Origin of the sequence: Acinetobacter sp. ABJ_C4_1 (assembly GCF_044538495.1) — a bacterium.
Taxonomy (GTDB): Bacteria; Pseudomonadota; Gammaproteobacteria; order Pseudomonadales; family Moraxellaceae; genus Acinetobacter; species Acinetobacter nosocomialis_A.
This window is the reverse complement of the sequence record NZ_JBIUCQ010000013.1, coordinates 1-57,671: the sequence shown is the minus strand read 5'-3', so window position 1 is coordinate 57,671 and position 57,671 is coordinate 1. Positions and strand designations below refer to the sequence as shown.

At 39.5% G+C, this 57,671-nt stretch carries 48 protein-coding genes and 1 pseudogene (1 of these 49 running past the window's edge); 25 read left to right on the top strand and 24 right to left on the bottom strand.

Annotated features, from left to right (window positions below; translation table 11 throughout):
• Nucleotides 1–913, bottom strand: partial view of an acyltransferase family protein gene (locus tag ACIF8R_RS14590; RefSeq protein ID WP_396481546.1) — the 5' portion only. It extends 200 nt beyond the left edge of the window; only the first 913 of its 1,113 coding nucleotides appear in the window; the start codon lies at nt 911–913; its stop codon lies beyond the left edge, outside the window.
• A 353-nt stretch (nt 914–1,266) separates the two neighbouring features.
• On the opposite strand from ACIF8R_RS14590, the gene hutC reads away from it, so the two are divergent.
• The 10 genes from hutC to murI all read left to right on the top strand — a co-directional run bounded on the left by hutC (nt 1,267) and on the right by murI (nt 13,452).
• Nucleotides 1,267–2,019 (top strand): histidine utilization repressor, encoded by a 753-nt coding sequence (gene hutC, locus ACIF8R_RS14585; RefSeq protein WP_005300446.1) that lies wholly within the window; start codon nt 1,267–1,269, stop codon nt 2,017–2,019.
• Complete coding sequence (locus tag ACIF8R_RS14580; RefSeq protein ID WP_396481544.1) at nt 2,016–2,591, top strand: HutD family protein; 576 nt, start codon at nt 2,016–2,018, stop codon at nt 2,589–2,591. The genes hutC and ACIF8R_RS14580 overlap by 4 nt, the downstream gene beginning before the upstream one ends.
• A gap of 251 nt (nt 2,592–2,842) precedes the next feature.
• Nucleotides 2,843–4,519, top strand: a complete 1,677-nt coding sequence (hutU, locus tag ACIF8R_RS14575) for a urocanate hydratase (protein WP_002054061.1) — start codon at nt 2,843–2,845, stop codon at nt 4,517–4,519.
• An 87-nt stretch (nt 4,520–4,606) separates the two neighbouring features.
• A complete protein-coding gene (hutH, locus tag ACIF8R_RS14570) occupies nt 4,607–6,145 on the top strand; it encodes a histidine ammonia-lyase (RefSeq protein WP_039245890.1) in 1,539 nt (512 codons plus the stop codon).
• Between the two features lie 64 nt (nt 6,146–6,209).
• Nucleotides 6,210–7,622 (top strand): amino acid permease, encoded by a 1,413-nt coding sequence (locus tag ACIF8R_RS14565; protein ID WP_396481543.1) that lies wholly within the window; start codon nt 6,210–6,212, stop codon nt 7,620–7,622.
• A gap of 51 nt (nt 7,623–7,673) precedes the next feature.
• A complete protein-coding gene (gene hutI, locus ACIF8R_RS14560) occupies nt 7,674–8,879 on the top strand; it encodes an imidazolonepropionase (protein WP_347016786.1) in 1,206 nt (401 codons plus the stop codon).
• A 10-nt stretch (nt 8,880–8,889) separates the two neighbouring features.
• Nucleotides 8,890–9,810 carry a formimidoylglutamase gene (hutG, locus tag ACIF8R_RS14555; RefSeq protein ID WP_396481541.1) on the top strand — a complete coding sequence of 307 codons (921 nt, stop codon included), beginning with the start codon at nt 8,890–8,892 and terminating at the stop codon, nt 9,808–9,810.
• Nucleotides 9,811–10,064: 254 nt separating this feature from the next.
• Nucleotides 10,065–11,891, top strand: coding sequence for a DUF885 domain-containing protein (locus ACIF8R_RS14550; protein WP_396481539.1), 1,827 nt, complete (start codon nt 10,065–10,067; stop codon nt 11,889–11,891).
• Between the two features lie 98 nt (nt 11,892–11,989).
• Nucleotides 11,990–12,628, top strand: coding sequence for an HAD family hydrolase (locus ACIF8R_RS14545; protein ID WP_396481537.1), 639 nt, complete (start codon nt 11,990–11,992; stop codon nt 12,626–12,628).
• Nucleotides 12,629–12,651: 23 nt separating this feature from the next.
• Entirely contained in the window at nt 12,652–13,452 is an 801-nt protein-coding gene (gene murI / locus ACIF8R_RS14540) for a glutamate racemase (RefSeq protein ID WP_396481535.1), read from the top strand.
• A 61-nt stretch (nt 13,453–13,513) separates the two neighbouring features.
• Here murI and ACIF8R_RS14535 read toward each other — a convergent pair whose 3' ends face one another.
• Nucleotides 13,514–14,725 (bottom strand): hypothetical protein, encoded by a 1,212-nt coding sequence (locus ACIF8R_RS14535; protein WP_396481533.1) that lies wholly within the window; start codon nt 14,723–14,725, stop codon nt 13,514–13,516.
• Between the two features lie 1,001 nt (nt 14,726–15,726).
• On the opposite strand from ACIF8R_RS14535, the pseudogene ACIF8R_RS14530 reads away from it, so the two are divergent.
• Nucleotides 15,727–15,958, top strand: a pseudogene (locus ACIF8R_RS14530) (hypothetical protein).
• Between the two features lie 348 nt (nt 15,959–16,306).
• On the opposite strand, the gene ACIF8R_RS14525 reads toward ACIF8R_RS14530, so the two are convergent.
• The 12 genes from ACIF8R_RS14525 to ACIF8R_RS14470 all read right to left on the bottom strand — a co-directional run bounded on the left by ACIF8R_RS14525 (nt 16,307) and on the right by ACIF8R_RS14470 (nt 30,355).
• Nucleotides 16,307–17,110, bottom strand: coding sequence for a hypothetical protein (locus ACIF8R_RS14525; RefSeq protein ID WP_396481531.1), 804 nt, complete (start codon nt 17,108–17,110; stop codon nt 16,307–16,309).
• Nucleotides 17,110–18,672: an AAA family ATPase gene (locus ACIF8R_RS14520; RefSeq protein ID WP_396481529.1), complete on the bottom strand. Its 1,563-nt coding sequence runs from the start codon at nt 18,670–18,672 to the stop codon at nt 17,110–17,112. Before ACIF8R_RS14520 ends, ACIF8R_RS14525 begins: the two co-directional genes overlap by 1 nt.
• The gene (locus ACIF8R_RS14515; RefSeq protein WP_396481527.1) at nt 18,669–20,309 is read right to left on the bottom strand and encodes a restriction endonuclease subunit S; all 1,641 of its coding nucleotides are present in this window, start codon (nt 20,307–20,309) and stop codon (nt 18,669–18,671) included. Before ACIF8R_RS14515 ends, ACIF8R_RS14520 begins: the two co-directional genes overlap by 4 nt.
• A complete protein-coding gene (locus tag ACIF8R_RS14510) occupies nt 20,309–21,844 on the bottom strand; it encodes an N-6 DNA methylase (RefSeq protein WP_396481525.1) in 1,536 nt (511 codons plus the stop codon). Before ACIF8R_RS14510 ends, ACIF8R_RS14515 begins: the two co-directional genes overlap by 1 nt.
• 238 nt (nt 21,845–22,082) lie before the next feature.
• Nucleotides 22,083–23,921, bottom strand: coding sequence for a glutamine--fructose-6-phosphate transaminase (isomerizing) (glmS, locus tag ACIF8R_RS14505; RefSeq protein ID WP_396481523.1), 1,839 nt, complete (start codon nt 23,919–23,921; stop codon nt 22,083–22,085).
• Between the two features lie 12 nt (nt 23,922–23,933).
• Complete coding sequence (glmU, locus tag ACIF8R_RS14500) at nt 23,934–25,298, bottom strand: bifunctional UDP-N-acetylglucosamine diphosphorylase/glucosamine-1-phosphate N-acetyltransferase GlmU (RefSeq protein WP_134262661.1); 1,365 nt, start codon at nt 25,296–25,298, stop codon at nt 23,934–23,936.
• Nucleotides 25,299–25,306: 8 nt separating this feature from the next.
• Entirely contained in the window at nt 25,307–25,840 is a 534-nt protein-coding gene (locus ACIF8R_RS14495; RefSeq protein ID WP_199999755.1) for a phosphatidylglycerophosphatase A, read from the bottom strand.
• Nucleotides 25,818–26,735: a thiamine-phosphate kinase gene (gene thiL / locus ACIF8R_RS14490; protein ID WP_396481520.1), complete on the bottom strand. Its 918-nt coding sequence runs from the start codon at nt 26,733–26,735 to the stop codon at nt 25,818–25,820. The genes ACIF8R_RS14495 and thiL overlap by 23 nt, the downstream gene beginning before the upstream one ends.
• A gap of 15 nt (nt 26,736–26,750) precedes the next feature.
• Entirely contained in the window at nt 26,751–27,200 is a 450-nt protein-coding gene (nusB, locus tag ACIF8R_RS14485) for a transcription antitermination factor NusB (protein ID WP_108679740.1), read from the bottom strand.
• 3 nt (nt 27,201–27,203) lie between these two features.
• Nucleotides 27,204–27,674 carry a 6,7-dimethyl-8-ribityllumazine synthase gene (gene ribE / locus ACIF8R_RS14480; protein WP_001007829.1) on the bottom strand — a complete coding sequence of 157 codons (471 nt, stop codon included), beginning with the start codon at nt 27,672–27,674 and terminating at the stop codon, nt 27,204–27,206.
• Nucleotides 27,675–27,685: 11 nt separating this feature from the next.
• Nucleotides 27,686–28,807, bottom strand: a complete 1,122-nt coding sequence (gene ribBA / locus ACIF8R_RS14475) for a bifunctional 3,4-dihydroxy-2-butanone-4-phosphate synthase/GTP cyclohydrolase II (RefSeq protein ID WP_200027009.1) — start codon at nt 28,805–28,807, stop codon at nt 27,686–27,688.
• 240 nt (nt 28,808–29,047) lie between these two features.
• The gene (locus tag ACIF8R_RS14470) at nt 29,048–30,355 is read right to left on the bottom strand and encodes a hypothetical protein (RefSeq protein WP_396481518.1); all 1,308 of its coding nucleotides are present in this window, start codon (nt 30,353–30,355) and stop codon (nt 29,048–29,050) included.
• A 59-nt stretch (nt 30,356–30,414) separates the two neighbouring features.
• On the opposite strand from ACIF8R_RS14470, the gene serB reads away from it, so the two are divergent.
• The 3 genes from serB (at nt 30,415) to ACIF8R_RS14455 (ending at nt 33,116) form a co-directional block, all read left to right on the top strand.
• Complete coding sequence (gene serB / locus ACIF8R_RS14465) at nt 30,415–31,638, top strand: phosphoserine phosphatase SerB (RefSeq protein ID WP_200027011.1); 1,224 nt, start codon at nt 30,415–30,417, stop codon at nt 31,636–31,638.
• A gap of 409 nt (nt 31,639–32,047) precedes the next feature.
• On the top strand, nt 32,048–32,383 hold the full coding sequence (gene aciT / locus ACIF8R_RS14460) for a ciprofloxacin tolerance protein AciT (protein WP_004704819.1): 336 nt from the start codon (nt 32,048–32,050) through the stop codon (nt 32,381–32,383).
• Nucleotides 32,384–32,636: 253 nt separating this feature from the next.
• On the top strand, nt 32,637–33,116 hold the full coding sequence (locus ACIF8R_RS14455) for an SCP-2 sterol transfer family protein (RefSeq protein WP_263614865.1): 480 nt from the start codon (nt 32,637–32,639) through the stop codon (nt 33,114–33,116).
• A gap of 39 nt (nt 33,117–33,155) precedes the next feature.
• Here ACIF8R_RS14455 and dtd read toward each other — a convergent pair whose 3' ends face one another.
• Nucleotides 33,156–33,599, bottom strand: coding sequence for a D-aminoacyl-tRNA deacylase (gene dtd / locus ACIF8R_RS14450; protein ID WP_396481516.1), 444 nt, complete (start codon nt 33,597–33,599; stop codon nt 33,156–33,158).
• A gap of 168 nt (nt 33,600–33,767) precedes the next feature.
• Between dtd and pncB the strand changes: the two genes are divergently transcribed.
• The 4 genes from pncB (at nt 33,768) to ACIF8R_RS14430 (ending at nt 37,399) form a co-directional block, all read left to right on the top strand.
• A complete protein-coding gene (gene pncB, locus ACIF8R_RS14445; protein ID WP_396481514.1) occupies nt 33,768–34,982 on the top strand; it encodes a nicotinate phosphoribosyltransferase in 1,215 nt (404 codons plus the stop codon).
• Nucleotides 34,983–35,132: 150 nt separating this feature from the next.
• Nucleotides 35,133–35,981: a sulfurtransferase gene (locus tag ACIF8R_RS14440; protein WP_396481609.1), complete on the top strand. Its 849-nt coding sequence runs from the start codon at nt 35,133–35,135 to the stop codon at nt 35,979–35,981.
• Entirely contained in the window at nt 35,978–36,829 is an 852-nt protein-coding gene (gene asd, locus ACIF8R_RS14435) for an archaetidylserine decarboxylase (RefSeq protein ID WP_396481512.1), read from the top strand. The genes ACIF8R_RS14440 and asd overlap by 4 nt, the downstream gene beginning before the upstream one ends.
• A gap of 135 nt (nt 36,830–36,964) precedes the next feature.
• Entirely contained in the window at nt 36,965–37,399 is a 435-nt protein-coding gene (locus ACIF8R_RS14430; RefSeq protein WP_263614862.1) for a hypothetical protein, read from the top strand.
• A gap of 56 nt (nt 37,400–37,455) precedes the next feature.
• On the opposite strand, the gene ACIF8R_RS14425 is transcribed toward ACIF8R_RS14430, so the two are convergent.
• The gene (locus tag ACIF8R_RS14425; protein WP_396481510.1) at nt 37,456–38,217 is read right to left on the bottom strand and encodes an AcfC family putative adhesin; all 762 of its coding nucleotides are present in this window, start codon (nt 38,215–38,217) and stop codon (nt 37,456–37,458) included.
• Between the two features lie 230 nt (nt 38,218–38,447).
• On the opposite strand from ACIF8R_RS14425, the gene ACIF8R_RS14420 reads away from it, so the two are divergent.
• Nucleotides 38,448–39,644, top strand: coding sequence for an alpha/beta fold hydrolase (locus ACIF8R_RS14420; RefSeq protein ID WP_396481508.1), 1,197 nt, complete (start codon nt 38,448–38,450; stop codon nt 39,642–39,644).
• A 67-nt stretch (nt 39,645–39,711) separates the two neighbouring features.
• On the opposite strand, the gene phoR is transcribed toward ACIF8R_RS14420, so the two are convergent.
• From phoR to ACIF8R_RS14405, 3 genes are all read right to left on the bottom strand, one after another.
• Entirely contained in the window at nt 39,712–41,070 is a 1,359-nt protein-coding gene (gene phoR, locus ACIF8R_RS14415) for a phosphate regulon sensor histidine kinase PhoR (RefSeq protein WP_263614859.1), read from the bottom strand.
• Between the two features lie 9 nt (nt 41,071–41,079).
• The gene (gene phoB / locus ACIF8R_RS14410; protein WP_000650776.1) at nt 41,080–41,790 is read right to left on the bottom strand and encodes a phosphate regulon transcriptional regulator PhoB; all 711 of its coding nucleotides are present in this window, start codon (nt 41,788–41,790) and stop codon (nt 41,080–41,082) included.
• A 255-nt stretch (nt 41,791–42,045) separates the two neighbouring features.
• Entirely contained in the window at nt 42,046–42,717 is a 672-nt protein-coding gene (locus tag ACIF8R_RS14405; RefSeq protein ID WP_198071896.1) for a TetR/AcrR family transcriptional regulator, read from the bottom strand.
• A 196-nt stretch (nt 42,718–42,913) separates the two neighbouring features.
• On the opposite strand from ACIF8R_RS14405, the gene ACIF8R_RS14400 reads away from it, so the two are divergent.
• Complete coding sequence (locus ACIF8R_RS14400; RefSeq protein WP_348888319.1) at nt 42,914–43,747, top strand: SDR family NAD(P)-dependent oxidoreductase; 834 nt, start codon at nt 42,914–42,916, stop codon at nt 43,745–43,747.
• A 55-nt stretch (nt 43,748–43,802) separates the two neighbouring features.
• Here ACIF8R_RS14400 and ACIF8R_RS14395 read toward each other — a convergent pair whose 3' ends face one another.
• From ACIF8R_RS14395 to ACIF8R_RS14375, 5 genes are all read right to left on the bottom strand, one after another.
• Nucleotides 43,803–45,170, bottom strand: a complete 1,368-nt coding sequence (locus tag ACIF8R_RS14395) for an MATE family efflux transporter (RefSeq protein WP_396481506.1) — start codon at nt 45,168–45,170, stop codon at nt 43,803–43,805.
• Between the two features lie 105 nt (nt 45,171–45,275).
• Complete coding sequence (locus tag ACIF8R_RS14390; RefSeq protein ID WP_396481504.1) at nt 45,276–46,430, bottom strand: pyridoxal phosphate-dependent aminotransferase; 1,155 nt, start codon at nt 46,428–46,430, stop codon at nt 45,276–45,278.
• Between the two features lie 27 nt (nt 46,431–46,457).
• A complete protein-coding gene (locus ACIF8R_RS14385) occupies nt 46,458–47,768 on the bottom strand; it encodes a DUF445 domain-containing protein (RefSeq protein WP_263614855.1) in 1,311 nt (436 codons plus the stop codon).
• A 13-nt stretch (nt 47,769–47,781) separates the two neighbouring features.
• Entirely contained in the window at nt 47,782–48,345 is a 564-nt protein-coding gene (locus ACIF8R_RS14380) for a CC0125/CC1285 family lipoprotein (protein ID WP_151761708.1), read from the bottom strand.
• A 61-nt stretch (nt 48,346–48,406) separates the two neighbouring features.
• Nucleotides 48,407–48,946, bottom strand: coding sequence for a DUF924 family protein (locus tag ACIF8R_RS14375; RefSeq protein WP_191028761.1), 540 nt, complete (start codon nt 48,944–48,946; stop codon nt 48,407–48,409).
• A 168-nt stretch (nt 48,947–49,114) separates the two neighbouring features.
• Here ACIF8R_RS14375 and gshA point away from each other — a divergent pair, with 168 nt between their 5' ends.
• The 5 genes from gshA (at nt 49,115) to ACIF8R_RS14350 (ending at nt 57,596) form a co-directional block, all read left to right on the top strand.
• On the top strand, nt 49,115–50,692 hold the full coding sequence (gshA, locus tag ACIF8R_RS14370) for a glutamate--cysteine ligase (RefSeq protein ID WP_396481502.1): 1,578 nt from the start codon (nt 49,115–49,117) through the stop codon (nt 50,690–50,692).
• Between the two features lie 14 nt (nt 50,693–50,706).
• Nucleotides 50,707–51,222: a disulfide bond formation protein B gene (locus ACIF8R_RS14365; RefSeq protein WP_001240033.1), complete on the top strand. Its 516-nt coding sequence runs from the start codon at nt 50,707–50,709 to the stop codon at nt 51,220–51,222.
• Between the two features lie 167 nt (nt 51,223–51,389).
• Nucleotides 51,390–54,716, top strand: a complete 3,327-nt coding sequence (locus ACIF8R_RS14360) for a type VI secretion system Vgr family protein (RefSeq protein WP_396481500.1) — start codon at nt 51,390–51,392, stop codon at nt 54,714–54,716.
• Nucleotides 54,717–54,718: 2 nt separating this feature from the next.
• Complete coding sequence (locus ACIF8R_RS14355) at nt 54,719–56,866, top strand: LysM peptidoglycan-binding domain-containing protein (RefSeq protein ID WP_396481498.1); 2,148 nt, start codon at nt 54,719–54,721, stop codon at nt 56,864–56,866.
• A 1-nt stretch (nt 56,867) separates the two neighbouring features.
• The gene (locus tag ACIF8R_RS14350) at nt 56,868–57,596 is read left to right on the top strand and encodes a hypothetical protein (RefSeq protein WP_396481496.1); all 729 of its coding nucleotides are present in this window, start codon (nt 56,868–56,870) and stop codon (nt 57,594–57,596) included.
• Nucleotides 57,597–57,671: the final 75 nt, after the last annotated feature.

Below are 57,671 nucleotides of genomic sequence, written 5' to 3'. Positions count from 1 at the left end.
CATAACTTCTTTGCCCCAACCAGACCATCACTTTGGTCAATAGATTATGCGCTTGCGTTCCTGACGGATGTTGAAAACACAAAATCAGTAAGCCTGTGGCAAGAGCAAATAAGCTGATACCCCAAGTACTCACTTCTTTAATTGGCGCATATAAATAAAGAGCGACCATGCTCAAAATAAGCAACCACGAAAGAGGTTTTTTATAAGTCCAATTTGGTCTATATGTATGAGAAAAAATCGCCGTTAAACAGCCAATTGCTATACCATCAAAACTCGAAAAATAATGATATAAATAGGCGCCACTTTCTTCTCCAAAATGGAGAGACCTAAAATAAGGCCCGTATAAAATTACTCCAATCAGTACAGCAACAAAGACTTTATTACTACGGGTGAGCAGGCACAATAATGGAAAAACAAAGTAAAAAACTTCTTCTACAGAGAGCGACCACAACACGCCTAAAGCGTAGTTTACCCAACCGAATTTAATAATCAGGATATTCATCCAGAAGGTTAAAGCTGCAAATATGGTTAAAGGATAAGAGACCTCAATGCCATTGGGTGCTTGGTTCATAAAGGGTTTTAAGTCAAATGAACCAAGTATGCTTACACCTAAAATGAGTAAAACCAGACACGGTAAAATACGCGCTGCTCGTCGGATATAAAAATGCTTGAGGTTAATTGCGGAAAATTGTTTGTCTCGTTTTAAAGTGTGATGGGTAATTAAAAAACCTGAAATCACAAAAAACATAGTGACACCATAATTTCCATTTCTTGCGATGACTGTGCTAAATGCTTCACCTAAGAAATCAAAACCTAACCATGTATCTTTAAGTTTATAAGGAATATTAAAATGATGTAAAAGAACCAAAAGGATAGAAATTCCTCGAAGAATATCTATTTTATAATTACGCATTCGATGTGCTTCCAGTTTTATTAATATACTGTGTGGCAGAAGAATACTATCGATCAGTTATTTTAAATAAAAATTTTAAGCAGCATTTCGTAAACCAGAAAAGACGATACCTTTTACATCCTTGAATTGAGCACAGGCATAGCAGAAATAACTATTAAATAAATATTGATAAAGCCTTTATATATTTGAATTTCTCTACATAAAACTTTAAATTAGCTCTTATCGAGCTATGTTTATTTTTTAAACTTTTTAAAATCTATTTAATTCATAAATTAACATGTTGTATGTGGTTGTATATACATAGCATGTCAACTAAAATACCTTTTTGCCTGCCGCCTTTTTGAGTATTTGTTATGCCCAGAACATCAAAACAAGAACATACTGAGCTTTCGATTGAAGCTGATAGTCCAGTTCCTTTATATCAACGCGTAAAACAACTGATTTCACAAAAAATTTATGAAGGTACTTGGGCTGTAAATAAAAAAATTCCTTCGGAAAGTGAACTGGTTAATCAACTCGGCTGTAGCCGTATGACGGTAAACCGTGCGCTACGTGAGTTAACAACAGAAGGCTTACTCGTTCGAATTCAGGGTGTTGGTTCTTTCGTTGCTGAAGGGCAAGGCCGAACTGCACTTTTTCAAATTAATAATATTGCCGATGAGATTATTGCACGAAACCATAAGCACCACGCTGAAGTTTTAGTCTTAGAACAAATTTATGCAAATGCAGAGCAAAGCGTGTTAATGCAGACTCGTGAAGGGCAAAGATTATTTCACTCGATTATTGTGCATTATGAAAATGATGTCCCTGTTCAGGTCGAAGACCGTTTAGTTGATGCAGCACTGATTCCAGATTATCTACAACAAGATTTTAAAACCATTACACCGAATGCTTACCTCATGGCAAAAGCACCTGTCTCAGAAGGTGAACACATTGTCGAGGCTGTTTTAGCATCTCCTCAAGAGTGTAAATGGTTGAAAATTACTAAAGCTGAGCCGTGTTTACTCATCCGTCGTCGTACATGGTCAAACAAGCAGTTGATCTCAAGCGCACGTCTGATTTATCCGGGTAGCCGCTATTATCTCGAAGGGAAATTTAATCCATGATTGAATTGATCAGGGCCGATCAATATACAAAAATGCTTTGGAAAAACGGTGCGGGTTTCACTTTAGAAATTGCGCGAAGCCAAGGTGAGGCTGACTTTGAGTGGCGCATTTCGATGGCAGATGTGACCACTTCTGGGCCATTTTCGCTATTTCCCAATAAGCAGCGCATTATTAGTGTACTCGATGGACAGGGCATGGTATTACATGTCGATGATCTTCCTGCCAAAACGCTGAACCAAGGCGATATTTTTGCTTTTCGTGGTGAAAGTCAGGTCCAAAGTGAACTGGTCGATGGGGTAATTCGAGATTTAAATTTAATTTATGACCCTGCAAAGTTTCATGCCCGTTTTCAGTGGTTGAATGATGCAGCGGAGCAGGCATTTATCAGCTCGGCAGACCTGATTTTTATTTTTAATCAGGGTGGTGAGACACAAGTAAACGTTGAGGGTGATCTCTTTCAACTTGCTGCTTACGAGACACTAAAAATTGAAAAAAATGCGAGTGTGACCTCAATTAATTTTTCAAAAAAACAACGCCAAAATTGCTATGTTATTGAGTTAATTCAACGATAAAAAGACATCATTTACGACTTAAAAAGCACATGTCTTGTTAGAGGATATGTGCTTTTTTTATGCCTAATATAAAAATAAATTAATTTAATTCATAAGCTTATTCATTTTTTTTAAAAAAATATGAGTCACCCTCTTCACGCCGAAAAATATTTGTGTAGTATATGGATGTATATACAAGTTAATACATTACTATACAAATGCAGAAACAAGTGATGTTCTGCTGATGTAAGCTCAAAGGAAGGAGTCCGACTGTGACAACAACGACAACAAAATTTCGTGATGTAGAAATTCGTGCACCACGTGGCACTGAATTAACGGCTAAGAGTTGGTTAACTGAAGCCCCATTACGTATGTTGATGAATAACCTTGATCCGGACGTTGCAGAAAACCCGAAAGAGTTAGTTGTATACGGCGGTATTGGTCGTGCAGCACGAAACTGGGAATGTTTCGACAAAATTGTAGATACGTTAAAAAATCTTGAAACTGATGAAACCTTATTAGTTCAATCAGGCAAACCAGTTGGTGTGTTTAAAACTCATAAAGATGCGCCACGCGTTTTAATTGCAAACTCAAACCTTGTACCGCACTGGGCGAACTGGGAACACTTTAACGAATTAGATGCTAAAGCTTTGGCAATGTACGGTCAAATGACAGCGGGTTCGTGGATCTACATTGGTAGCCAAGGTATTGTACAAGGTACTTATGAAACTTTCGTTGAGGCAGGTCGCCAACATTACAATGGTGATTTAAAAGGTCGTTGGGTTCTTACTGCTGGTTTAGGTGGTATGGGTGGTGCTCAGCCTCTAGCTGCAACACTTGCAGGTGCGTGTTCTTTAAACATTGAATGCCAACAAGCAAGTATCGATTTCCGTTTACGTACCCGTTATGTAGACGAACAAGCGACTGATTTAGACGACGCTTTAGCGCGTATTGACCGCTATACAAAAGAAGGTAAAGCAATTTCAATTGCGCTTCATGGTAACGCTGCTGAAATTTTACCTGAGCTTGTTCGCCGTGGTGTACGTCCAGACATGGTGACAGACCAAACAAGTGCACACGATCCACTTAACGGTTACTTACCAGTAGGTTGGACTTGGGATGAATACCGTGAACGTGCGAAAACTGAACCAGAAGCTGTGGTAAAAGCTGCAAAACAGTCAATGGCGAAGCACGTACAAGCCATGCTTGATTTCCAAAAAATGGGTGTTCCAACATTTGACTACGGCAACAACATCCGTCAAATGGCGAAAGATGAAGGCGTAGCAAACGCTTTTGATTTCCCAGGCTTCGTACCTGCGTACATCCGTCCATTGTTCTGTCGTGGTATTGGTCCATTCCGTTGGGCAGCACTTTCTGGTGACCCAGAAGACATTTATAAAACAGATGCCAAAGTTAAAGAATTAATTCCTGATGATGAGCATTTACATCACTGGTTAGACATGGCTCGTGAACGCATTAGCTTCCAAGGTTTACCAGCGCGTATTTGCTGGGTAGGTTTAGGCTTACGTGCAAAACTTGGTTTGGCATTTAACGAAATGGTTCGTAGCGGCGAATTGTCTGCACCAGTTGTGATTGGTCGTGACCATTTAGACTCAGGTTCAGTTGCAAGTCCAAACCGTGAAACTGAAGCAATGCAAGACGGCTCAGACGCAGTATCAGACTGGCCTTTATTAAACGCATTGCTAAATACAGCAGGCGGCGCAACTTGGGTGTCTTTACATCACGGTGGTGGTGTAGGTATGGGCTTCTCTCAACACTCAGGCGTTGTGATTGTGTGTGATGGTACAGATGAAGCTGCTGCGCGTATTGCTCGCGTACTAACCAATGACCCTGCAACAGGTGTTATGCGTCATGCCGATGCAGGTTATGAAATTGCGATTAACTGTGCCAAAGAGCAAGGCTTACACTTGCCAATGATCACGCAATAAAAATACATGGAAGAACTAGCGGTGCTTTTTGCAATTGTGAAAAGCACCGTCTCAGCAGAATATAGTGCAAAAAATTAGGAAGCCAACATGGAATTACTTATCCAACCGGGAAAACTGACCTTAGCCGATTTACGTCAAGCGTACCTCAACCCGATCAAAGTTAAATTGGATGAAAGTGCTTCATCTGCAATTGATGCAAGTGTGGCTTGCGTTGAGAAAATTGTAAATGAAGGGCGTACAGCTTACGGTATTAACACAGGCTTTGGCTTACTCGCGTCAACCAAAATTGCTCCTGAAGATTTAGAAAAGTTACAACGTTCATTGGTTCTGTCACATGCAGCAGGTGTAGGTGAAGCACTTGATGATGCAATGGTTCGTTTAATTATTCTGTTAAAAGCAAATAGCTTGGCGCGTGGCTTCTCAGGTATCCGTCGTAAAGTAATTGATGCTTTGTTGGCTTTAATTAATGCCGAAGTTTACCCACACATTCCACTAAAAGGTTCAGTAGGCGCTTCAGGTGACTTGGCACCACTTGCACACATGTCTTTAGTGTTACTTGGTGAAGGTAAGGCACGTTATAAGGGTGAATGGTTACCAGCGGTTGAAGCTTTAAAAGTTGCAGGTTTAGAACCGATTTCTTTAGCTGCTAAAGAAGGTTTGGCACTTTTAAACGGTACACAAGTGTCAACGGCTTATGCGTTACGTGGCTTGTTTGAAGCTGAAGACTTGTTTGCTGCTGCAACGGTTTGTGGTGGCTTAAGTGTTGAAGCAATGTTGGGTTCACGTGCGCCATTCGATGCGCGTATTCACGAAGTACGCGGCCAACGTGGTCAAATTGATGTAGCTGCGGCTTATCGTGACCTATTAACAGACTCAAGTGAAATTGCACATTCACATGAAGACTGTAGCAAAGTTCAAGACCCGTACTCTTTACGTTGCCAACCACAGGTGATGGGTGCATGTTTGACGCAAATCCGTCAGGCTGCTGAAGTATTAGAAATTGAAGCAAATGCTGTATCGGATAACCCGCTCGTATTTGCTGAACAAGGTGACGTGATTTCTGGTGGTAACTTCCATGCAGAACCTGTTGCAATGGCAGCAGATAATTTAGCATTGGCGATCGCTGAAATTGGTTCACTGTCTGAACGTCGTATTTCGATGATGATGGACCGCCACATGTCACAACTTCCACCATTCTTGGTTGCAAATGGCGGTGTTAACTCAGGCTTTATGATTGCACAAGTGACAGCTGCTGCACTTGCGAGCGATAATAAAGCACTTGCGCATCCTGCAAGTGTCGATAGCTTACCAACTTCTGCCAATCAGGAAGACCATGTATCGATGGCTCCGAATGCCGGTAAGCGTCTTTGGTACATGGCTGACAACGTTCGTGGCATTTTAGCTGTTGAATGGTTAGGCGCTTGTCAGGGTTTAGACTTCCGTGAAGGTTTAAAAAGCTCGCCTAAACTTGAACAAGCTCGTAAAATCTTGCGCGATCAAGTTCCTTACTACAGTGAAGATCGTTTCTTTGCTCCTGATATCGAACAGGCTAGCGAATTGCTTGCGAGTGGTTGCCTAAACGAGTTACTCATTCCAAAACTACTCCCTAGTTTATCTGAAGTGTGATTGATAAAACGGTCACATGGAGTGGCCGAATCCAACTAAATTTCCTCAAGGATTGGAGATTAAAATGTCACAAAACTCCACACTACAGCGGGGTTTGAACACCCGCCATATTCGTTTCTTGGCATTGGGCTCAGCAATTGGAACTGGGCTTTTCTATGGTTCGGCGACTGCTATCAAAATGGCAGGGCCTTCAGTATTACTTGCGTATATCGTTGCAGGGATTGCAATTTATATTGTTATGCGCGCACTGGGTGAAATGGCTGTCCATAACCCTGTCTCTGGCTCATTCAGCCACTATGCATCTCAGTACATTGGTCCGTTGGCTGGTTTTACCACAGGTTGGACCTATGTTTTTGAGATGGTGATTGTTGCAATTGCCGATGTCACTGCGTTTGGTATTTATATGGGGTTCTGGTATCCCGATGTACCGCGGTGGATCTGGATTTTGTCTCTCATCATGTTCTTGGGTGCAATTAACCTTATTCATGTAAAAGTCTTTGGTGAACTCGAATTTTGGCTTTCAATTGTCAAAGTCAGTGCCATTGTTGCCATGATTGTCGGTGGTTTAGGCCTTATGTTTTATGGCTTCCATGTTGATCACAGCAATGTTGTACCGGGGCTTCAAAACCTATGGATTTATGATGGTTTCATGCCGCATGGTATTGCAGGTTTAGTGGCATGTTTATCTGTAGTTGTGTTTGCCTTTGGTGGTATCGAAATTATTGGTTTAACGGCAGGTGAGTCACAAGACCCGAAAACCACCTTACCAAAAGCAATTAATGCTGTTCCAGTCCGTATTTTACTGTTCTATGTGTTGACTATTTTTGTACTTATGTCGATTTTCCCATGGAACCAGATTGGTAGCCAAGGCAGTCCGTTTGTACAAATTTTTGAAAACTTAGGCATTAAATCTGCTGCAAATATTTTAAACGTTGTGGTGGTAACTGCTGCAATTTCAGCAATTAACAGTGATGTATTTGGTGCAGGCCGTATGTTGTACGGTATGGCAAATCGTGGTCAAGCACCGCAAGTGTTCAAGAAACTTTCACGTAATGGTGTGCCTTGGATGACTGTTGTGGTTATGGCTGGCGTACTGTTAATTGGCGTAGTGTTGAACTACCTGATTCCTGAAAATGTATTTGTCATCATTGCATCAATTGCAACGTTTGCAACAGTTTGGGTATGGCTCATGATCTTGCTTTCGCAAGTGGCGATGCGCCGTAAATTATCTACTGCTGAAATTAAGGCACTGGATTTCCCTGTATTCGGCTGGCCATATGCACCTGCTTTTGCAATCGGGTTTATGGTGTTCATTTTAGTGATGATGGGCTACTTCCCAGACTCGCGTCCTGCAATTTATGTAGGTGCGGCATGGCTTGCTCTATTAACCATTGCGTATCGCATTTGGGTAAAGCCGGAGCAAAGCTTGGGAAAGGAAAGTGAGCCTGTCCAGCAAAACATAGAAATGGAAAGCTAACAAATCAACTGCCCAATGGTTTTACTGTTGGGCAGTTTCGAGGATAGGCTAATGAAAAAACTTTGGCAGAACTGCCATATTGCGACCATGCAAAATGGGCAATATTCTTATATCGAAGATGCTGCAATTGTTACCGAAGGGCATCTCATCCATTGGATTGGAAAACAACAACAACTTCCTGCCGACACTTACTCCGAAACAGTTGACTTAAATGGTGCTTGGGTGACCCCAGGTTTCATCGACTGTCATACGCATAGTGTTTTTGGTGGCAACCGTAGTGTTGAGTTTGAAAAACGCTTACAAGGCGTGAGTTATGCTGAAATTGCAGCGAGCGGTGGTGGTATTGCCAGCACAGTACGCGCAACGCGTGAAGCCAGCGAAGAACAATTACTGAAATCAGCCCTTAAGCGTATTCGTTGCATGCAACAAGATGGTGTAACGACCATCGAAATTAAGTCTGGTTACGGACTCAATTACGAAAACGAGCGCAAAATGCTGCGTGTGATCCGTCAAATTGGTGAAAAATTACCAATGACGGTCAAAAGCACGTGTTTAGCTGCTCATGCTCTGCCACCAGAGTACAAAGATCAAAGCGATGCTTATATCGAGCATATTTGTACAGAAATGTTGCCTAAACTACATGCTGAAGGTTTAGTCGATGCAGTAGATGCGTTCTGCGAACATTTAGCATTTTCACCCGCTCAGGTTGAACGTGTTTTTAAAACGGCACAATCATTGGGTCTACCCGTTAAGCTTCATGCAGAGCAGCTTTCATCGTTAGGTGGCTCAAGCTTGGCAGCACGTTATCATGCTTTGTCGGCTGACCATTTGGAGTACATGACCGAAGATGATGTCAAAGCAATGGCAGAGTCGGGTACGGTTGCTGTGTTACTACCGGGTGCCTTTTATCTATTACGTGAAACACAATATCCACCGATTGAAAGCCTCATTAAACATGGCGTGCGTATTGCGCTGTCGAGTGATTTAAATCCGGGCACATCTCCAGCACTTTCTGTACGTTTAATGCTGAATATGGGCAGTACGCTCTTCCGTTTAACGCCTGAGCAAGCATTAGCAGGTGTCACTATTCATGCGGCACAAGCACTCGGTTTAGAGCAAACGCACGGCAGTCTGGAGCAGGGCAAAGTCGCTGACTTTGTGGCTTGGGATATTGAACATCCATCTGAAATTGTTTACTGGCTTGGCGGAGATTTGCCTAAGCGAGTCGTTCAGCATGGACAAGAAGTTATTTTTTAAACGGTGTCACATGAATCACACATTTAAATGGCAAGGTCGCCATGATGGCGAGGGTGAAGCACACCAACGTATTCACCATATTGTGAATACCACCCAACATGCTGAATTTGCTCTGATTGGTTTTAGCTCTGATGAAGGCGTGAAACGTAACAAAGGCCGAGTTGGTGCTGCCGATGCGCCAGATGCGATTCGCACACAACTTGCTAACTTACCGATTCATCGCCCAGTGAGTCTGGTCGATTTGGGTACGGTGACCTGCGAATATGAGAATTTAGAGCAAGCACAAACCGAGTTAGCTGAACATGTCGCAAACAGCCTACAAAATGGTTTAAAGCCGATTGTGTTGGGCGGTGGACATGAAGTCGCTTTTGGTAGCTTTAGCGGTCTATTCCAATATGTACAAGCCCACGCGCCAAATAAAAAAATAGGCATTATTAATTTCGATGCCCATTTTGATTTGCGTGAAGCAGAGCATGCCACGTCTGGAACACCTTTTTTACAAGCGGCAAGGCTTTCAGAACAGCATCAAAAACAATTTAATTATTTATGTATTGGGGTTGCCAACCATGCCAATACTAAAGTTTTGTTTGATACAGCCGATGCGCTAAATTGTTCATATTTACGCGATCATGAGGTTAATATTTTTAACCTACCAAACGTGCTTGCAGCGGTTGATGCTTTTATTGAAAAAGTAGACTGTTTGTACGTTACGATTGATTTAGATGTCTTCGCGGCTGCGGTTGCACCGGGGGTCAGTGCACCAGCTGTAAAAGGAATTGATTTAGCCACTTTCGAAGCAATTTTTAAGCATATTCAAGAGACTGGAAAAATCAAACTTTTAGATATTGCTGAGTGCAATCCAAAATTTGATTTAGACAATCGAACAGCAAAACTGGCTGCGTATATTGTTTATCAATATTTGTTTTCTTGAGAAACAATTTTTAATGTAGAAATGAAAAAGTGCACTGAGATCGCTCATGTGCGCTTTTTTTTGACTTTCTGGTAAATTAAAGTCAGATACGGAATATAGATAGCAACTATAAATAATTTAATTAAAAAGAAAATTAATTTATAAAATCATTGAGTTAAAAAAATACTCGATTTTTACACTATTTTATAGGCTGCTTGGCACGTAATTTGTTTTGTCTATATTTTAAACTTCGTTAAATATTTCTGGATAATTAAATGAAAAACAGAACCTTACATTATGCTTGTATCAGTGTTTTATTTTGGATGTCTCATTCTTCTCATGCTACACCTCCCGAAATAAATACAAATACCACCGAAAAATCACAAGCTAAACAAAACAGTGATGTCTCTGTTCGGGTGAAAGCTTTAAACCAGCTTTTACAAGAACAGTGGGAATATACTTTAAAAAATAATCCTGAAACTGCAACGACTTTAGGCGATTTACGCTACAACGATCGATGGACCGAGTTTTCAAAAAATCAGATTGAGAAAGATAAAAAAACTACTCAAAATTTTTTAAAACGTTTTGAAGCGATTGATAGCACAGGATTTTCAGCAACTGATCAATTAAATAAAGACTTAATGATTTATCAGTTGAAAGAGACGCTTAAAAGTTATGATTTGAAACTCTATGAGATGCCTTTCAATCAAATGTGGGGACTACATTTACAATTTCCGGGATTTATTAGTTCGATTCCATTTAACAATGCTAAACAATATCAAGACTATATTGCTCGTTTAAAACAAATTCCTCTTATTCTTGATCAAGGTATTCAGTTAGCGAAACAAGGACAAAAAGATGGTTTGATACCACCGAAATATTTACTTGAAAAAGTGGCAAAGCAGATTGATAGCATTGCAACTCCAGCAGGGAAAGACAGTGTGTTTGCTTCGCCATTAAAGCAATTTCCAAAAAACATTTCGAAAGCAGAACAAGAACGTTTAAGCCGTGAAATACTACAGGCCATAGATCAGAATGTTCGGCCTGCTTATCAAAAACTCGGTACGTTTATTCAGAAAGATTACTTACCCTATGGACGACAACACGAGGGTATCTGGAGCTTGCCAAACGGTGACGAACTCTATCGCTTTTATGTAGAAAACAATACGACAACCTCGGAAAGCCCTGAAACTATTCATCAGCTTGGGTTAAAAGAAGTTGCTCGTATAGAAGCGGAAATGCTGAAAATTGCTAAAGCACAAGGTTTCAATGACTTAAAAAGTTTCCAACAATCTTTAAAAACAAATCCTGCGGTTTTCCCAAAATCTCGTGAAGAAATTTTAGAGATTTATCGTGGATATATTGCCCAAATGCAACCAGAGTTGCCGAAGCTGTTTGGTTTATTACCCAAAAATAAAGTCGAAGTTTTACCTGTAGAGCAATATCGAGAAAAAGAAGCGGCAGGTGCCGAGTATCATCAAGGCACGCCTGATGGTTCACGCCCCGGACAGGTGTATGTAAATACTGGCGACTTCTCTGAACGTTCCAAAATATCAATGGAAGCGACCGCTTACCATGAGGCAATTCCCGGCCACCATATGCAGATTGATATTGCCCAAAACCTGCCAAATTTGCCGATGTTCCGAAAGCAACCCAACCATACTGCCTATATAGAAGGATGGGCACTTTATGCCGAGCAATTGGGTAAAGACGTTGGTTTCTATAAAGACCCGCTTTCAGACTATGGAAGACTATCGAGTGAGTTGTTCCGTGCTTGTCGTTTAGTGGTGGACACAGGTGTACATTATAAAAAGTGGACCCGTCAGCAAATGATTGATTTTATGCGTGAACACTCAGCTTTAGATGAACCAGATATTCAGGCAGAGGCAGACCGCTATATTGCTATTCCTGCCCAAGCATTGGCATACAAGATGGGCCAACTCAAAATTTTAGAGCTACGGGAGCTTGCGAAACAGGAGCTTGGAGACCGTTTTGATATCAAAGCGTTCCACGACATGGTTTTAAATGCAGGAACCTTGCCTTTAAATATACTCGATGCCCGTATTAAAAATTGGATAAAGGAACAAAAAGCGGCAGCTTAAAATAAATTCGAAATTTAGGTCAGGTCCTCGTTGGGCCTGATTTAAAAACCAATAGAAAACAGAATATAATAATAAAAAATATATTTTCGAAACTAGAAATGGAAAAAAACCTAAAAGAATATCAGGCTATTATTTTTGATTTAGATGGCACCTTAGTCGACTCCTTTCATTTTTTTCTAAGCGTTTTAAATCAACTTTCCGCAAAGTATAAGTTTAAATCGGTAAGCCTCCACGAAGTCGAGTACTACAAACAACTTACGCCTAGAGAAATTATGAAAGAGATGAATGTTTCTAGGTGGAAACTGCCTTGGATTGCGAAAGATTTTATTCGGTTAATGAAAGAAAGAGATGAAGAAATTCATCTGTTTGAAGGCATGCGAGACCACTTAATTGAACTGCATAAGCAAGGGTATATGCTCGCAATTATTACTTCAAACTCTAAAGAAAACTGTCAAAATGTACTGGGTAAAGAACTCTGTGAGCTTTTTAGTCATATTGATGGCGGCTCGTCTATATTTGGCAAAGCAAAGCGAATTAAGCGTGTTCTCAACATTTTGGATGTAAATAAAAACCAAGCAATTTATGTCGGCGACCAAACCACCGATGGCGAAGCTGCACATGAAGCAGGTATTGATTTTGCTGCGGTAGGTTGGGGCTATACATCGGCCGAAAAATTAAAAACCATTCAGCCCAAAGTCGTGCTCACAGACTTGGCAACCATGAAAGAATTTTTCTAAATACATGAAATACAGGACCAACCATGAATAACAATAACAACCCGATTGGAATGATTGATTCTGGCTTAGGCGGGTTGTCTCTCTTTAAGCATATTCGGCAGGCTCTTCCGAATGAAGATATTATTTATTTTGCAGACTCGAAATATGTCCCTTATGGAGACAGGGAAAGTGACTGGATTGTTTCACGAACCACGCATTTAATTTCAAACCTAGTGACTCATGGCAAATGCAAAGCGATCGTGATTGCTTGTAACACCATGACGGCCGTAGCGGTTGAAACGATTAGAGCGCAAATTGGTGTGCCGCTTATAGCAATAGAACCAGCGGTAAAACCTGCTGTGGCAATGACCGTGAGCAAGCATATTGCTGTTTTGGCAACTGCCACTACGGTGAGGGGTAAAAACTTAAAAAGTTTAATTGAAACGTATGCGCAAGATATTAAAGTGTCTTTGGTGCCTTGTATTGGCTTAGCTGAAAAAATTGAAACGGGTAAAGCACATACCGCGGAAGTTAAGGATTATTTAAAAAATATTTTGGCGCCGTTGGTCGAGCAAAAAGTCGATACGATTATTTTAGGATGCACACATTATCCGTTTGTTTCAGATACGATTCAGGAAATTGTAGGTCGTGATATTCAAATTATTGAGCCTTCGGAGGCTGTGACAGCGCAATTAATTCGGCAGCTCAATCAATATCATTTAAATTCTGAAAGTCCAAATGAGGGGAATCATATTATTTGGACCAGTTCAGACCCGTTGGAAGTTGCGGACGTTAGTTTTTCTTTGTTAGGTACGCATTTACCTGTAAAAGATATCGCAATATAAATTTTATAAAGATGGTAAGAGCATTTTCTCTTACCATCTTATGTTCTAGCTCAAATTAAGCTTATTTCAATTCCCAGCGCTGTCTCGGATCATTAGATCGTTGACTAATACCTACAGATGAACCCCAGAGATGCGTTAGTACAGCATCTGGTTGTCCTTCTACAAAGATATAACCATCTTCAAATGCCCAATTAGTTTGGTACTGGCGACCCGCGCCTTGCAAGAAGACATTACCACTATGCCAATTAACTGGTTTTATTTCTTTACCATTGGTACTGTTTAATGCTGTTTGCAGTTGTTCAAAAGACTCATTTGATTTTAAGCTGACTTTTAAAATCTTTTTGACTGTCTCCATATTTTTTTCATTCGTATGTAAATCTAGTGCTTTTCTAAGCTCTAAAAGGACTTTTACGGCTTCTTTTTTGAGGTCTTGAGTATTTTCATATTCTTTATATGCTTTTACACGAAGCTCTTGCAGGTTCTCTTTTTTCATATTTTTTAGTAGAGCATCGATATTTTGATGGCGTAAATGCAATCGGAACTCTGATCTTGTAGTCCAATCTTTTTGATCCAAGACATCTAATTGCACAGAGGCAAGAATAATCTTATAGAGTTGTTCATTCTGCTGAGTGAAAGGACTATTAGGTAAATCTTTAAGTTCAGGAATATCTAAAAATAGCAACGGAGAGGAAGCATATTCATGGAACTTTTGTTCGATGCGATGAATTGACTCATGAGCGAGTACGGCATTTAAATATTCGTTCAGCTTAGTCTCATCAAGTTTACCAACAAGCTCCGATTTAATCGTTTCTTCGCCATTACTATAAATAAAAGTCTCTAATAAACGAACGATATCAAGACAATCACTGGTTTTTAAATGGGCGAGTGTTTCTTCATCTTGCTTTGGTAAAAGACTAAGGAAATGCTCTAAGTCTTTATCAAATAATTTATAAGCAATCGCATTTGTTTCAACACGAGCACCGAGCACCCAACTAGAACGGATATCTTTAACTTTGTTGTATAGCTTATTCTCTCGGCCACTACGATAGTCGCGGCTCTCAAAATACCAAAGCTCTTCGTCTATATTTTTAACCTTGTCATGTACCGTAAATTCTCGATCGGCGGTATGAGTATACGCTAACTGACCCGTTTCACCACGTGCAGTTACTGCATCTTGCATACCATGGATATAGCCACCATGTGCACTCGCGATACATGCACCTGTTTCTTTGTTAACGATTCTAAAGTTTCCACCTGGAAATCCATTAGCCATGATAAGTTGCTCCTTATATTTAGAAAGTTTTTGTAATAGTCGAAATTTATAGTTATTAGGCAAATTTCGAAGCGTGATTTATATCATGATTTTTCATGTAAAAAGCCAAGTGTTTTTGTTGGTTTTTGTATATAACATGTTGATTTAGTTGTATTTATTAGAATGTCTTAATAAAGGCCAGAGACTATGCTTTAGAGCTTTATAAATTCAATAAAGCTATAGAGAAATAAGTTCTGGAAAAGATGCTAGAAGTGTTCGCTTATCAACTTATGGGGTAGGGGCGTTCTATAAGTTATTTTTATAGCTAAATCGTCTTTATCTTAGAGTCATTTATATAAACTATTAAATTAGTATTAACGAATAATCTATTTTATTAACTAAATATATATAACCCAAGTTTATATTTTAAATTTAATTAAAAGTCATAAATATAATAAGAAGGACAATATTATTTAAATATGAATAAAATGATTATATTTAAACTTTTTTATTAAAATAAATTGACGTACTTAAAATCACCGATTATTATTTCGTTGCTGGCCTACATTGCCAGACGGTTTTGACAGACCGTACTTAGCAAATGGGTTATACTTTCTGAGTATTTCCCATGTGGAACCTTTGTGCCCCCTTTTTCTCTATGGTAGGGCGGAAGGGGGACGCGTTCGCGCGTGCTGGTCGCTAAGTCTAGTCTGTCAACCCTCTTTCGTTCTACCACCCTAAATTAGTTCGCGGTGATTTGGTGGTAGAACTCCATTTTTAAGGAGTTGGCCATGCCATTATTCAAACTCATTTTCTCTTTTAGTTAACTATTTTATTTATTTAAAATATGGGTTTTTTGCGACCTGATTTTTTAAATTTATAAATTATTTCTATTTAAAATTTTAATTATTTTATTTTCCTATGATTGTGGGAGGATTAATTGTTATTTGAAAAATTATTTTAATATTTAATTGAATCATATTTTTATTTTATTTAAATTTATAAATAATCATGAGAATAATATGAAACTTCATAAATTTATATTAGTTTTAAACCTTGTGGTCGGTGCTTACGGTATTACAAACGATGACGCCAATGCTCAGCAGGAATTTAAAAGAATTTGTTCACCTCAAACCGTACAACGTTTAAAACGCACCAGTTTGCAAAGTCCTGTTCTCCCACAGGACTTTGCCCCTAACTTGTTCAGCCGTATTCAACGCTGCGATAAAACTGAAATGGGCTAAGTTCGCTTAGCTCTTTTATCTCTGTGTCGCAATGATGTCTCAAGCTTTAAATCAGCGCAAAAGTAAAAGTCTGTTGTGACACGGGGTCCTAGGGGAGTGTCCTTTATGTTCTGGTATGAACGCAATTAGAAAGCCCGATATGTAACGCATATCGGGCTTTCTAATAAATGAGTTATCAAAGCGATGGTGGCTTTTGTTTTTGAAAAAATAAATTTTAAAATCAATAATTTAAAAAATATATACTAGTTGATTTTTACATTAAAGCCTTAAACTTTCTTTAAGGCTTTAATGTCTGAATTTATAATATCGTTTTAAACTAAGCTATACTGCCTTTATTAAGTTCTTTACAAGTCATGAGTTAATCTAAATTTAGTATATCTTTTACCTCTGGAAGTTCTCTATGCGCGCGTAAGTAGACAATAGCTGCACGTGATAACATTTCAGTATTATCCACCATACTTCTCAACTTAGCCTTAGCCGTTTGTACATTATCATTATTTTTTATATTTTTAATTTGTTTTTCCACTTCTATACGTACATCATTTCTGGCTCTAGTTAATCTCTTTTCATCAAGATGAAATATCTCGGTAGAATTGTTTACCTTTGTTTGCTGGCTATCCGTTGCGTCTGGTTTCGGAATTGGGTATCCATCATTATCAAACCAAAGTAATTTTTCATCATCAATGTTAAAAGGATCTAAAAAGTATGGACGCTCATTGCTTAGATTGATCTCGTCGAGAGGTGTAAAGGCTCTAACCTCTGGGTTCTCAAGTGGGAAACGACATCCTTTACCACCCTGAGTTTCTTCAAAAACTCTGCGGCTATTACAAAATGTACAAGCACATCTATAATTTTGCCAATCGAATGCTAACCACCAGTAACCATCATGTGTTTTATCATCATCAACCTTATTTTTGGGTCTGAAATGATCAACTGTCATATCTGACCGTAATATCTCAGTTTCACAATACCAACATTTATGCTGTAAATGTGGAGGTAGCAGTTCATAGAAAGCTCGCCAAACATTTGATGATGCCTGAAGTATAGCTTTTCTTGTATTTGCGTCCGGAGCAGAAAGTAATTTATCTCTTGCTTGGTTAGCCATATCTCTCCAAGCCTGATTCAAGCATCTCTCAATATTATCTTTAGAAATCCATCTCATTACTGACTTCCCTCATATTTAACATGATACTTCTGACGAAGAAATTCAAGGTAATCTGGGTCATCCGTTGCTAAATTAAAACCCAATTCTTCAAGTTCAGAATTCAGTCTAGTTAAATATTGCTCTTCATCCTCTGGCTGAAAACCCTCTTCTCGAACTATTTTTTCTTTTGACAATATTTCTTTTGCTGCAAGCAGGTTTCTGCTTGTCAGCCTTTGGTTAGTGTCATCGTCGAGTGTTGTTTTTAAACCAAACATGTCGCTACGCAAAATTAAATTGATCCCCATTCCACGAGGATTTTCATCAGGCATGTTGGCGGATATTTGATTTTCATTATCTCGTTTCATTACTTGTACTTGTTCTTTTTCCAACTCTGCAATAGCTAGAGGATGGTGAGTCACCATTAGTAAATGGCAGGTTTCAGGAGTAGGTACAAATTCATGTAGGAATTTAAGATATTTAACAGCCCATGATGGATTAAGATGTGTGTCAGGTTCATCAAGTAGAAACAAGGAGTCTTTACCACCTGTGAACTTTAGTAGGCCTAATACAGTCAGTAGCTGTTGTTCACCTTCGCTGAGTTCATGAAAAGTGATAGGATCTTGAGCATAAGTTACTTTAACTCGAATGTGAACTTCAGAAATAATTTCAGAAAGTACCGTACTTTCGAGCATTTTGAAGAAAATACTCGGTGTTAGCTGTTTGGCTATTTCATGGAGGGTTTCAACTGATGGCAAGAATATATGGATAAAATCATTTTTTCTAATTTTTCCTGTAAGGCTGGTATTTTCATTTCTATTAACCTTCACGGGAGCTAAAGCATGAGGGTAAAGTAAATTTAGGAAGTCACGGACAACGCCATCAGCGCCCCAGAATTTGTCCTCTTTATCTTTTTCCCATGCAGGCCGCCTTAACACGAAATGTATTGAATCAAGGCTCTCTATGCCAAGTTCTTTTTGTAAAAAAATACGCTCTCTTTTGAGTTCAGGACTAAGAAAAAAAGCCATCAAAACAAATTGGCTATGAAAAGACTTAGCATAAAATAGCGATCGAATATCTGCCTTCAAGTCGAGCCTGTTATAAAGTAGGTCACGGTAATAATTATCACGATGTTTTCGGAAGTATTTTTCTAATCTATCTGATGGCCCAGAATAGTAGGCGAACAGGAAGTTAGGAAGATACTCCGCTTGTTTATTTTTAATATCACGTGTCACTTTAGAGAACGGTATAAGTTTGAAATCCGCTTTGCTTTTGTGCTTGTCCTTGACAGATACTTGGTATTGTTTTGCTAACGTTCCACGATCTGGATCTGCATCTACTTTGACGTCATACCACTTATCCGAACCTTCTGCACCAAGTTGAAAGTCCAACTCATAAGAAAATATTGGTGCTTCGCCTAAATCAAGATTACGGAATATAACCACTAAAGCTTCTAGAACATTAGATTTGCCAGAACCGTTACGACCTACTATAACGGTCATCAAGTGATTCTCGTCAAAGTCAACTTTTACGTTTTCAAGATTTTTAAAACGTGAGCGAATATGTAGTTTGTCAACTTTCATAGATCATCCTTAGTTTTTTCTTTATTTATTAGTGTTTTAGCTAAGGTGAACCAATCTTGACCATCGTCACCACGCTCAAGTTTTACAATAGATTTTTCGATGGTAAGAGCATTACGGATGTCCAAAAAGAATTGTTCTAGTTGTTCAGTATCGCTGTCACTAGGATAACCTGCTGCTGCTAACAATTGCTGACCGCTTAGAGGCTTTCCAGCTTGTTTTAGTGCTTCAGTTACTTTGATGATCTGTTTGCTCATAAGGTTATCTGTCTTCTTTTTTATAGTGGAACGTTTTGGCTTAGGTTTTCTTTCGATGGTTTCACGATCTGTCTTAATTTTTTTTAATAAGGCTTCAGCACTATTATCATCACTAATTAACTCGGGGTTAGCATCACGCCAATCCGCTGTGAGTTCTCCTCGGAAAGCTTTCGCTAGGATAGATTGAGTCAGATTATTAATACGGGCTAGAGCAGCATTAACTTGTTGCTCGATATGATCAGTTAGAGTGAAAAATTCTTTAATACGGTGGAGAATTTCCTGCTGTTCATCTAAAGGCGGTAGAGAAATAGGGGTATTAGAAACCACCTGTTGATTTATCTTCGGCATATTCCCTGAAGTACCGGTAGCATTTTCTCTAAAGTATTTTCTTACTTTTTGTGAAGATAATACTAGATGCAAGTATTTACCCAATACTTTTTCTGGGTTAGGTGTACATTTCATCATTAAATCAGGATATACATATTGATTATCTTGCCCTTCATAAATTGCGCTTACACCAACATAATCAATAGAGTTTGCACGCTGAATCAAGATATCTCCCTGTCTAACCCAAAGATATGAGTCACTATCAATATTTAAGTCAATATATTTATACTGATTTTCTATAAATTTACCTGATGTTGTTGCAGATAGTGTTAAGTTTCGATATGGGGTTTCATAAGCTACCCCTTTGGGTGAGTGACCATTGCGTGGTTTTCCTTGAATAACATCAAGCAACTTTAATTTTTTCCAGTGGACTAAAGTGATGCTTCGCCATTCCTCGGTTAACTTTCCACTTACACCTGCCATAAGTATAGATTGGCGAGAAGTTTTAAGTATATCGAGAGTAGATTCTAGGCGGATCTTAATCTTAGCAACTTGTGTTAGCAATGCATTTAATTTATCTGCGATAATTTTTTGTTCGGCTAAGGGTGGAAACATAATTTCTGTAGTTTCAAACATTCCCTTAGTTACATGCCTTAAGCCAACTCCGCCATGAGCCCCTGAAATTAACTCATCTAAGGTCTGATTAATCGCATATTGAATAAATCTTTTATCTATAAGAGACTCATTGAACATAACTTTGAATATATGTTGATTGAGCGCGCCTACATCGCCATTCCATATATGTGCGCCAAACGAAGTTCCTGGAGTCCCTGACCAAGCAAAAAGTAGATCACCTTTTTCAACTCTATGCTTACTATCTAACTCCCCATTAAAAAAGTTAAAGTTTGCATCAGGGTTATTTAAATTCTGGATGCGAATAATAGGCAACCCTTTGTCTGTCCATTCTGTAGACTTAAATGCACGACCATTTATCAAATTACAAAATTCACCAATTGAAGTCATACACCAACTTGGTGGAAGCTTGCTGACTTGCATCAATTAGCCCCTTCGAGTACAGCTAATAATGATTCAAGTTCAGCCAAGGCGGCCTCAAGTTCTTCTTTTGCCTCATTCACTAAAATTGCTGGTTCAGGTAAGTTATCAGCATTTACACTTTCTTTATCTTTAAGCCAACTAATATCGAGAGAATCACCTTTGCACTCATCAATCCATTCGCGGCTAAAACAACGCCAGCGAGAATGGGCTAGTTGTTCATTAATATCTTGATTTTCATTTTGGAGTTCTTTATCTATCTCCGTCTCTAAGGCGTCAAAGCTGTATTCACCTTCAGTACGCTTGCTAGTTCCATTAGGATTATCACCAAACACTTTCTCAAATGGACCAAGATGTGGATCTGTACCAAACTCTTCTGATTTAAATCCAATTTCTGAATTACCAAAAGGAGTACGTTTACCAAAATTAGGCATATTGGTACGCAGGTCATATATCCACACATTTTCAGTGCAGTTCTCTTGCTGATATTTGTCTTTAACAGAACCCTTAGTAAAGAATAAAACGTTAGTTTTAACGCCTTGAGCGTAAAAGATCCCCGTGGGCAAGCGTAAGATAGTATGAAGGTTACACCTATTCATTAAGTCACGACGTATATAAGTACCTATGCCGGATTCAAATAGTACGTTATCTGGTAACACTACAGCAGCTCTACCGCCAGCCTTAAGTCCCAAATAAATATGCTGCAAAAAAGCGAATTGCTTATTTGTATTAGGGAAAGGAATATCATTGCGCAAAGGGCGTTGTCCTCCAGCCTTATTACCAAAGGGAGGATTAGCTAAGATTATATCGGCCTTGTCCAACTCTGCCACGTCATCTGTCAACGCATCGCCGTAAACAATATTTGCATCTAAATGATGTAAAAAGATATTCATCAAGCAAATTCGACGAGTATTTTTTTCTATTTCTACGCCTTGATATTTAGGGGGGGTAGTCTGATATTCTTCTTCTGAATATTTGGTTCGAATATAGCTATCAGCAGAAATTAAGAAACCACCACTTCCGGTCGCAGGGTCTTGAATTAAGTTGCCAAGGTTTGGCTGTACTAATCTTATTATACTATTAACTAGAGAGCGTGGAGTGAAGTACTGTCCGGCCCCCGAACGGGTATCCTGAGCACTCTTGTCAATCAAACCACTGTAGAGATCACCAAATCCATCTTTTCCTACTTGATGCCATTCAATTTTGGAAATGCCATCTATAACAGCTTTTAGATTTTCAGAATGGGAAAAAACTGTAGTAGGAAATGCATAAATATTTCTTATAACTTCATTTTCAATATTTGCACCTAAATGAGTAAGCAACTCTTGATAGAATCCCAATAATCCTTTCTCTTCATGGGATTCTAGATCAACCCATCGATAGCCTTCAGGGATAAGTACTTCTGAACCATTTTCCTGAGCAATCTTAAGAAACAATAAATAGCTAAGTTCTGACACATACTGATAGTAGGTAATACCATCACCTCTTAGTATGTTGCATAAACTCCATATTTTTTGAATGACAGTATCTTGTTTCATTGACTCAGTGGGGGCTTAACAGGTGGTAGTAATCTTATGTTATAACGACTCTTTAGACTAGTAGTCATATCGATAATAGAGCCTTATACAGGATCTTACTTTTCCATTTTTTATTTTTAGATTTGTTTTATATGAATCCTTTGAATCAGGCAATAAAAAAGCCCGATATGCGTTACATATCGGGCTTAATCAATCAGTTATTAAAGCAAGTGATGCCTTAATAATGATCTTTTTTGAATTACTCTACAGTTACTGACTTAGCCAAGTTACGTGGCTGGTCAACGTCTGTACCACGTAATACAGCAACGTGATAAGACAACAACTGAACTGGTACGCTGTAAATGATTGGAGCAAGCCATTCGTTTACTGCTGGAATTTGTACAACGTGTTGACGATCTTTTTCGACTACGCCGCTATTTTCATCAGCAAAAACGAATAATTCACCGCCACGCGCCTGAACTTCTTCCATATTCGACTTAAGCTTATCAAGCATTTCGTCGTTTGGCGCAAGAATCACGATTGGCATTTCAGTATCAACAAGTGCCAATGGGCCATGTTTTAACTCACCAGCCGCATAACCTTCTGCGTGAATATATGAAATTTCTTTAAGCTTTAATGCACCTTCCAAAGCGATTGGATAGTGTGTACCACGGCCTAAGAATAAGCAGTGTTGTTTTTCAACGAACAATTCTGATAAACGTAAAATTTCAGAATCTTGCTTAAGCGTATCAAGAATGACTTTCGGGCTGTGCCACAATTCGCGAGCAATCTCTTCAATCATGACATTGCTAATACGCTGTTTTACTTGTCCAATTTTTAGAACGAGTAGCATAAGCGCAGCAAGCTGAGTCGTGAACGCTTTAGTTGATGCAACACCAATTTCAGGCCCAGCAAGGGTCAATAAGTGGTGATCAGTTTCACGAACCATTGAAGACGTAGCAACGTTACAGATAGTCAAAGTTTGAATATCGATATTGTTTGCTTTCGCACGTTTTTGAGTTTCACGTAATGCAGCTAAAGTATCAGCTGTTTCACCTGATTGAGAAATACAGATATAAAGCGTATTTTCAACAATCACAGGTGTGCGATAGCGGAATTCACTTGCGATTTCAACTTGGCAAGGCACGCCAATCAGTTGTTCAAACCAATACTTTGCGATCATGCCTGAGTGGTAGCTTGTACCACACGCAATAATCTGTACGCTTTGAATTTTGCTGAAATCTGCCTCAGCATCTTGCAAGAAATCTTCGCGTAAGCTGTTGCCATCAAGTGCTTGAGAAATCGTTTGTTTGATTGCTTCTGGTTGCTCATAAATTTCTTTGAGCATGTAGTGCTTGTATTCACCTTTTGAAGCATTGCTTACTGTTGCGTCAAGCTCTTTCACTGGACGTTCAACAGGTTGACCGTTTGCAAATACTTCAATTGAAGTACGAGTCAGGCGAGCAATATCACCTTCTTCTAAATACATAAAACGGTTAGTTACAGGTAACAATGCAAGTTGGTCTGAACTGATAAAGTTTTCGCCAATACCTACGCCAATTACGAGTGGTGAACCTTCACGTACAGTGATTAACTCATCTGGGTAATCGCTATGGATAATACCTAGTGCGTATGCACCTTTAAGCTGAGGAACAACTGATTCTACTGCTTCAAGTAAGCTGTCAGTGCTTTTTAGTGCTTCTGCAACTAAGTGAGCAACAACTTCTGTATCTGTTTGAGAAGTAAATACATATCCTAAAGCTTGAAGGTCATCTTTAAGCTCTTGATAGTTTTCGATAATACCGTTGTGAACGACTGCCACTTTACCCGACATATGTGGGTGAGCATTATTTTCAGTTGGTTTACCATGTGTTGCCCAACGTGTATGAGCAATACCGACTACCCCAGTGAGCTGGTGTTCAGCAACAGCATCGGCAAGATTAATCACCTTACCAACACGACGCTCACGTAAAACTTGTTGATTATTCAGTAAAGCAACGCCCGCTGAATCATAACCGCGATATTCAAGACGTTTTAAACCTTCGATTAAAATCTCGGTTACACAACGCTCTGCAACGCCTCCGACGATACCACACATAATTCAATCCTCTTATTTTTCACGCTTTTGGGGACGTTGATAATTTGCCTTAGAAATTTGTTGAGCACGTTCAAAGGAGAGACTTTGTTCAGCTACATCTTTCGTAATCACAGAACCCGCACCGACTGTTGCTCCATTTCCAATAGTCACAGGCGCAACCAGCGAGCTATTAGAACCGATAAAGACTGCATCGCCAATAGTGGTTTTGTGTTTATTTGCACCATCATAATTGCAGGTAATTGTACCTGCCCCAATATTTGAGTCAGCACCGATCTCGGCATCACCTAAATAGGTGAAATGATTGGCTTTACTGCCAAGACCAATGGTTGTATTTTTGACTTCAACGAAGTTACCAATGTGGACTTCGTTTGCCAATTTAGCGCCTGGACGTAAGCGTGCAAATGGACCAATTTGGGTGTTTTCACCAACAATTGCACCATCAAAAACGCTATAAGCTTGAACTTTGGTTCCTGCGGCAATTTTTGTATTTTTCAAAATACAACCAGCACCGATTTCTACAAAGTCACCAAGTTCACAGTCACCTTCAATAATGACATTTACGTCAATACGAACATCGTGTCCAACTTTTACAGAACCGCGTAAATCAAAACGGGCAGGGTCGGCAAAAGTTACGCCTTGTTGCATGAGTTCTTTTGCTTGCTGTTGCTGAAAATCACGCTCAAGTGCTGCAAGTTGTAAGCGGTCATTTACCCCTTCAACTTCAAAAGCTAATTCTGGCTGAATAGAGGCAATTTCTAAGCCATCTGCAACCGCCATCGCAACGATGTCAGTTAAATAGTATTCGCCTTGCGCGTTTTCATTAGAAAGCTTAGGCAACCATTCATGAAGTTTTGCATTGCTTACACAGTAAATACCTGTGTTGATTTCTTGAATTTGGCGCTGCGCATCAGTTGCATCTTTATGTTCAACAATCGCTTGAATTTTTCCGTCTTGGCGAACAATACGGCCATAACCTGTTGGGTTATCGACATGTAAAGTAATCATGCCAATACCGGTTTTACTTGATACTTCAACAAGTTGCTCTAGCGTTGTTTGACGAACTAAAGGAACATCACCGTATAAAATTAATGAAATACCGTCTTTAGGAAGTACCGGTAAAGTCATTTGTACAGCATGACCTGTACCTAATTGTTCTGCTTGCTCAACCCATTGAATGTTTTCTTGTGCAAACGTCTGTTTTACGTGATCGCCGCCATGTCCATAAATGGTAATGATATTTTCTGCTAATAGTTGTTTTGCTGTCTTAATAACATGTCCTAGTAGCGGGCGGCCAGCTAAAGGCTGTAGTACTTTAGGTAGTTGTGAACGCATTCGCGTTCCTTTGCCTGCAGCAAGGATAATGACGGTAGTTGACATGAGTAAACCTACTTAAATGGCGTTACGCCCCAGAAAGTAATAAATATGATGATACAAAGTGCCGCCCAAAGCCCTGCAATGATGTCATCCAGCATAATTCCGAAACCGCCAGCAACTTTCTGGTCGGCTACACGGATTGGCCAAGGTTTCCAAACATCAAACAGGCGGAATAAGCAAAAACCAATTAGTGCCCATTGTAACGACATTATATTAAAAAATATTAAAGGCAGAAGAGTAATTGATTGTCCTGCAAATTCATCCCAAACAATTCGTCCATCATCATGAACATCAAGGACTTTTGCCGTTTGACCACAAATATAAATTCCCACCAAGGACATGATGAGAATAGCGATTAAACTTAAGTTAAATCCGAGAGATAACCAGATAGGAATGAAAAGTAAGGCAAAAGCAGAGCCAAAAGTACCGGGTGCTTTAGGAGCGAGACCAGATCCAAAACCAACCCCACAGAAAACGATGCAGCGGTTGAACCAAGACATGTTCTTAAAATGAATCGGCGGTTTATGCAAAGTGTTGGTATCCATGAATTTGCAATGGGTAATCTGAACCCAAATGCTCAAAAGTTAGTTTTGTTTGTTCAACGATCTGTCCAATCATTGTAATCTTAACGTCCAGTTGTTTTTGCAAAAGTTTTTCATAATTTTGCGGTGTTATTGTAAAACATAATTCGTAGTCATCACCACCTGCAAGCGCATACTGCCAACGTTGTTGTTGTTCGAGTTGTTGCAGTACCGGATCAACAGGTAATTTTTCCAAGATGAGTCGAGCTCCAACCTTGGATGCTTTTAAAATATGTCCTAAATCTTGAGCTAAGCCATCTGACACATCAATCATGCTAGAGGCAAGGCCTTTTAGCTCTTGTCCAAGCTGACAGCGTGGTGTCGGATAGTCGAGTCTTTGTTGCAGTGGATGGCCTAAGTGCTGTAAACCGTAGGCTGCATCACCTACCTGACCGCTCACACATACATAATCACCGACTTTTGCACCTGAACGTAACACGGCTTTTCCGGTTTCTATCCAGCCCATCGCGGTAACGGTAATCGTGAGATGTGGGCCTTGGGTGGTATCTCCACCAATTAAGGCAACACCAAATTGATTACAACAGTCATAGATTCCCTGACTAAACCCTTCAAGCCACTCATGGTCAACTTGAGGCAAGCTGATTGCTAGTAAAATACTGTGCGGTTTGGCACCCATTGCAGCAATATCTGAAAGATTTACAGCAACACTTTTCCAGCCAATCGCATGAGGTGAGGTTTCAAGAGGGAAATGACGTCCAGCAACAAGTGTATCTGCACAGATCACCAGTTGTTGATTTAGAGGGGGAGTAATTAAGGCTGAGTCATCACCAATACCAAGTGCGACATCGGAGTTTGACTGCCGATTAAAGTACTGGTCAATAATTGAAAACTCAGCCATAGAACACCAAGCCTATTAGTTTGCTTGTTGTTTTTCTGCGCTACGCAGTGTCGAACTTAGGCGGTCTAATACACCATTGATGTATTTATGACTGTCTGCTCCGCCAAAATGCTTAGCGAGTTCGATAGCTTCATCAAGTACCACACGATATGGAATTTCTAAATGATCACGTAACTCGTAAGCACCTAAACGTAAAGTCGCGAGCTCTACACCATCAAGCGCGTCAATTTCACGGTCAAGTACCGGAATAAGTAACGCATCAAGCTCTTCGTGCTGAGCGATAACTTGAGTAAGTAGTTCGTGATAATAGCTTAAGTCTACCTTGTGCATTGCATTTTCAGCACGGGTACGTGCTTCAATTTCATGTACAGGGTTGTGACTCATTTGCCACTCGTAAATACCTTGTACAGCAAAACGACGTGCTTTGCGTTTTGCTGCGTAAGCGGCTTGCAGTGTTTGAGACATGCTTTAAATTGCCTTTAATAAATTAACCATTTCAATTGCAGTTAAAGCAGCTTCGCTACCTTTGTTTCCTGCTTTTGTACCTGAGCGTTCGATTGCTTGCTCGATGCTGTCAGTAGTTAATACACCATTGATAACAGGCAAGCTGCTTTCTAACGCAACTACACCTAAACCTTTTGCACATTCACCCGCAACAAAGTCAAAGTGAGGTGTGCTGCCACGAATCACTGCGCCAAGAGCAATGATGGCATCAAACTGGTTTGATGTAGCTAATTTTTTAGCAACGATCGGGAGTTCCCATGCGCCAGGAGCGTGAATAACAGTAATGTTATCTTCATTTACGCCGTGACGTTTTAATGTGTCGATCGCGCCTTCCAATAAGTGTTCAACAACAAAGCTGTTGAAACGACCCACTAAAATCGCATAACGACCTTCGCTTGCGAGATGTAATAAACCTTCAATACGGCGAATTGCCATAGCAACCTCGATTATTTCGTTGTGATTTGATCAGCAGTGACATATTCCACTACTTCTAAATTAAAGCCAGATAAAGCATTGAAACGTAATGGTGAGCTAAGAAGCTTCATTTTTTCAACACCTAAATCACGCAAAATTTGAGCACCTACACCAATCGTTTGATATTGATGTGAAAGTGCTGCATTGGATTTCACCGGTTTTGGCTTGTTTAAATCATCCAACGCTGGTCCCAAGTCTTGCAAATGATCTTGTCCGATCCAGACTAAAACACCGCGATCACTCGCTGCAATCGTCTGTAGTGCGCGGTCAAGATTCCAAGCAGGTTCGCCGTCAGCCTTATTCAGCTTAAGCAAATCACGAATTGGGCTGAAACCATGTACACGTACCGTTGTAACACCTTCTTTAGGCTCGCCTTTCACTAGAGCCAAATGAATGTCCGGGTTACCAATCTCACGATAGCGATAGAGCTCAAATGAACCATATTCTGTTTGAATCGTTTTTTGATCCAGACGTTCTACAGTCTGCTCATTCGTCATACGGTAGTGAATTAAGTCGGCAATTGTACCAATTTTTAGACCATGCTTCTCAGCAAATATTTCTAAATCTGCACGACGTGCCATTGTGCCATCTTCATTAATGATTTCACAAATGACAGAAGCTGGTTCAAGACCTGCTAAACGTGCCAAATCACAACCCGCTTCGGTATGACCTGCGCGGTGTAATACACCACCTGGTTGTGCCATGAGTGGGAAAATATGACCCGGTTGTACGATATCGCTTGGTTTAGCATGCGCTGCAACAGCAGCTTGAATGGTATGTGCACGCTCTGCTGCCGAAATACCCGTAGTAATACCTTCAGCAGCTTCAATAGATAACGTAAAGTTAGTGCTATGCTGAGCGCCGTTCTGGTCAACCATGAGTGGAAGATTCAACTGCTTACAGCGTTCACGGCTTAACGTCAGGCACACTAGACCACGTGCATGGGTAATCATGAAGTTAATATCTTCAGGACGAACATGCGTTGCTGCGATGACAAGATCACCTTCATTTTCGCGATCTTCGTCATCCATCAAGATAACCATTTTGCCTGCACGAATATCGGCGACAAGATCTTCAACACGACTCAGCGGCATTCGCTTTCACCTTTTTTTGTCGTAAGACAATTTCTATTGAATAAATTTCGCATAGTTTACGCTGTTTATAGAATTTTGCCTATGATTCTGATTTATCCAAATTTACCACCCAACATAATAGATCTGGATTTATTTATCTGAATAAATCATAAGAAAATAAAATTATTTAAACTAAATACCATGAATTTAAATAAAAAAAACCTAGCCAAAAGGCTAGGTTTAAATGCGCACAATGACTTTTTAAGAAGCTGCACTACTTGGACTATCATTTTGTGGGATTGATTTTTTACCCATCAAAATTTCAGTTCTAATATTTTGTGCAAGCTCTGCACATTCAGCGTTCATGCCATTAATCATAAATGCATGACGAGTCATGATATTACTTGGGTTTGGCATTGCAACAAGCTGATAACTGTCTTGAATAGCTTTAAGCTGATCGTTCTCAAGATAAAGCGCAGACTCTTTCGCATGTAGATGTTGTGCTAAACGCTGAGCAGCTTCTTTCGCATCAATCTGCATTGCTTCTACGGCATGACACACCGCACTGCGGGTTTGCAGCGCAAAGCGTTTATCTTCACGGTAACGTTTATATAAAACGTCTGACAGTAATTGGAAAACTGTACCTACCATAAGTAAGCATTCTACAGCGTGCTGATGTGAAGTTGAGATTGCGAGTGTTGCGCCTTCTGCATGAAATTCATCTACCACCTCAATATCAGTCGCCTTTAAATGATAATGCTTTGTGCATAGCTCGATACTTTTATTTAAGAAGAGCTGACAAAGTTTAAAATAAGGAACCGAAACAGACTGGTTAACGCTACTTAATAACTGTTTAGGGTCATAAAACTGAATATTAAGTGCCAAGGTATCTTGGTCTGTAGCTTCGATGCTTTTTTCTGGTTGTGGGCGAACCGGTGGTTTCGCTTTAGCTTGCTGCTGAGCTTGTGCCACCAAGGTTACTGTATTTTGTTTTTCAAGCGCGAGAGCCTGTGTTAACTCTTGAATTTCATGTTTTAAACGATTTTCTTCGTTAATACGAGCCAAGTATTCGCTACGGGTTGGACGAGCAATGGCACGGTAAGCAAGCCATAATAAAACATGTAAAAACAGTGAAGCTAAAATCGCAAGCCATTGGGTACGAAGAATTTCCCCAATACTTGGTTGAATAAGCGTAATTTCAATAGAACCGACTTTCTTCTCGTTTTGAAGGGCATCACGAACAAAAATTTCACCTTCGCGAGTTTTTGACATGCCGCTTGTTGCCAAAACTTGTTTATTGGCATCAAGAATACGGATAGATGCCACACTTGGATTGGTCGCATAGCGATTGGCAATAAGCGCCAAAGATACCGTATTGGCAGGCTCAAGCTCAGATAAGCTGTCTGCTACGAGTTGACTGGTCATGAGCTGACCTTGACTCGCACGGTTTTCATTGAGCTGGTGTGTCGTTGCAATCACCAATAAAAAGGTATGCAATGCAAAACTAATGATCAGTAGGCTAGCAAATAGCCCTTGTCTAGGCGCAATCAAGTTAAACTTCCAAGGCAATTATATTGAAATTCGATTATGATTCTTACAATAGTTGTCACTCAGACTAGAGTCAATTCATGCGAGAAATCATTCTTATATCCTTTTTAGGACCGGACCAACCAAACCAGTTTACCCGATTAATGCAAGTACTATCCGTACATTCATTGCAAATACTGGATGTAGGTCAGGCCGTTATTCATAATCAACTGACATTGGGCATCGTGGTCGCTTCAGATAATGAAACTGCGACAGCGTTGGCAATGAAAGAGATTTTGATTTTAGCACATGATATTGGCTTAACAGTGCGCTTTAAACCAATCTCGGGCGCAGAATACGATCAATGGGTAAGCGAAGGTGGACGAACCCGTTATATCGTCACGGCTTTGGCGCCAGAACTGACTGCTGCACATTTACAAGCAGTTACACAAATTGTGTCTACACAAGGTTTTAACATCGAAACGATAACGCGTTTATCTGGCCGTGTAGACCTTGAAAAAGATAGTACATTGCCTCGCCGTGCTTGCGTACAGTTTGGTTTAAGTAGTGGTCCAACTTTAGATGCACAAGCAATGCGTGCTGCTTGTTTACTTCTTTCAAGCGAATTAAATATTGATGTTGCTGTTCAAGAAGACAATGCATATCGACGTAACCGCCGCTTAGTGTGCTTCGATATGGACTCAACTTTAATTGAGCAAGAAGTGATTGATGAGTTGGCGATTGAAGCAGGGGTAGGCGCACAAGTTGCTGAAATTACTGAAAGAGCAATGCAAGGCGAACTTGATTTCCAACAAAGCTTCCGTGCCCGTGTTGCATTATTAAAAGGGCTGGATGCTGCTGTTTTACCTAAAATTGCTGAGCGTTTAACCATTACCGAAGGTGCAGAACGCCTCATTTCAACGTTAAAAGCACTTGGATATAAAACTGCAATTTTATCAGGGGGTTTCCAATATTTTGCTGAATATTTACAAGGCAAACTTGGTATTGATGAAGTTCATGCCAACGTTCTAGATGTACAAGATGGCGTTGTAACTGGTGAAGTAAAAGGTGTAATTGTTGATGGTGCTCGTAAAGCAGAGTTGCTGCGTGAGCTTGCCAACAAACTCGATATTTCATTAGAGCAGGCAATGGCTGTCGGTGATGGCGCAAATGATTTACCGATGCTTGCGATTGCAGGACTTGGCGTAGCATATCGTGCTAAACCGCTTGTTCGCCAAAATGCGAATCAGGCGATTTCAAGCGTTGGTTTAGATGGTGTGTTGTATTTACTCGGTATGCATGACAAAGATTTAAACCGTGCTTAAATAATACTGAACAATCATTAAGCGCTGCTCAAGAGTAGCGCTTTTTTTATGCAGAATAGTCATAAAAACAAGCAAGTTATGACAGAATTTTGCACAGAAAAAAGGCAATAAAAAAAACTGAAAAAAACTTATTTTCAGGCAAAAAAACAGCATAGTTTTTTGTAATGACACGCCAGAATTGATGCCATATAGGCCGTAGAACTTTTTTAAATTTACAAAAATGTAATGACAAAAGAATGTTGCGACAAAGTATGTCGCATCGACAAATAACAGGTCTTTTTTTCTAAAAAAAAACATCCATAATGCTTTCTAAGCTTCAACACAAATCATGAATTAAAGTTGTTTTTGGAATGAGGTCTGGTGTTCAGACCGAATGTTTTTAGACGTTTTCATTAAGACGGAGGTTTCTATGGTAACAGCGAATTTTGCCGCTATCGCCGGATTCAGCTTAATTGCTGTCGCGCTTGTTGCTGTTTTCTTTTCTCCTTACCGTCGTTGGCTTGGTTTTATGCTTGCAGGGATGTTTTTTTGGGGGCTATTGGAAGTGGTCCGTTTTGGAGTTCAAGTCACTTTTGAAATGCCAGTCACATATAGTTATTTAACTGCACTAAGTCTAGCGATGGTAATGGTCACATTTGTTTTATTACGTGAGGATAAACAGGCACAGAAGGCTTTGGCAAATCGCCAATATATAGAACATACGCCAGTATATGAAGATGATCAGCAGCAATGTTCTAGCCGATAATTAAATTGTTATCTAACGGTAAAAAGGTATGCACAGCATGCCTTTTTTATTTACGAAAACATGATTTTTATTATACAAAGCATTTATTAAAAAATAGCCAGTTATGCTACGATAGGCTGGTCTGTTGACGTTTCATATATAGATTGCGTTGCCAATTAGAATATCATCAGTCGATGCACAAAACAGGCAATGGGGAGCCCTTGCTGAGTTTTGCCCCAAGGTTTTCATAAAAATACAATAGGCGTGAATGTTCATGAAACTTTCTTCTATACCTGTAGTCAAGTTACCACTTGTTGATGTCAGTACAGACCCGTTAGATTTATTGGTAGCAGGTTTGGCACTGCGTATGAAACAGTTGGCACGTACAAGTCCTAAGTTTATTGAGCTAGTGCATGACCGCGCATTCCGCATTCAAATTGGTACTGATTTAGGTGTTGCTCGCCAAATTATTATTAACAATGGTCACATCGATACAGTCGCTGGCTCACCTGAAAAAGCGGACTTTATTTTGCAATTTGCAGATAGCGAACAAGGTGTAAAAACTTTACTTAAAGGCGACCCAACTGCATTTATGACGGGTATGCAAGACGGTAGCATTAAAATGGAAGGCGATTTCAGCTTGCTCGTTTGGTTTAACCAAGCAGCTAAACTCATTCCACCAAGACTACCAAAACCAGTAAAAGATAAAGTACGCCAAGCACGTGCTTTTATTAAAGAAAAAACTGGTCGCTAAGATCTAATAAAAAACTCCCGATTGGGAGTTTTTTTATATTTACGCTTCAACTTCTAAATTGAAAGTGACTGGCCCATCATTAATGAGATGTACTTTCATGTCAGCAGCAAAAATACCTGTTTGAACATTTGCAAACTGTGAGCGGGTATATTCAACCAACTGTTCATAGAGTGCTTTTGCGTCGCTAGGTGGCATAGCTGGACCAAAGTCTGGACGCAAACCTTTTTGGGTTTGAGCCATGAGCGTGAACTGAGAAACAAGCAGGACTCCGCCATTTGCCTGAGATACGTTCCAGCCCATCTTGCCTTGCTCATCATCAAAAATACGATATTTCAAAATCTTATCGATAAGCTTCTGGCCTATGGCTAAAGTATCGTCTCGGCCAATTCCTAAAAAAACCAATAAGCCATGCTGGATTTCACCGGTTGTTTCACCGTCTACCACCACTTTAGCTTCAAGAACTCGTTGTATTAAAGCGCGCATTGTTAGAGAGAGTTTCTGCAATTATTTGAATTGATGCAGTTTAGCAGAAATTAATTTAAATGATTTTTAAAAGGAAATTTCATGGAGTTGCAACAATGGTATAAAAGCTCATAATTCATCTATAAAAATATGCTTTAATGCTAAGAAGCAAGCGAATAATCATTGACTATGTCTCCAATTATCCATTCTTTACTTGATACAGACTTGTACAAATTTACAATGCTACAAGTGGTTTTGCATAAATTCCCGCAAACACATAGTGTCTACCATTTTCGTTGCAGAAATTTAGAAGATACTGTTTATCCTTTAGTGGATATTTTGGATGACTTAAACGAGCAACTCGACCATTTATGTAATCTCAAATATAAAGAAGACGAACTACAATATTTAAGAAAACTACGCTTTATTAAAAGCGACTTTGTCGATTATCTAGAATTATTCCAGCTTAAACGACGTTTTATTCAGGCCAGTATTGATGCCGAAGGCCGACTAGATATTCGTATTGAAGGGCCAATGGTTCAGGCCATGATGTTCGAGATTTTTGTCTTAGCTATTGTAAACGAGTTATATTTTAGCCGTATTAAAACAGATGAAGTTTGGGCTGAAGGTGAACGCCGTTTAAAAGCCAAGCTTGAATTGATTCAGCAATATGAAAAATCGCAACAGCCGAATGACCCTCCGTTTTTAGTTTCTGATTTTGGTACACGCCGCCGCTATAGCTTTGAATGGCAAAAACATGTAGTGGCTGCATTTCATAAAACTGTTCCAAATGTGTTTCGTGGAACGAGTAATGTCTTGCTGGCTAAGGAATTAAATATCACGCCAATTGGAACCATGGCACATGAATTCCTTCAGGCGTTTCAGGCGCTTGATGTCCGTCTACGTGATTTTCAAAAAGCTGCTTTAGAAACTTGGGTTCAAGAATATCGCGGAGACTTGGGAATCGCTTTGACTGACGTTGTTGGGATGGATGCTTTCCTCAGAGATTTTGACCTGTATTTCGCAAAACTGTTTGATGGCTTACGTCATGACAGTGGTGACCCATATGAGTGGGGTGATAAAGCCTACGCGCACTACCGTAAATTAAAAATTGATACCAAAACTAAAATGTTGACCTTTAGTGATGGTCTCAATTTGCCAAAAGCATGGGAATTGCACCAATACTTCAAAGACCGTTTTCAGGTGAGTTTTGGTATTGGAACCAATTTGACTAACGATATGGGCCAAACACCGCTCAATATTGTGTTGAAACTGGTTGAGTGTAATGGTCAGTCGGTTGCCAAAATTTCGGATAGCCCAGGAAAAACCATGACTGACAATGATACGTTCTTGGCTTATTTACGTCAGGTTTTCCAAATTGAAGAGCTTGAAGAAGCTGTTTAATGACAATGTAGTTTGACAGCTTGGCAGGCACTTAACGCTTGAGAATGTTTATATCTGATTTTTTGCTAAACGGTAGCAGAAAATCAGAGTTTGATAGATATAAGCTTATGCTAAGATGAAATTAAGCTGGTATAAAAAGTAACCATGACGATGACACTCCCTGATTTTAAACTCGATTTATTAATAGAAGCAGAAGAGTTAGTGCCTTATTTAGGCAATGAATATATCCGTATTGTAGATTTGAGCCGCGCCTCGGTTTATGAACAACTCCATATTCCACATGCCATTCACTTACAGCCTAAATGGTTGGTGGCTCAACATGAAGAAGCCACTGGTATTTTGCCAGATGAAGCAGGTTTACAAGCGCTCATTGAAAAATTGAATATTTCGCCAAATCACCATGTGGTGGTCTATGACGATGAAGGTGGGGCATGGGCTGGGCGTTTAATCTGGAATTTGCATTGCTTAGGGTTTACCCGCACCAGTTTAATTAATGGCGGCATTCATGCATGGCTTGGCGCAGGTTTACCCACCACAGCTGAGGTTGAAGAACTCCCTCGAGTTAATGATTTAATCCAGATTGATTTATCACATGCTGCTCAGTTCCGAGTGAACTATGAAGAACTACGCAAACAGGTTGAACAAGAAAGTATTCAACTGTGGGATTGTAGGACGAGTGATGAGTACAGTGGTGTTCGTTTAGCGGCTCGACGCGGTGGTCACATTCCAAATGCACTCCATTTTGAATGGAGTACTGCACTTAATCGTCAAAATCATCTAAAATTGCATCCGCTTGAACGCACGCGGCAGCGTCTTGAACAACTTGGGTTCGATTTAAAACAACCTGTAGTCGTATACTGCCAGTCACATCACCGTTCTGGTTTGGCCTATATTTTGGCTAGACTTTTGGGTTGGGAAGCAAAAGCCTATGATGGTGCGTGGAGTGAATGGGGCAATCGCCTCGATAGTCCTATCATTACTGGAGAATCGCCGTCTTGAGTTTTACATCTCGCTTAAAAAAAGAATTATTTATTAAGGCACAAAATCTTGTTCCTCAGCATCAGTTAAGCCGTGTGGTGGGTAAAGTTGCTGCAAGTGAAAATCCAGTGTTAAAAGCTGCGGTTATTCATGCATTTAAAACCAAATACGGCATTGATTTATCAATTGCTGAACAAGGCAATGCACTCAAATATAAATCTTTTAATGATTTCTTTACCCGTGCATTGAAAGATGGCGTACGTCTAGTTGACGAAAATCCAGACAGTATTGTTTCACCAGCAGATGGCGCAATTTCTCAAATTGGTAAAATCACTGCTGGCGAAGTTTTTCAGGCAAAAGGCCAAAGCTTCTCTGTAGAAAAATTAATTGGTGACCCACAACTTGCTCAACCTTTCCAAGAAGGCGAGTTTGCAACTGTTTATTTGTCTCCACGCGATTATCACCGTGTTCATATGCCATTTTCAGGCACATTAACTGAAACTTTATATGTACCGGGTGAGTTATTTTCAGTAAATCAGGTCACTGCTGAAAATGTACCGGGTTTATTTGCCCGTAATGAGCGTATGGTTTGCTTGTTTGATACTGAGCTTGGTCGTATGGCTGTCGTTTTAGTCGGCGCTATGATTGTTGCAGGTATTGAAACGGTAGCAACAGGTAAAGTAAAACCGTCGGGTCGTATCGAATTACAGCATCATCAGTTGAAGTTAGAGAAAGGTACTGAGCTTGGCCGTTTTTATTTAGGTTCTACCGCAATTATTTTATTTGAAAAAGATAAAATCGAGTGGGAAAAACGTTTTAAAGCCGAGTCTGTTGTTGTGATGGGCGAACGTATGGGCCATACGCTTTAACCCATCAATAGATTTAAAAAGAGAGCATTTGCTCTCTTTTTTATTTACATTTCTATAATTAACTATATTTTTAAATATAATGTTTAGCAGTAAATTAATTTTTAACTCATTATAAATACTCACGAAGAGAATAAAATGTCCCCAACTCCTATCATTAGTTTATATTTTGCTTCGGCTTTGACTTTCGTGGCCGCGTTACTTCATTTTATTTGTGTGTTTTGGGGAGCAAATGGTTTTCGGTTTTTAGGGGCTGGGAAAAGTATTGTTCAGATGGTCGAAAGGGGACATTGGTATCCTAATTTTACAGCTATAGCTGTGGGGATTATTCTAACAGTATGTTCTATGTATGCCTTCTTTGCAGCAAAAGGACTACAGCTATTACCTTTTACCGAAATTATTTTGTCACTTGTTGCAGCCGTGTTTCTTATTCGTGGTTTTGCTTTTCCATGGTTAAAATCAAAATTTGTTGGGAATAGTGATTTATTTTGGTATATCAGCTCAGCCTTTTGTTTAATACTGGGTACTTTATATGCCGTAGGCGTATATTCAATATCAAAGAATATATTTTAGCTTAGGCAGAGTTAATACTTTTCAAAATTAAAAAGGGAGTATGACTCCCTTTTTAATTATTTAGTCCAACCATATTTTTTGAAAATAGCATTGCCTTGTTGAGACGATAGAAAATCCACAAAACGTTTAGCTTCAGTGTCTTTTAAACTATGCTTGGTTAAGGCTACACCTGTATCTCGATAAATAACTAGCTCTGGTTCAATCGGTATAATTTGTCCAATGTCTGGGTTACTGACTCCCCAAATATTAAAGACTAACCAAGCATCATAGCTGCTATTTTCTTCCCAGTTTTTCTTGGCAATTCCTGTGTTGGCTGCATAGGTGGCAATATTTTTTCGAAAAGATTTGGTTAATTTAATATTTCCAGTTCTGCCAGCAATATCTTCCCACATACCGACTTGACCTGCGCCATGCGTAACTAAAACCTTAACACTAGGTTTAGCGAGGTCTTTAAAACCTTTAATATTTTTAGGATTTCCTTTGCGTACTAAAATCGCTGCGGGGCGTAGATATAAAGGCTCTACCGAGTCTTTTATAATTTGCTCAGAAAAAGCATTTTCAAAATCAGACATCATGGCTTCGGAACCGCTATATATAACATCGGCATCTTGTTTCGCTTTTTCCGACCATTGAGAAGTAGGTCCAGAAGTCACATGGACTGCTATGCCCGTTTTATTGGTGAATTGTTTGGCGGCTTCTTTCATTGCGGGTGCTGGACCACCAGGACCATACACTTGTACGTCTGCAAAGCTATGGATAGATACAGAACCGAGAATAATACAAATTAGGTACGGTATAAATTTATATTGTTTTAACATTTTAATCGCTGTAGTAATTAGGAAAATATCAGCATATATTTTTTATTATTTAAACGGGATTAATTTTTGCAACCGTATTTATATTACATATTTTTAAAATATAGTTTTATCAAGTTTTACTGATTATATTTTTATTTATTTCCATTAAATATAGATAACTTTATGGTAATGTATATTTTATAAATTGATTATTTAAATAGATGTAATGTAAATAATAGAGGAGTAATCCCTTGATTAGAAAAAGTAATTCCTTTTTTAAAATTTTATTTAGCAGTATTTGTTTGATATCTGGTTCTGCTATGGCTGCTCCAATTACAGATTTGAGTAAGCAAATAGTAAGTGAAAAACCGGGTTCAATATTGTCTATAGAACAGCAAGATGTAACGAGTTTATTTCCTCAAGCCGATCAGCGTTTGTTGATCAATTATCGTAGTCGAGGTGTGAATGGCGAGCCTATCGTTGCCTCAGCATTTATTTTACTACCGAAAGGAACACCGCCAAAAAATGGTTGGCCGATACTTGCTTGGGCACATGGTACGACCGGAGTTGCTGACACCTGTGCACCTTCTGGTGACTATGTAGATGGTCCAGTTCATTCATATCAGGAAGTGGCTTCCAAAGCTTTAGATGGTTGGCTTGCACGCGGCTATGCGGTCGTTGCACCGGATTATCAGGGCTTAGGTACGCTAGGTGCACATCCCTATATGAATGCTAAGAGTCAACTGCATACAGTGGTAGATGCTGTACGAGCATTACATGTACTTCAGCCAAAAGATTTTAATAAACAGTGGTTGGTGATGGGGCATAGTCAAGGCGGAGCTGCTGCCATTGCTGTGGCAGCGTATGGTCAAAAAGACGCTCCCGAATTAGATTTAAAAGGGGCAATCGCTCTTGCGCCAGGCGGCTATCAATATGAGGGCATTGCAGAATATGTGAAAACTAATCCGAACCCGGAACCTAGTGTGGCAGCATTTTTCCCGATTGTATTATTGGGAGCACAAGCAGCAGAACCAAAAATTGTTCCTGAAAATTTAGTTAGTCCAGAAATGAACACTGTGCTAACGCAAGCACGTAGCCGCTGTTTATCTGAACTTCAATCTGATTTGAAAAAATCTCCTTCTAGCATATTTAAAGCTGATGCAGATTTAAAACCTCTTTTGGCTTATCTAAAACAGCAATCCATTGAAAATATGGTGCCGACTGTACCATTAATGATTGTTCAAGGTTCTAAAGATCATTTAGTCGACCCGAGAGGCACATCTGCTTATTACCAACAGCTATGTAAATTAAAAAAACCAACCATATATCAAACGATTGATGGTGGAGATCATCGCGATGCATTGCGCCAGAGCAACACTTTTGCCATCAACTTTTTAAATGTCATTGAGAAAAATCAGGCTAAATCTTATTGCTCTAATTTTAAATAAATAGATTTAAATGTGACAAAAAAGCCGACTTTCATGAGTCGGCTTTTTATATGTACGAGCGATAATTTTAGGTCATGTTATAGAGTCTTTCTTTTGGAAAAACTGCGGTAAAGGTTGATCCTTCATTTTCTTTAGATTGCACATCTAAATACGCGCCGTGTTGCATTAATACGTGTTTTACAATCGCAAGGCCTAAACCAGTTCCACCAGTTTGACGACTACGGTCGCTGTCTACGCGGTAGAAGCGTTCGGTCAGACGCGGCAAATGTTTTGGATTAATCCCGATGCCTGTATCTTGCACGCTAAAGTAAGCATGTTCACCATCGTCGTGCCAGCCAATAGTAATGGTTCCACCTTTTGGCGTGTACTTGATGGCATTCGTAATTAGATTACTAAATGCGCTGGCAATTTCCATGTCAGAACCAATCAGGTCACAGTGGCTATCAATGTGTAAATTGAGCGTGTGTCCATAATCAGCATTGTAGGCCTGAGCATCATCAAACAATTGATTCATTAAACTCGGCATTTCAATAATCTGGTTTTTTGCAATTTTCTTGTTATTTTCTAAATTTGATAACAGCAGTAAATCATTGACCAAAGCATTCATACGCTTGGTTTGTGATTGCATTTGGTCAAATGCGCGTTTCCAGCGTGGGCTAATATCTTCTTGGTCGGTAAATGTTTCGATATAGCCACTGAGTACAGTTAACGGTGTACGAAGCTCATGTGAAATATTATCGACGAAGTCTTTACGCATTTGCTCAAGGTTGTGCATACGTGTTACGTCGTAAGCTACGAGTAAACGGCTTTCTCCACCGAACCGTGTGAGTTTGACCTGTACATAACGGTCATCATCAAGACTCGAATGGAGTTTTATCCCATCTGGTGCTTGATCAATATTGTTAAAATATTCAATAAAAGTCGGCTGGCGCAAAATGGTTAATAAATTGCGACCACGGTCGAGTGGACTGATCCCCAATAAACGCTCTGCGGCTGGGTTCCACCATTCAATTTGATGTTGATCATCAATGAGTACTACTGCTTCAGCGAGGGCAACTAAAGAGGATTGAGCACGGTCAATCAGCCCCACCATTTCGGCTTGAACAATACGTTCCTGACGCTGAGCACGATACACATTAAATAATAATGCCCCCCAAATGCCACTTAGGTTGGGAGGAACATCGTAAGGGTTGTTGGCAATCCAGTCATTCACCAAATATAAAGAACGCAACTGGAGTGCAAAAAACACCACGAAGGCAATAAAAATACAGCTCCAGAAATACCCAACCCCTAAACCGACTAAACCTGCAATAATCAGGAAAAATAATAAAAGTCGTAAATCTTGTTTAGCAAACGTCCACAAACTACTGTAACGGGAAAGCTTTTGTTCACGTACCTGTTCAGGGACGGGGTAGGGTTCATACATAAATTTTGGTTAACCTGCGGCTAAATCTGCACGTGTAGAGAAACGATAACCTGTACCACGTACGGTTTGAACAAATCGGTCAACACCAAAAGGTTCTAACACTTTACGCAACCGACGGATATGTACATCGATGGTACGATCTTCGATGTATACATTACCGCCCCATACCTGATCGAGCAACTGGGCACGTGTATATGCACGTTCCGGATGGGTCATAAAAAATGCAAGTAAGCGATATTCTGTTGGTCCCATATCTAAAATGCTGTTACCAAAGCTCACGCGTTGGCTTACAGGATCAAGAATTAAACCATTGGCATCAATTGTTTTTTCACCGCTTAATGCATTTGCGCGGCGTAAAACAGCTTTAATACGAGAAACCAGTTCACGGGTTGAAAATGGCTTAGTCATATAGTCGTCTGCGCCAGCGTCTAGACCTTGTACTTTGTGGTCTTCTTCTCCGCGAGCGGTGAGCATAATGACTGGAATTTCTGCTAGATTTTCATCACGTTTTAAGCGGCGGCATAAATCCACACCACTTACGCCTCCAGGTAACATCCAATCAAGCAAGATAAGTGCTGGACGTTGGTCGACGATAATTTGATGAGCCTGTTTGGCATCTTCAGCCTGTAAACATTGAAAGCCTGCCATATCCAAAGAAGTATGGATCATTTCACGAATAGGAAGCTCATCATCGACAATTAAAATATAGTCATCTTTCACAGCGTAATACCTTGTAGATTTTAACGGTGAACCGTTTTGTAGTTATGACAGGCTTATTACAAAGATTAATTATGACAATTTCATTGCAGAAAAGTCTATAAAATCGAATTTAGCAATAATTTGTGACAAAAATACGGCAAGCACATGACCGAATGATGACAGGGCGACATAAATTTTCTTAAAGCCATTCAAGGTGTTACCAATTTGCTTTCAGCTACGTTTTGGGACTTAAAGTAGTGTCAAAAAACTTTAATATTATTTTGAAACTTGTGCCAATAAAGACAAGAAAACAATACGGCAGGCTGTCAAAACTTGTTCGAGAGACTGCTCAAAGCCACCCATCACCCATCGAATTGCAATTTGCGTAACGTAACCATTTAGTCCTGTTGCAATTAAAGAGAGCTCATTTTCCTTATGCTGTATTTGCGGCATGGTCAGCATAACGAATGCTTGAATCATACGGTCAAACTGAGCAAGGGTTTCCTGAATGGTGGCCTGATTATGTAATTCCTGAACCAGAACTGCATCTACATAGACAATACGGGCTAAACGAGGGTCTTCTTTTAAGGTGGTCAGCAGTGCTCTTAAGCCTGCATCGACCATTTTTTCTGGATCTGGTGCGGCCTTAATCACAGCTTGCATTAAATTTTGCTGTAATTCTTCAATCATTTTTAAAAAGATGGTTTGGAATAAATCCTCACTCTTTTTAAAAGATTCATAAAAATAGCGTTCGGTGAGTTTTGCTTCTTGGCAGACATCCTTTACCGTCACTGAAAAAAAGCCAAGGGTCCCATAAGTCGCAATACCCGCTTCAATGAGTTTTTCGCGGCGTGCTTCTTTACGCTCGGAAAGAGATAACCCTTTGAACTGACGTTCTTTACTCACAGTTTTTGTTTTCTTTTTACTGGTTGAGTCGTTTGTCGCCATAAATAAATGGTTTCCTGATTTATCGGTTTTTCGGCAAATATGAGGCCTATGATAAAGCGGTCAGCAGAATTGTGCCAATCTATCTGAAATTACAGTGTACTATATTGACAATGATTATTGTCAAAATTATATTAAAAGAGTCTAAAATGCACATGCAATGAACCGGTTGTGCAAATCGAAAAACAAAGGATGGACAATGAAAAATTTTAAAAACAAAGTCGCTGCAATCACGGGCGCAGGTTCTGGCATTGGGCAACAATTAGCAATTCTCTTGGCGAAACAAGGCTGCCATCTTTCGTTAAGTGACATTAATGAAAAGGGCTTAGAGAAAACTGTTGAGCTATTAAAACCCTACAGTAACATTACTGTAACAACCAAAAAGTTAGACGTTTCTGACCGCGAAGCAGTAAAGCAGTGGGCACAGGAAACCGTGCAAGATCATGGCTCTGTTAACCTAATTTTTAACAATGCTGGGGTTGCTTTAGGTTCAACTGTAGAAGGCGCAACCTACGAAGATTTAGAGTGGATTGTTGGAATTAACTTCTGGGGCGTGGTTTACGGGACCAAAGAATTTTTACCGTTTATTAAGCAAACTCAAGATGGTCATATTATTAATATTTCCAGCTTATTCGGTTTAACAGCTCAACCAACCCAGTCTGGCTATAACGCGACTAAATTTGCCGTGCGTGGTTTTACCGAATCGTTACGCCAAGAATTAGATATTGAAAAAAGTGGCGTGAGTTCTTTGTGCGTACATCCGGGGGGAATTCGCACCAATATTGCTAAAGCTGCAAAAATGAGTGATAGCTTGAGTAGTTTAGGTATGGACCCAGCTAAATCGATTCAAAACTTTGATAAGTTCCTACGTACCCCACCAGAAGAAGCGGCTCGTCAAATCTTAGACGCAGTTTTGAAAAATAAACGCCGTTTATTGATTGGTAGTGACGCAAAAATTCTGGATGCATTCCAACGTTTGTTCCCGACAGGCTACCAACGTGCTTCCACCATTGTGACGAAATGGATGAAATAAGATTTAAATAAAAAAAGCCATCAATTGATGGCTTTTTTTATAAGGTTCAAGCTTTTTAGATCAGGACTTTGATCTTCTTTTTCTTCCAAATAAACTGGTAATACAAGCCTTGAACAATACAGAGGCTGACAAATGCTAAGGCATAGGCAAACCAGATTCCTTTAAGTCCCCATATTGAGCTAAACCAGTAAGCACATGGAATTTCAATAAATAGAATAGCTGAGATATTGAGTAACATTGGAGCTGTCACGGTTCCGCTGGCACGCATGATGGATGCAAAAATGGCGCCTGCACCAAAGAATAAAATTGCCCAAAGTACAATAAATAAAAGCTGCTGCCCTAATACCACCACGGTTGGGTCGGTAATAAATAAAGCCATTAAGTATTTTGAAAAGAGATAGCCAAGCGCAATTAAGGTACCTGTAAATAAAAAGTTCATACCTAAAGCCGTGCGGGTAACACGTGCAAGTAGGTCTGATTTACCTGCACCAATCGCTTGTGCTGCGAAAATTGAAGCCGCAATTGAGATTGATAAAGCAGGGAACTGAATATAGTTGAGTACTTGGTTTACGGCACCATACGCAGCTGTCGCATGCGCTCCAAAGCGGTTAACTAAACCTACAATCACGAGTCCCGCCATAGAAGTCGTAATCATTTGAATACCTGTTGGCACACCTAAACGTAAAATGATTTTGCTTAAGTCTGGGTTGTGACGGATATGTTGCAAAAGCTGGCGGTTCGGTCTAAGTGGATGCTTTTTCTTGTTTAGGTAAATCGCAAGAAAAATTAGGATAGCAATATAACTAATAATTGATGCTATAGCGGGTGCAATAATGCCGAGAGCAGGAAAGCCAAAATAACCTTTAAGCAAAATTGGGGTAATAATTACGCCAATTACACTGGTTAATGCCAATGCCAGTAAAGGTGTAGTACTGTCACCCACACCACGTAAAATTGAGGTATAGATAATATAGACAAATAGAAGCGGACTACCCGCTAACATCCATTGTACATAAGGCAAAGAGAGATGCATGACCTTTGGGTCGGTGCCTAAAAGCTCTAAAATATTGTGGGCAAAAAATACACCAATAATCGCGGTAATGATTCCGCCAATAATGGTCATAAACAGGGTAGAACCCACTACACTTTGTACTTTTTCAAAATTCTGTGCGCCCCATGCTTGCCCTACTAACACTGTGGTGCCTGTTGAAATTCCGATAATAAAAGCAAGGAGCAAGAATAAAATAGGGAAATATACAGAAACTGCGGCAATTGCATCGACTCCCATCATTTGTCCAACAAAGATGGTGTTAATGGTGCCAGACAGATTTTGCAAAATATTGGTTGCAATAAGCGGCAATAAGAAAACAAAAAATGTTTTCCATAGATTTTGCTGATGAATTAATGACTGTCTTGGTGGCATGTGTTCTCCATCGCCCATCTCTTTGATGAGCGGGGCGGATATTCAACTTAGCATATTTAGATAAGATTTCTTGTAGTGTTTTGCTAGGCTAAGTTTCTAAATTTATTAACATTCATTCAAGATTTCTCCTGCTTTTTGCAATGTTTCATCATTTTTAGCAAAGCAGAAACGAATGAGGCGTAAAGACTCTGGTGCTTGCTGGTAGAAAACCGAAACAGGAATAGCCACAATTTTATGTTGCTCGGCAAGAAACTGGCACATTTCAACATCTTTTAAGTCAGGTCTAATCTGACTGTAATCAAGGTTTTGGAAATAAGTCCCTTGCGATGGTTTTAGTAAAAAACGGCTATTGTGAATTGCCTGATTAAAACGATCTCGCTTAGTTTGATAGAACTGTGAAAGTTCCTGAATGTGTTTTGGATGTTGCTGCATATATTGCGCTAGCGCAATCTGACAAGGTGTCGTACCACAGAAATTTGCGTATTGGTAAATCTGGCGGAATAAACGCATTAATTCAGGTGAGGCGACGCAATAACCTGTTTTCCAACCTGTCACATGAAAGGTTTTCCCAAAAGAACCAATCACAAAACTACGTTCTCTGAGCTCTGGAAAATGCAATGCACTAAAGTGCTGTTGACCATCAAAAACTAAATGTTCATAGACTTCATCGGATAAAACCACAATGTTTTTATCTCGAATCAGTTCAATAAGCTCTAACCAGTCTTGTTTTTCCCAGATGGTGCCAGTGGGATTGTGAGGTGTGTTCACCACAATCATACGGGTTTTGTCATTAATCAAATCTTTAACTTGTTGCCAGTTCACCTTAAAGTCAGGTGCTTGCAGGGCAATACGAACAGCTTTACCACCTGCTAGCTGAACAGAAGGCCCATAGCTGTCATAACTCGGGTCAAAAATAATGACTTCATCACCTGTGTTGATACAGGCTTGTATAGCACAGAAAATAGCGATGGTCGCGCCAGGTGTAATCGTGATCTGGGTTACAGGGTCAAGTTGAAGTTGATCACGCTGTTGAAACTGTAAAGCAAGCTGTTCACGGAGTGCGAGAATGCCATCACCAGGTGGGTATTGATTGTGTCCAGCCAAAGTTGCCTGTGAGAGGGCTTCGAGCAAAGCAGGAGGGGCTGGAAAGTCTGGGAAACCTTGTGAAAGGTTAAGTGCACCCAAGCGCTGTGCCATTGCCGTCATGGTACTAAAAATAGTTACCCCTTGTGCGGGCAATTTTGACTGAAGCTGTAGCATGTTGTTCTCTTAAAGAAATTATTAAGGTTATAAAATCGATTCAATCGCTGCGCGGATTACACCTAGAGTTAAACCGATAAATGCACCAACTACAACGCCATTTACTCGAATCATGTGTAAGTCGCCACCGACTTCATTTTCAATTTTTCCAATCATTTCACGTGAGTCCCATTCATGAATACGCTCACTCACATAGCGTATGATTTTATGGCTATATTGATCCGTAAAGTTCATGGCAAGTCCTGTCATTTCTTTGTTGAGAACTTCGCGTACTTTTACATTTTGGACAAGATTTTCACCCAATTGCTGAATGGCAGCTCTCAGGTTCATCGCAATGCCGGAGTCTTCTTTCATTAAATCCGCTTTAATGGCATCACATAAAATGGTGACAGCACCACTAATGAAATTTAGAACTTGTGGACTATCTAGCAGCGCATCTTTACCGCTATTGAGGCGTTGACTGGCAACACTGTCAGGATTTGCTAATTCGAGCATAAGTGAATGAGCAACGGTTTCAATTTCCTGTCGCCATGGGTGTTCGTGGTCGGCCAGCATTGACTCTACTTTTTCAACCAGTGAATCGATGGTACGTTGCTGAACATCAATACCAATCCAGCTTGCGCCTTTTGCAAGAGACCAGACACCTAGCGCTTTAAACATTTTTCGGGTTAACTCACGGGTTTTATCTGGGTTTTGTACCACCCACTCATGCGCAATATCGAGGCCACGTTGCAATACATCTTGGTGGAAATCATTTTCCAATACTGCACGTAGCATTTCACTCGCAAGTTTATTGACCTGAGTGTTACGTACCCATTGCACGCTATTGTTTTGCACAAAATTAGCAATTTGCTCTTGGCTCACAAACTCAAAAATTTTCGGCACAGTTTGCTGAATGAGTTGCACCACTTGTGTGTTGTTTTGTGGGCTGGCTAGCCATTGCCCAATGGCAAGGCTTAGGTCAGTTTTTTCTAAGCTTCGTTCTACCACTTGAGGTGACAGGAAGTTTTCCTGCACAAATCGGCCCATTGACTCTGCAATACGAGCCTTATTGCGCGGAATAATTTCGGTATGATCCCGCAAAAATTTTGGGATAGGAAGCTTACCAAATGGGTTTCGAAACAGAACGGTAATTGCATACCAGTCTGCGAGTCCACCTACTACGCCAGCTTCCGCGCCTAACATTAAAATATGAATTAAGTTGGTGTACTCTGGCAGAAAGCGATTGGCAATCAATAACCCAATCCACAGCACTACTACAATAATAAGTGCCAGCGTCGCAAAGTATTTGCTGCGCTTCAGATTGGGTGCATGGTGTACTTCTTCTGCCATATTCATACGGTCATCCTATTCATTTTTGTTTTACTGGCGGCTCAGGCGGTGGCAGCAATTCTCCTGTCGGGCTTAAACCATATTTTTGTCCGATAGATTTGAGAATTAACGTTGCATCAAAAGCGTCCTGCGGAGCCTGCTTTTGATCCCGATAACATTCAATAGTATACGACACTTGAACAGGGTCGATATTGACCACTTGTGGGAAATCATAGAACGGATCATGCCAGAAACCCGGATAACGGCGACCATAGCCATACGGATAAAAACTTGGCGCAGATGGGTAAACCACGGCCTGACGAGGCGGTTTTTGGCTTTGGTTACTTGGGTCATTTTGCACTTTAAAAAAGCGGAAGCCTTTTTGTACGGTCGTTTGTGCTGCTTTCACCAAGGTAATTTCTTCAGCTGTTCCATAGCTCATGTTTGAGTCAGCTTGGAAGCTGATTCGGAACGTTTGTGCATTTAACGGATAGGCTGAAAACTGGCCAAGCTGATTGAAGGTTTTTGGTTTGCTCGGTAGGGTTGAACAAGCACTTAAAGTTAAGGCAGTGCCTAAAGCTAAACAAAGAGAGAGATATTTCATGGTGAACTCCCAGCTGAGCATGGAAGAATGGATAACTCAGCATTAAAAAAATAAAGCAGTCTTAAAAACTGCTGTTCGGTTCTAATAAAAATTCGGTTTCCTCTGGTGTTGAAACACGTCCAAGGATGGCATTGCGATGAGGATAACGTCCAAAGCGATCGATAATCACTTTATGTTTTTTCTCAAAGCTTAAATTAATTTCATTGCCGAGGCGTTGAAATAATTTTAAGGCAAATTCATGAATCAGCTTCGATTCACTATGCATAAACGGCATGTATAGAAACGAACGCTGTTCAGGGTTAAGCTGTGCATCGAGTTGTAAGCTAATTGCTTCTTGTGACAAAGCTAAAGCGAGGCTGTCGTAAGCAAAAGATTCGGGTTGATCACGATAAATGTTGCGAGAAAACTGATCTAGCACAATAATCTCTGCAAGACGACCTTCTGCCGTTTTTCGCCAAGACCAAAGTTCTGCTCGAGTTGCCTGACGATGAATATCTGCAAATTGATCACGAATTTTTGTGTCAAATTCATCACTTTTTGCAAACCAAAGTGAACGGTGTTCAGGTGAAAACCAGAAGTTTAAAATGTCTTGATCGTTCATGATATTGACAACTCTTTAGCAATTATTCTTCAATAAAATCACAATTCTTTCGTGTCTTAAATAACAAGATTGTGATAAAAATTGCCAAACTGAAATGATGTGATCATATCAACATCCATATCATGTCACGATTTTGTATATAGTGATCTTTTATAAGCGAGCAAATGCATGAGTCAACCCACTACACCATCTCAATCAGTTATTCCTGCTTGGGTGGATTCGTCGCTACTACAAGGCATGTTACGTGGAATAGAACGTGAAAGCCTACGTATGCAAAGTAATGGGTTCTTATCACAAGAGTTACATCCAAAGGCATTAGGTTCAGCTTTAACACATCCAAAAATTACAACTGACTATTCAGAAGCGTTGATGGAGTTTATTACTTCACCACAGCCAACGATTGGTGATGCCTTGCATGAGCTCACCGATATTCATGCGGTTGTACACCGTCATTTAGAAAATGGTGAAAAACTCTGGCCGTTGTCTATGCCATGTATGCTAGATGACAATGAGGAGCGTATTCGTCTAGCGCAATACGGTACTTCTAATATTGGCCGTTTCAAGACGCTTTATCGCCGTGGTTTGGGTATTCGTTATGGTCGCCGTATGCAGACGATTTCGGGCGTACACTATAATTTATCTTTTCCAGATTCGCTTTTTACTGCCTTGCAGGCACATGAAACTGACGAAAAATTAAAAGCACTCAGTCTGCAAGATTATCGTAGTCATCGTTATTTTGGACTTATCCGTAATTTTATTCGCTTAACGCCACTGGTGATGTTTTTAGTCGGGGCGAGCCCTTCGGTTTGTCGTTGTTTCTTGACGGGACATGAACATCATTTGTTGCCTTTAATCAAAGGGTCATACTATTTACCGTATGCTACAGCACTCCGTATGGGACGTTTAGGCTACCAAAACTCGGCACAAAAAAGTTTAGGTATTCACTACAACAACCTATCTGGTTATCTGGCTGGTTTACAAAAAGCAGTACATTCTCCTTACCCGCCATTTAGCCGTTTAGGGTTAAATGATGCCTCTGGTGAACCGTTGCAAATTAATGACCATGTTTTACAAATCGAGAATGAATATTACAGTCTCGTACGTCCAAAACAGGTACCTCACGCAGGTGAAACGCCATCTCAAGCCTTGCAAAATCGAGGAGTGGGTTATGTTGAACTTCGTGCAGTAGATGTAAATCCATATTCACCAATTGGTGTAAATGAAACAACGGCTGGCTTCCTTGAAGCACTTGCACTTTATTGCTTACTCAGTGATAGCCCTGAGTTGCTATGTCCTGAGCAAGATTTGATTGAGAAAAACCAGACAGAAGTGGTTAACCGTGGCCGAGCGCCAAACGCAACCATTACTGATTTAAATGGGTCTTACCATATTGAAGATTGGGCACGTCAGCATATTTCGAACATGCAGGCTTGTGCCAAATTACTCGATCAGACCTATGCAACAACTCTGTACAGCTCGGCTTTGACCGTAATGCAAGAACGCATTGATGAAGTAGATGAAACATTATCTGCACATGTGATTGATGACACGTTAAAGCATGGTGGAACCTGGAGCTTTGGCAGTCATATGGCACAGATGCATGCTGAAAGTTATGAAAAGCATGAAATCAGTGCAGAGACTTTACAATATTTTGAACAATTGGCTGCACAATCTTTACAGCAGCAAGAACAACTTGAGCAAGATAGTCAGATCAGTTTTGATCAATATCTTGAACAATATAGATAAAAATGAGGTTTTACATGCGATTAAGTTACCGTTTGGTGAGTGGACTGCTTGTATTGGCAAGCATTGTCGGCATGTCTTTTGCGTTGTATTTGGAACATGTAAAAGGGTTAGAGCCATGTCCGCTCTGTATTTTTCAACGTGTTGGCTTAATGGCAATGGGATTTGTGGCGCTCATTGCATTTTTGCATAACCCAGTTTCCAATGCGATTAAACGCTTCTATGCATTTTTAGCAGGTATTGCAATTTTATGGTCAGTCGGCGTGGCAGGCCGTCATGTTTGGATACAGCATTTACCAGCAGACCAAGTACCAAGCTGTGGACCGGGTTTAAATTATTTAATCGATGCTTTACCGATGAAAGCAGTTTTACAAGAAGTGCTTTCTGGTTCAGGTGAATGTGCGGCAATTGACTGGACTTTTTTAGGCCAGTCTTTACCAATGTGGTCATTGGTTTATTTCGTTTTGCTTTTGCTGGTCTGTTTATGGCAGTTATTCCGTTTTTATCCAGTATTTAAGACTGCTAAAAAGTGAGTTTAACACGATTAAAAAAAGCTCAACTTAAGTTGAGCTTTTTTTAATCACATTAGAATAAGTGAGAATATAAGAAAAATTGATAAAAATAACGCATAATTTTGTAGACAGATAGTTCTGTTTTTTATAAAGTGCAGCCGTTTATATATCCTTATGATTATAAAAAAATGCTTTTTAATATATTTAGTGTCTTGGAAAAAATAGGGCTAAATGCCCAGAAACGTGCTATCCATGTACAGTTTTCTAATGAACTACTCAATAACCAAATATTCTTACAACGTATAGAAGGCCAACATCAGCTGAATGGTGGCCTAATGGCAGAATTGATCTGCCTTTCAACCAATGCCCAAATTGCATTGAAGCAATTTATTGGCGTTCAAGTCGCTGTTGATCAGGTCACAGATTCGGGTCAATTGTTCCGAACAACAGGTATTGTGACTGAAGCCAGTTATGGACAAAGTGATGGTGCTTTAACGCTTTATAAGCTGACTTTAGAAGATGCGACAAATTTATGGCACAAACGCCGTAATAGTCGTGTTTTTATGAATAAAAGTATCGTAGAAATTACCGAAGTTTTATTTAAAGAGTGGCAAGAAAAAAGTCCACTGTTTGCTGCGAGTTTAAGTCTTGACTTGGGTGGGTTAAGTCAAAACTATGATATTCGACCTTTCACCATGCAGCACAATGAGTCTGACTATGACTTCCTTACGCGTTTATGGCGAAGTGAAGGTATTAGTTGGCTCATTGATGAATCAGAGCTTTTTGTTCCACATTTTACTGCGCCCATACAAGCTCAAAAACTAAGATTAATTGATGACAATAGCCAGTATCAGGCTTTAGAGCGTCGTAGTATTCGCTATCACAGAAGTAGCGCAACCGAATATCAAGATAGTATTACTGGTTTTGTTGCGGTGCGGAGTTTGCAACCGACAGCGGTACATGTACAGCGCTGGCAACCCGATGCCCTTGCACAAGAAGAGGGTAATGGTTCGGTTGTTACTACGCATACACATTCAGACAGCTTTGACTCCGCCACTTTAAGTCTTGAGCAAGCATGGCACGTAAGCCCCGCTTGGATGCAAGATTTAAAAGGGGAAGATCAGGCAACCGCTTCGGGTAGTAGTCAGTTAGAAAAACTAAATCAGCACTTCACCGACATGCATGCGAGTCGGGCCAAATATTTTAAAGCCTATAGTAGTGTCCGCGATAGCCAAGTCGGCTATTGGTTTAATCTACGCGAACACCCTGAAATTGATCAGCATGAAGGGGCAGATCAAGAGTTCCTGATTATTGCTAAAAACTTCTATAACCAAAATAACTTACCTAAAGATTTACATCAGCAAGTTAGCCAGTTATTAACCCAAAGTCGTTGGGATCAACACGGCTACGATGATATAGAGCGTCAAGGTAATGAACTGACTCTAATACGCCGTCAAATCAAAACTGCGCCTGAATATAATCCAGAACAGCATCGACCAATTGCCTATCCACAACGAGCAAAAGTCGTGGGGCCACAAGGAGAAACCATTCATGTCGATGAATGGGGGCGCATTAAAGTACGTTTTCTATTTACCCGTAGTGATGATCATGGCCATGACGGTGGTGCAGGTAGCAATGACAATGATACTGACTCAGCTTGGGTGGATGTTCTGACTCCTTGGGCAGGAGAAGGGTATGGGGCACGTTTCTTACCACGTATTGGTGAAGTGGTTGTTATTGACTTCTTTGATGGCAATATCGACCGTCCATTTGTGACTGGGCGCATCCATGAAGCGCAGCGTTCACCAACCAGGTTCGATATAAAAGGTCAGCTTCCTGCAACTAAAAAACTGAGCGGGATTCGCAGTCAGGAAATCAATGGAAGCGGCTTCAATCAATTACGTTTTGATGATACAACCGGGCAAATAAGTACTCAACTTCAAAGTAGTCATGCGGCAACACAGCTGAATTTGGGTAATTTAAGCCATCCAAAAGAGCAAGAGGCGAGCCAAGGCCGAGGTGAAGGCTTTGAGTTGAGAACAGATGCTTGGGGAGCTGTGCGTGCGGGTAAAGGCATGCTCATTAGTACCTATGCACAAGAGCAGGCGATTGCAGACCATTTAGAGGCTGCACAAGCACAATCTTTACTTTCACAAGGCTATGAAAGCATGAAAATGCTCAGTGAAGTTGCAGCTAAGCAACAAACTGATGCTTTGAACGTGATTAATCGCTTACCTAAGTTCATCCAGTCGCTTGAGCTAAAAACCACAGGTCAGGCATTAAATAGTACGGTGAACTTATTTAAAGAAGGCATTAATAATGATCCTATTCACGCCTTAAAAGACTGTGGCGGCTTTATTCAAGATATTGGTGCATTGGGTGGAAACGCAAAAGGCGTTGTAGATGAATTTAATGCTTTCTTCACCGATGCCAAAGATGCAGTGGAAAACTTAAAAGCGTTCATCGAAAACGTTGAAGAACATGGTGCCGACATCGTTAAAGGTAAGCTTGCCAGCATTAAAGATCGCATTCATAAAAATCCATTTGAAAGTATTCAAGAGGTCGGAAAAGTCTTAGCCAATGTTGAGACTAAAGACTTCGACCTAATGAGTGTATGCGGAACTTTTAGTAAAGGCAGTAAATTGGAAGTATCACCTTCTAAAGCATTGAGTTCTTTACAAGGCTTTATGGAGGGTTATACCCAAGGTTTAGAAAGTAGTTCCGATACTAAACAGCAAGAACAAGGCAAAATTTTTAGACAAGCGCTTATGTTATTAGCATCGCCAAATGGCATTGCTTTGACGACGCCTGAAAATATTATTTTGCAAGCGTCGCAAGATATTGCTGAAAGTGCCAGTGGTTCAATTAATTTGAGTGCACAGAAAAATATTATTGGGCACGCACAAGACAAAATCAGTTTGTTTGCTGCGCAAAAAGGTTTGCGTGCTTATGCAGCAAAAGGAAAACTTGAACTACAAGCACAAGATGATGCTATTGAAGCAATTGCCAAGAAAGTCATCAAGCTCATTTCTACTGAAGATAAAATCGAGCTTACAAGTCCAAAAGAAATTGTATTAACCGCAGGTGGGTCACAGCTCAAAATTAATGCCAATGGCGTATTTTCAACAACAGGCGGTAAGTTTGAAAGTAAAGCTGGCCAGCATTTGTTTACGGGTGGGGCCAAGGTTTCTTATGAGGTTCCTAAGATGCCTAATACACCAAGTTTTAGTAATCGTTTAGATATATATGATCTATTTTGGGAAAGTGACTTTAGTAAGCTTAGCTATAAGGCATTCATTCCAGAGACAAATTCATTTACTTCAGGGGCTGTAGATGAGCATGGACGTACAGGAAAAATCAGTAGTGCTGATCCAACAAATGTTCAAGTTTTAATTGGTTCTGATGATGAATGGGGGCTATTAATTGATAGCTTTGATGAAGATGACTTTTTAGAAGATCAGAGCATAAATGGTAATAACTCTGGAATTGATAATAATACTGAAGATAGGGGCTGAAAATGAATAAAAAATCATTAGTTACAATACAAATTTTAGATTTATTTGGCAGCCCAATTTCAAAAGCACAATATGTAGTAAAAAACCAGAAAACTGGGCGAGTTATCGCGGCGGGACCAACAAATTCATCTGGGTGTATTGTTGAAATCAGCCAAGATAAAGGAACTGCTTTAGATGTATATATTAAAAGTATGTTTAAAGGCTCAATGGTTAAAGTACAAAGTTTTGTAATGTCTAAAGACCGAATGATTGTAAAAATTACAAGTCCTAAAGTCCTTTTGGATTTAAAAACATTAACGAATCAAGGTAATAATGGACAATATAAAAGGAAAACACATATTGTTAAAAAGGGTGATACGCTTTTTGAAATAGCACAAAAAAATCATACGACTGTTCGAGCACTAGAACGTTTAAATAAAATAGACGATCCCAATAAGATTAGTATTGGACAAGTCATTAAATTACCAGTTCATATTCCTGCTTCTGGAAATCATTCACACCAAGACAAACCTAAGCACAAGCACTCAGCTCAATCTACAAATAAACCTACTGCTAGTAGTGCAAAAACTACCCCAGCTCCAGCAGCAAAAAGGCCAGCTAATCCTGCTTCTCAAACAAAACAAGAAAATGGGCTTCCAGAAAAAGCACATCAACTTTATGAAGATACTAAAAAAGCATTGAATGAAGCTGCAAGTTCAGTTTCTAAAATTTTGACTGTTGATGATCGTAGTCAAGATGGAGGTACTCCTAAAGCAAATACTACAAATATTTGTAAAACCAATCCTCAATGTATTTCCAGTGGTAAAAGTGAGTTAATCAGAGAAGTTAATATTCGCTTAGCAGGTTTTGGTGGAGCATTACCAACAGATGAATTTACAGAACTGACTGCAAAATGTATTAGACAATTCCAACGGGATTATATGGGGGTTCCAGACACTGGGAAGATTTGTGGTAGTGTTATTACAGCTTTAGATCAGTTTTATGATGAATACCCCATTTCTGCCTTCATGGGAAAAGCTGCTTGTAATTGTGGTAAGTGTTCTGGTTTTGGAAATGGAAAGACGGGAGTACAATCAGGCATAAATATTGCTAATGAATACCCAGGTATTCATAGATCTTTAATTTGGATACTAAAAACTTTAAATTTTTATTTAAGAAATGAATTTAAAGATAAGAAAATTAATGTGGCATATATAGAATCTGGTTATAGATGTATTGAAAATAATAAGAAACATGAGAGAACATCTGTAAATCATATGGGGTTAGCTCTAGATATACATTTTCATAAAAATGGAGTTAGAACACGAGAATTAAGTGATATGGAATTTATTCGAAAAAATATTATGGCAAAAAAAATGGGAGCATCTGAACAAAGAATCAGGGACAAGATTTATTTAGAACCTAAAGTCTTTAGAAGTGGAGAGTCGGGTGCAACATCTTGGGTACATTTTGATATTACAATGTTTCTAGCTACATATTTTAATAATAATATGTTTAAAACAAAAGTAAGCGACTTAAATGGAGTTAAACTAGTTAATCTTGCTGCTTCGTCACGTATTCTAAGTTGTGGGGGGCTAGTTGCATTACCAAAATCTCAAAATAATATAACAGATGAACTAGTTTTAAGTAATCAAGATATTATAGATATTATGAAAGTAACCGAAACTGAAGTTATAAAATTTAAGACAGAAAAATATTTTTTAGAACAAGCAGCTGGCGTTGTCGATACTATTATGAACAGAACTAAATCCGGAGTATGGGGAAATAGTGTAAGAAAAGTTGTGAATGCTGATAGGCAATTTTCTAAAATTACTGGACCGAAGAGTTTAGATCCCTACGGTAGCGTTGAAAATATGCCTATGTCACATGTAAGCAAAAAAATTAGAAATTTTGTAAATAGTTATCTTGTAGAGCGGGCTAATGGAAAAAAATCAATTATTGGAGAGAATCTAAACTATGCAAATAAATATTATTCAGATGAAAAGAATAGAAAAGCTTGGGTAGATAAATTTCATAATGAGGCAGTGAAAAATGGTATGATACTTGGTACAGGTAAAGCTATACATGCCCACGGAACGGTTCGAGAGTTAAGAGATAAAATGCCAAAACCGTTTAAAATTGTTCTACCTAAAGATTTCAAAGGAATTTAATATGTTTGGAAAGTATGTATTTTATACAGGTTGGTTATTAGCAACCTTGAGTTTAAGTGTATCGGCATGTGCAGATAATTCAAAAGTGAATTGTAATACAAATAATGTTTATGGAGATTTAAAATGCTTAGAGAAAGAAAATACAAAACTAATTAATCAGCTGGATAATAAAAAAAATAAAGAAAGAAATGATTATAATCAATGGGTAAAAGAAATAAAAAATAAGTGTGAAGGTAAGATAAGCTATGCTTCTGGAGAGGGAGCTGGTTTAATTAAAAATCAATGTTATCGAGAAGAATATTTGTCTAGACTCTCTTTTATTAATACGGGAAAAGTTAAAAAAAATGACAAAAATATTCATGGTTTAGAATTAACACATTTACCATATAATTCCAATGATCATCTCAAATGCATCATAAAAAAGGAGGCAAATAGTTGTTCTAAAGTTAACTTGGTAAAATCATCTAACTTAACTAAATACTATTCATTTATTTCACCAGCATATGGAGATAGTATTGTTTTGCCTGAAACAGATAATAGTAAACAAATAATTGTTTCTCCTTTTGAAGACAATGAAGATGAAGGCCCACAGTTAGAAATTTCTATTATTAATGCTTTTGGTGTGGTAGAACAAAAAACTATATCTGCAAACAAAAATGTAGTAATCGATAAAAATTATAATTTAATTTATAAAGATGGTAATAAAGAAAAAATATTAAAATTAAAGTAAGGTACTAAAAGTCCATATAAAATATAAATTTCAAATAATAAATTAATAATAAAAAACAGTAAATATTTACTGTTT

Excerpts from the sequence above, each read along its gene's own strand:
- hutC (WP_005300446.1), top strand. The coding sequence starts at position 1,267 with ATGCCCAGAACATCAAAACAAGAACATACTGAGCTTTCGATTGAAGCT.
- ACIF8R_RS14580 (WP_396481544.1), top strand. The coding sequence starts at position 2,016 with ATGATTGAATTGATCAGGGCCGATCAATATACAAAAATGCTTTGGAAA.
- hutH (WP_039245890.1), top strand. The coding sequence starts at position 4,607 with ATGGAATTACTTATCCAACCGGGAAAACTGACCTTAGCCGATTTACGT.
- ACIF8R_RS14565 (WP_396481543.1), top strand. The coding sequence starts at position 6,210 with ATGTCACAAAACTCCACACTACAGCGGGGTTTGAACACCCGCCATATT.
- hutI (WP_347016786.1), top strand. The coding sequence starts at position 7,674 with ATGAAAAAACTTTGGCAGAACTGCCATATTGCGACCATGCAAAATGGG.
- hutG (WP_396481541.1), top strand. The coding sequence starts at position 8,890 with ATGAATCACACATTTAAATGGCAAGGTCGCCATGATGGCGAGGGTGAA.
- ACIF8R_RS14550 (WP_396481539.1), top strand. The coding sequence starts at position 10,065 with ATGAAAAACAGAACCTTACATTATGCTTGTATCAGTGTTTTATTTTGG.
- ACIF8R_RS14545 (WP_396481537.1), top strand. The coding sequence starts at position 11,990 with ATGGAAAAAAACCTAAAAGAATATCAGGCTATTATTTTTGATTTAGAT.
- murI (WP_396481535.1), top strand. The coding sequence starts at position 12,652 with ATGAATAACAATAACAACCCGATTGGAATGATTGATTCTGGCTTAGGC.
- ACIF8R_RS14535 (WP_396481533.1), bottom strand. The coding sequence starts at position 14,725 with ATGGCTAATGGATTTCCAGGTGGAAACTTTAGAATCGTTAACAAAGAA.
- ACIF8R_RS14525 (WP_396481531.1), bottom strand. The coding sequence starts at position 17,110 with ATGAGATGGATTTCTAAAGATAATATTGAGAGATGCTTGAATCAGGCT.
- ACIF8R_RS14520 (WP_396481529.1), bottom strand. The coding sequence starts at position 18,672 with ATGAAAGTTGACAAACTACATATTCGCTCACGTTTTAAAAATCTTGAA.
- ACIF8R_RS14515 (WP_396481527.1), bottom strand. The coding sequence starts at position 20,309 with ATGCAAGTCAGCAAGCTTCCACCAAGTTGGTGTATGACTTCAATTGGT.
- ACIF8R_RS14510 (WP_396481525.1), bottom strand. The coding sequence starts at position 21,844 with ATGAAACAAGATACTGTCATTCAAAAAATATGGAGTTTATGCAACATA.
- glmS (WP_396481523.1), bottom strand. The coding sequence starts at position 23,921 with ATGTGTGGTATCGTCGGAGGCGTTGCAGAGCGTTGTGTAACCGAGATT.
- glmU (WP_134262661.1), bottom strand. The coding sequence starts at position 25,298 with ATGTCAACTACCGTCATTATCCTTGCTGCAGGCAAAGGAACGCGAATG.
- ACIF8R_RS14495 (WP_199999755.1), bottom strand. The coding sequence starts at position 25,840 with ATGGATACCAACACTTTGCATAAACCGCCGATTCATTTTAAGAACATG.
- thiL (WP_396481520.1), bottom strand. The coding sequence starts at position 26,735 with ATGGCTGAGTTTTCAATTATTGACCAGTACTTTAATCGGCAGTCAAAC.
- nusB (WP_108679740.1), bottom strand. The coding sequence starts at position 27,200 with ATGTCTCAAACACTGCAAGCCGCTTACGCAGCAAAACGCAAAGCACGT.
- ribE (WP_001007829.1), bottom strand. The coding sequence starts at position 27,674 with ATGGCAATTCGCCGTATTGAAGGTTTATTACATCTCGCAAGCGAAGGT.
- ribBA (WP_200027009.1), bottom strand. The coding sequence starts at position 28,807 with ATGCCGCTGAGTCGTGTTGAAGATCTTGTCGCCGATATTCGTGCAGGC.
- serB (WP_200027011.1), top strand. The coding sequence starts at position 30,415 with ATGCGAGAAATCATTCTTATATCCTTTTTAGGACCGGACCAACCAAAC.
- aciT (WP_004704819.1), top strand. The coding sequence starts at position 32,048 with ATGGTAACAGCGAATTTTGCCGCTATCGCCGGATTCAGCTTAATTGCT.
- ACIF8R_RS14455 (WP_263614865.1), top strand. The coding sequence starts at position 32,637 with ATGAAACTTTCTTCTATACCTGTAGTCAAGTTACCACTTGTTGATGTC.
- dtd (WP_396481516.1), bottom strand. The coding sequence starts at position 33,599 with ATGCGCGCTTTAATACAACGAGTTCTTGAAGCTAAAGTGGTGGTAGAC.
- pncB (WP_396481514.1), top strand. The coding sequence starts at position 33,768 with ATGTCTCCAATTATCCATTCTTTACTTGATACAGACTTGTACAAATTT.
- ACIF8R_RS14440 (WP_396481609.1), top strand. The coding sequence starts at position 35,133 with ATGACACTCCCTGATTTTAAACTCGATTTATTAATAGAAGCAGAAGAG.
- ACIF8R_RS14430 (WP_263614862.1), top strand. The coding sequence starts at position 36,965 with ATGTCCCCAACTCCTATCATTAGTTTATATTTTGCTTCGGCTTTGACT.
- ACIF8R_RS14425 (WP_396481510.1), bottom strand. The coding sequence starts at position 38,217 with ATGTTAAAACAATATAAATTTATACCGTACCTAATTTGTATTATTCTC.
- phoR (WP_263614859.1), bottom strand. The coding sequence starts at position 41,070 with ATGTATGAACCCTACCCCGTCCCTGAACAGGTACGTGAACAAAAGCTT.
- ACIF8R_RS14405 (WP_198071896.1), bottom strand. The coding sequence starts at position 42,717 with ATGGCGACAAACGACTCAACCAGTAAAAAGAAAACAAAAACTGTGAGT.
- ACIF8R_RS14400 (WP_348888319.1), top strand. The coding sequence starts at position 42,914 with ATGAAAAATTTTAAAAACAAAGTCGCTGCAATCACGGGCGCAGGTTCT.
- ACIF8R_RS14395 (WP_396481506.1), bottom strand. The coding sequence starts at position 45,170 with ATGCCACCAAGACAGTCATTAATTCATCAGCAAAATCTATGGAAAACA.
- ACIF8R_RS14390 (WP_396481504.1), bottom strand. The coding sequence starts at position 46,430 with ATGCTACAGCTTCAGTCAAAATTGCCCGCACAAGGGGTAACTATTTTT.
- ACIF8R_RS14385 (WP_263614855.1), bottom strand. The coding sequence starts at position 47,768 with ATGAATATGGCAGAAGAAGTACACCATGCACCCAATCTGAAGCGCAGC.
- ACIF8R_RS14380 (WP_151761708.1), bottom strand. The coding sequence starts at position 48,345 with ATGAAATATCTCTCTCTTTGTTTAGCTTTAGGCACTGCCTTAACTTTA.
- ACIF8R_RS14375 (WP_191028761.1), bottom strand. The coding sequence starts at position 48,946 with ATGAACGATCAAGACATTTTAAACTTCTGGTTTTCACCTGAACACCGT.
- gshA (WP_396481502.1), top strand. The coding sequence starts at position 49,115 with ATGAGTCAACCCACTACACCATCTCAATCAGTTATTCCTGCTTGGGTG.
- ACIF8R_RS14365 (WP_001240033.1), top strand. The coding sequence starts at position 50,707 with ATGCGATTAAGTTACCGTTTGGTGAGTGGACTGCTTGTATTGGCAAGC.
- ACIF8R_RS14360 (WP_396481500.1), top strand. The coding sequence starts at position 51,390 with ATGCTTTTTAATATATTTAGTGTCTTGGAAAAAATAGGGCTAAATGCC.
- ACIF8R_RS14355 (WP_396481498.1), top strand. The coding sequence starts at position 54,719 with ATGAATAAAAAATCATTAGTTACAATACAAATTTTAGATTTATTTGGC.
- ACIF8R_RS14350 (WP_396481496.1), top strand. The coding sequence starts at position 56,868 with ATGTTTGGAAAGTATGTATTTTATACAGGTTGGTTATTAGCAACCTTG.